This window comes from Pseudomonas sp. LM13 (genome assembly GCF_041381355.1).
Lineage (GTDB): Bacteria > Pseudomonadota > Gammaproteobacteria > Pseudomonadales > Pseudomonadaceae > Stutzerimonas > Stutzerimonas frequens.
In genome coordinates this window covers 1-56,908 of sequence record NZ_JACBXH010000020.1, presented here as the reverse complement: position 1 = coordinate 56,908, position 56,908 = coordinate 1, and the positions used below count along the sequence as shown (strand labels likewise).

Genomic DNA, 56,908 nt, shown 5'->3' with positions numbered 1-56,908 from the left:
CGTACTGCTCCTCGGCCTTGTCCATTTCGCGCTGCCATTCCTTGACCTGCGTCCAGCCGCCCTCATAACCAGGCAGGACGCCTTTCCAGTTGCCCAGGCCGGGATACAAGGCGAGATAGCCGAGCGCGAAGATGACTGTGCCGACGAACAGCATGAACCACCAGCGCGGCAGCGGATTGTCGTATTCCTCGATGCCGTCATAGGAATGGCCGACGGTTTCTTCGGTGCTGTCGGGGCGCTGCCCCTTACGAGTTGCCAGTAGCAGCCAGACCAGCGCGGCAATGGTGCCGAGGCTCAGCAGGGTGACGTACCAACTCCAAAACGAGGTCATTTATTTCTTACTCCTGGAAGCTTCTTCATCACGCTTCTTGGCGTCGGTCTCGTCGTCCGCGAAGGGCAGGTTGGCGGCTTCGTCGAAGCTGTTCTTGCGTTTGCTGCTGTAAGCCCAGAGCACCACGCCGATGAAGGCGACGAATACCAGAATTGTGCCCAGGCCGCGAAGAGTCCCGTTTTCCATCATGCGTTACCGTTTGTTGGTGAGTGCAGTGCCGAGTACCTGCAGATAGGCGACCATGGCGTCCATCTCGGTCTTGCCCTTGACGGCATCCCGGGCACCGGCGATGTCTTCGTCGGTGTAGGGGACGCCAAGGGTACGCAGAGCGGTCATCTTCTTGGCGGTGTCCTTGCCGTCGAGGGTGTTCTCGACCAGCCACGGGTAGGACGGCATCTTCGACTCGGGCACGACGTTGCGCGGGTTGTACAGGTGCGCACGGTGCCAGTCGTCGGAGTAGCGGCCGCCAACGCGGGCCAGGTCCGGACCGGTGCGCTTGGAGCCCCACAGGAACGGATGGTCGTAGACGCTTTCGCCGGCCACGGAGTAGTGGCCGTAGCGCTCGGTCTCGGCGCGGAACGGGCGCACCATCTGCGAATGGCAGCCGACGCAGCCTTCACGGATGTACAGGTCACGGCCTTCCAGTTGCAGCGCGGTGTAGGGCTTCATGCCCTCGACCGGCTCGTTGACGGCGTCCTGGAAGAACAGCGGAACGATCTGGGTCAGACCACCGATGCTCACCGCCAGGATCATGAACAGGGTCAGCAGACCGATGTTCTTTTCAAGTATCTCGTGGTTCTTCATCTATCCGTTTCCTCAAGCGATCTGCGCGGCAGCGTCGTACTGGGCTGGCTTGGCGACACGCACGGTGCGCCAGGTGTTGTAGGCCATCAGCAGCATGCCGGTGAGGAAGAAGGCACCGCCCACGGCGCGGACGATGAAGCCCGGGTGGCTGGCTTCCAGCGCTTCGACGAAGGAGTAGGTCAGCGTGCCGTCTTCGTTGATTGCGCGCCACATCAGGCCCTGGGTAATGCCGTTGACCCACATCGAGGCGATGTAGAGCACGGTGCCGATGGTGGCGAGCCAGAAGTGCGCATTGATCAGGCCGATGCTGTGCATCTGCTCGCGACCGAATACTTTCGGGATCAGGTGATACATGGAACCGATGGTGATCATCGCTACCCAGCCGAGGGCGCCGGCGTGTACGTGGCCGATGGTCCAGTCGGTGTAGTGGGAGAGGGCGTTGACGGTCTTGATCGCCATCATCGGACCTTCAAAGGTCGACATGCCGTAGAACGCCAGCGAGACCACCAGGAAGCGCAGGATCGGGTCGGTGCGCAGCTTATGCCAGGCGCCCGAGAGAGTCATCATGCCGTTGATCATGCCGCCCCAGCTCGGAGCCAGCAGGATGATCGACATCACCATGCCCAGGCTCTGCGCCCAATCCGGCAGCGCGGTGTAGTGCAGGTGGTGCGGGCCGGCCCAGATATAAAGGGTGATCAGCGCCCAGAAGTGGACGATCGACAGGCGATAGGAGTACACCGGACGCTCGGCCTGCTTCGGCACGAAGTAGTACATCATGCCCAGGAAGCCGGTGGTCAGGAAGAAGCCCACGGCGTTGTGGCCGTACCACCACTGGACCATGGCGTCGGTCGCACCGGAATAGATCGAGTAGGACTTGAACAGGCTTACCGGGATTTCCAGGTTGTTGACGATGTGCAGCATCGCCGTGACCAGGATGAAGCCGCCGAAGAACCAGTTGCCCACATAAATGTGCTTGGCCTTGCGCTTCATGATGGTGCCGAAGAACACCAGCGCATAGCTGACCCAGACGATCGCCAGCAGAATGTCGATCGGCCACTCCAGTTCCGCGTATTCCTTGGAGCTGGTGTAGCCCAGCGGCAGGGTGATGACCGCCAGCACGATCACGGCTTGCCATCCCCAGAAGGTGAAAGCGGCGAGGCTGTCGGAGAACAGTCGCGCCTGGCAGGTGCGCTGGACGACATAGTAGGACGTGGCGAACAGCGCGCTACCACCAAAAGCGAAAATCACCGCGTTGGTGTGCAACGGTCGCAGGCGGCCGAAGCTGGTCCATGGTAGGTCGAAGTTGAGTGCGGGCCACACCAGCTGCGCGGCGATGAAGACACCCAGACCCATCCCAATGATTCCCCATACCACCGTCATGATGGCGAATTGGCGAACCACCTTATAGTTATAAGCAGTCTCACTTATTGCTGTGCTCATGCAAGGCTTCCACGCTAATGGCATTTTCGAAGGCAAAAACGGCGGCAAGTATGGAGAAAGCAGGGGGGCAATGCAAACGACGCCAAGGCTCCTTTTGCTCTCCAAACCCCTGATTCCAAGCGTTTTCCATGCTCTGCCAAGGGGCTTTTACGCGCCAGGCCGGCGCGCAGGAATGGTGACTTCGCCTTATGGTTCTAGGCAGGGCGGCGAGTCGAAAGCAAAGCTTAGGAGGGCAAGCGAAGAGGGGAAAGGGCGCTGGTCAGCTCGCGATGCGACAGATAGTCGCAGCGCTCGGGAACTTGCTTGGGAACAAGGTGGGAAGGGCGGTACGAGTGTACCGCCCTTTAATGACTCACTGCTTGGCGAGTTGTTCCGGTTTTTGCGACAGGCTGTAAACGTAGGCGGCGAGAAGGTGAACCTTGTCGTCACCCAGATACTGCTGCTGAGCAGGCATCTGGCCATTGCGACCATGGCGGATGGTCTGCTGCAGCTGGGTCAGACTTGAGCCATAGATCCAGCCGGAAGCATGCTGCAGATTCGGCGCGCCCAGCGCGGCCATGCCTTCACCACCTTGGCCGTGGCAAACGGCGCAAGTCTGTGCATAGACCTCTTTGCCTTTGCCCAGATCGGCGTCGGTGCCCTCGGGCAGCGGCAGGCCGGCGAGCTCCTTGCGCACGAAGGCGGCGACGTTCTTCACGCCTTCTTCGCCGATGGCCTGGCCCCAGGCCGGCATGGCAGCGATACGGCCGTTCAGAATGCTGGTCTTGATCGAGGTCGCATCACCGCCCCAGCGCCAGTGCTGGTCGGCCAGGTTCGGGAAGCCCAGGGAGCCCTTGGCGTCGGAGCCATGGCAGATGGCGCAGTAGTTGGCGAACAGGCGGGCGCCCATTTTCACAGCCTGCGGGTCCTGTGCCACCTGTTCCACCGACATGGCAGCGTACTTGGCGAAGATCGGGCCGTACTTCTCGTCGGCTTGCGAAACCTCACGCTCCCACTGCTTCTCCTGGGTCCAGCCACCTTCGTAACCCGGCAGGACGCCCTTCCAGTTGCCCAGGCCTGGGTAGAGCACCAGGTAGAGAATGCCGAACACCAGCGTGCCGATGAACAGCAGGAACCACCAGCGGGGCAGCGGGTTGTCGTATTCCTCGATGCCGTCGAAGGCATGACCCATCGTCTGGTCGGTAGTACCGGCGGACTCGCCCTTGCGGGTGGCGAAGATCAGCCAGAACAGAGCGACGATGGTGCCCAGCGTCAGCAGGGCGATGTATCCACTCCAGAAAGTGCTCATGTGCTACTCCTGGACAGCCCGAGCAACTCTGGCTGTCCGCGATTGAAGTCCCTGACGGCTGGTGTGACAGCCGTCATTTTTCTTGGCTGTGATTAGCGCTTGTTGGTCAGAGCCGTACCCAGTACCTGCAGATAGGCGACCATGGCGTCCATCTCGGTCTTGCCCTTGACGGCATCCCGGGCACCGGCGATGTCTTCGTCGGTGTAGGGCACGCCGAGGGTGCGCAGAGCGGTCATCTTCTTGGCGGTGTCCTTGCCGTCGAGGGTGTTCTCGACCAGCCATGGGTAGGACGGCATCTTCGACTCGGGTACGACGTTGCGCGGGTTGTACAGATGCGCACGGTGCCAGTCGTCGGAGTAGCGGCCGCCGACACGGGCCAGGTCCGGACCGGTACGCTTGGAGCCCCACAGGAACGGATGGTCGTAGACGCTTTCGCCGGCGACGGAGTAGTGGCCGTAGCGCTCGGTTTCGGCGCGGAACGGGCGCACCATCTGCGAGTGGCAGCCGACGCAGCCTTCCTTGATGTAAATGTCACGGCCTTCCAGCTGCAGCGCGGTGTAGGGCTTCATGCCTTCGACCGGCTCGTTGACGGCGTCCTGGAAGAACAGCGGGACGATCTGGGTCAGACCACCGATGCTCACCGCCAGGATCATGAACAGGGTCAGCAGACCAACGTTCTTCTCGAGTTTTTCATGCGATTTCATTTACGTCGGCTCCTCAAGCGATCTGCGCGGCGGCGTCATACTCGGCCGGCTTGGCCGCCTGAACGGTGCGCCAAGTGTTGTAGGCCATCACCAGCATGCCGGCGAAGAAGATCGCACCACCGATCATCCGCACCACGAAACCGGGGTGGCTGGCTTCCAGCGCTTCGACGAAGGAGTAGGTCAGGGTGCCGTCGTCGTTGATCGCGCGCCACATCAGGCCCTGAGCGATACCGTTAACCCACATCGAGGCGATGTAGAGCACGGTGCCGATGGTGGCCAGCCAGAAGTGGGTGTTGATCAGGCCGATGCTGTGCATCTGCTCGCGACCGAACACTTTCGGGATCAGGTGGTACAGCGCGCCGATGGACACCATGGCAACCCAGCCGAGGGCGCCGGCGTGTACGTGGCCGATGGTCCAGTCGGTGTAGTGGGACAGGGCGTTGACGGTCTTGATCGCCATCATCGGGCCTTCGAAAGTGGACATGCCGTAGAAGGCCAACGAGACCACCAGGAAGCGCAGGATCGGGTCGCTACGCAGTTTGTGCCAGGCGCCCGACAGGGTCATCATGCCGTTGATCATGCCCCCCCAGCTCGGGGCGAGCAGGATCAGCGACATCACCATGCCCAGGCTCTGCGCCCAGTCCGGCAGGGCGGTGTAGTGCAGGTGGTGCGGGCCGGCCCAGATGTAGACGGTGATCAGTGCCCAGAAGTGGACGATCGACAGGCGATAGGAATAGACCGGACGTTCGGCCTGCTTCGGCACGAAGTAGTACATGATCCCGAGGAAGCCGGCGGTGAGGAAGAAGCCCACGGCGTTGTGGCCGTACCACCACTGCACCATCGCGTCGGTGGCGCCGGAGTACAGCGAGTACGACTTCATCGCGGTGACCGGGATTTCCAGGTTGTTGACGATGTGCAGGATCGCCACGGTCAGGATGAAGGCGCCGAAGAACCAGTTACCGACATAGATATGCTTGACCTTGCGCGTCGCCAGCGTGCCGAAGAAGACGATCGCATAGGCCACCCAGACGATGGTGATCAGGATGTCGATCGGCCACTCCAGTTCCGCGTATTCCTTGGAGCTGGTGAAGCCCAGCGGCAGGGAGATCGCGGCGAGCAGGATGACCAGCTGCCAGCCCCAGAAGGTGAACGCGGCCAGCTTAGGCGCGAACAGGGTGGTTTGGCAGGTGCGCTGAACCGAGTAGTAGGAAGTCGCGAACAGAGCACAGCCGCCGAAGGCGAAGATCACCGCGTTGGTGTGCAATGGGCGAAGACGACCGAAACTGGTCCACGGGAGGTCGAAGTTCAGAAATGGCCAGGCCAATTGTGCTGCGATGAAAACGCCGAGCCCCATCCCGACGATTCCCCACACCACCGTCATGATGGCGAATTGGCGGACCACCTTGTAACTGTAGGCGGTACTGGTTGCTGTGTTCATGTATGGGCTTCCATCCACGGGTAATGAGCAGTTTTTTCTTTCTAATAGAAAGCGGGGCAAGGATGGGGAAAGGGCAATCTGCCGGTATTGACGCGGGTCAATACACACAAAGTGACAAAGGGTATCTCGTCAGGTGGAACCGGCCGCAGGACGACGCCTGGGCGAGCCTGATCCTGGCGCACGGCGCTGGGGCACCTATGGACAGTCCGTTCATGGAGGAAGTAGCCGTACGCCTTGCCGCACGCGGGGTTGCGGTATGCCGCTTCGAATTCGCCTATATGGCCGCGCGGCGCCTGGGTGCGAGCAAAAGACCACCCAGCCCGCAGGCGCAGCTGCTGGCTCAGTGGCGGGAGGTCCATGCCGGGGTGCGACAGCAGGCCACAGGACTGCTGGCCATCGGTGGCAAGTCCATGGGCGGGCGAATGGCCAGCCTGCTGGCCGACGAGCTGGGCGTCGACGGTCTGGTGTGTCTGGGCTATCCGTTTCACCCGGCCGGAAAGCCGGAGAAAACGCGCACCGCCCATCTGGAGAAATTGCTCACGCCTACGCTGATCGTACAGGGCGAGCGTGATGCGCTGGGTAACCGCGCGACAGTCGAGCAGTACCCGCTGTCAGCTGCCATCAGCTTGCACTGGCTGGCCGCCGCCGACCATGATCTCAAGCCGCTGAAGCGTTCCGGGCAGACGCATGATCAGCACATGAACGCTGCGGTCACGGCGGTGGTGACGTTTCTGCGAGGCTTGGCCTAGGCTTCAGGCCCGGTCGGCCGCCCAACTGGCTGACCGGGCGGGGTACCCGATCAGCGGTTGAAGCGCTCGACCAGCGAATACTGGCCCTCGGCCGTTGCGGTCAGCGCTTCGCTGAGCAAAGCCGAGCTGCGCGCGTCGCCGGACGTCTGATCGGCCAGGCGGGCGATGGTGGTGACGTTCTGGCTGATCTCCTCGGCCACTGCGCTCTGCTCTTCGGTGGCGGAGGCGATCTGGGTGGTCATGTCGATGATGTTGCCCATCGCCTCGTTGATTCCACTCAGGGCCTGGTCTGCCTGGATCATCTGCTCGACGCCACGGGCCGCGTGCACGCGGCCCTGCTCGGTCGTGGACACCGCATGCTGAGCTTGCGATTGCAGCTTCTCGATCAGCTGGTGGATTTCGCCGGTGGCTGCCGCGGTACGTTGCGCCAGCTGACGCACCTCATCGGCGACCACCGCGAAGCCGCGGCCGCTGTCACCGGCCCTCGCGGCCTCGATTGCGGCGTTGAGCGCGAGCAGGTTGGTCTGGTCGGCGATGCTCTTGATCACATCGACCACGCTGCCGATGGCCTCGCTGTCGCTTGCCAGTTGGTTGACCGACTCGCCGGCTTTGCTGACCGATTCCGATAGCTGCTGAATCGCCTTGCGGGTGTCGGCGGTGACTTCGCGCCCGTGAACGGTCAGCCGGCTGGCTTCACGCGTGGCGTCGGCTGCCAGCGCGACGTTGCTGGCCACCTCCTGCGTCGTTGCGGCCATCTCATTGATCGCCGTGGCCACCTGCTCGGTTTCCTGATGTTGCTGGGCCAAGCCGTTGGCGCAATTCTGCGCCAGGGTATCGGCCTGTTTGGCCTGTCCCTGCAGCTGCACCGCTGTGTCCTGCAGGCGGGTCAGGCAGGTCTTCAGGTGCGCCTGCTGGCTGAGCATCGCCATTTCCAGCTGGGCCTCGACGCCTCGGCTATCGGTGTACATGCAGGCGATAAGCGGGTCGCTGGTGGTCTCTTGGGCAAGCTGCATCAGGCGCCGCAAACCGCGCTGTTGCCAATGCAGCCCGGCAAGCCCGAGCGGAACGGACAGCAGCGCGGCCGCGACGAATCCCATCGCGTGATCGAAGGAAGCACCTACCAAAAAGCCGACCTGGCTGACGAGGATGAATGGCAGCCATTTCTTCAATACCGGAAGCCAACTATCGCGGCGGGGCACACCGCTCTTGCCCGCGTTCAGTCGGGCATATAGCGCTTCGGCCCGTTGGACCTGCTCGCGGCTCGGCTTGGTTCGCACCGATTCGTAGCCGGTTACCTGGCGTTGCTGATCCAGGATCGGCGTGACGTAGGCGTTGACCCAGTAGTGATCACCGGTCTTGCGCCGGTTTTTCACGATACCCATCCAAGGCTTGCCCTGCTTGAGGGTCACCCACATGTGTTCGAACACCGCGGGCGGCACATCGGGATGGCGCACCAGATTGTGTGGCGCTCGAATCAGCTCGTCGCGGCTGAAACCGCTGACTTCGGCGAAGATGTCATTGCAGTAGGTGATCTGGCCTTTCAGGTCGGTGGTCGAGATGAGGCGCTGCTGATCGGGGAAGGCATACTCACGCTGGGTTACGGGCTGGTTGTTACGCATCGACTTTCACGCCTGGCATAGAAGTGTTCTCGGAATGGCGCACCTGACCTTTATAGTTTTAATTCGGTCTCAGGCTGACCAATGGGTCGGCCGTAGCGTGGCGATCTTGAGGGAAAAAGCTGATTCGAGGATCAGCTTTGTCGATACAGGCGACTGACGGACGTCGGGGCTTAATCTTTCTGCAATGCTTTTCCGGCAATGTCGGTGCATGTCCGTACGCTGCGCTCGAGAAGGCAGCGGCGACCAGTTCAGGGAGCCGGACCCGTGCATGGAGGCCCAGGCGGCTGGAGATTCGATGCCAAGGGAGTGGCTGACGCCGGTGCGAAAGGACTTCGCACCGGCGTTTTTCTTTCTGCGCTCAGCTCCCGATCAGCTGGCGCAATACGTAGTGCAGGATGCCGCCGGCCTTGAAGTACTGGACCTCATTCAGCGTGTCGATGCGGCTCAGCACCTGGAACGAATCGCGCGAGCCGTCCTGCCGTTCCACGTCGACGGTGAGCAGCTGGCGTGGCTTGATGTCCGCGCCGAGCCCTCGGATCGACAACTTCTCCGTGCCGTTCAGACCCAGCGACTGACGCGTCTGCTCGCCGACGAACTGCAGCGCCAGCACGCCCATGCCGATGAGGTTGGACCGGTGGATGCGCTCGAAGCTCTCGGCGATGACCGCCTTCACGCCCAGCAGGTTGGTGCCCTTGGCGGCCCAGTCACGGCTGGAGCCGGTGCCATACTCCTTGCCGGCAATCACCACCAGCGGCACGCCTTCGGTCTGATAGCGCATGGCGGCGTCGTAGATCGACAGCTTTTCACCACTCGGCTGGTAGAGCGTGTTGCCGCCTTCCTCGCCGCCGAGCATCTCGTTCTTGATGCGGATGTTGGCAAAGGTGCCGCGCATCATGACTTCGTGGTTGCCGCGGCGCGAGCCGTAGGAGTTGAAGTCTTCCGGCGCCACCCCCAGCGATTGCAGGTACAGGCCGGCTGGAGAGCTGGCCTTGATATTGCCAGCGGGCGAAATGTGGTCGGTGGTGATGGAATCGCCGAACAGGGCGAGTATTCGCGCGTTCTCGACATCCGCAGGCGGCGTCGGGGGCTGGCCGATATCTTTGAAGTACGGCGGGTTCTGCACATAGCTGGAGCCGGCGTTCCACTGATAGGTATCGCCGGCGCTGACCGGGATTTTCTGCCAGTGCTCGTCACCGCTGAATACGTCGGCATAGCGGCTGCGGAACATCTCGCCGTCGATGCGTGCCACCGCTTCGGCGATTTCGGCGCTGCTCGGCCAGATATCCTTCAGGTACACCGGCTGATTCTGGTCGTCGTAGCCCAGCGGCTCGCGGTCCATGTTGATGCGCGTGGTGCCGGCCAGGGCGAAGGCGACCACCAGCGGTGGCGAGGCCAGCCAGTTGGCCTTGACCAGCGGGTGTACGCGGCCCTCGAAGTTGCGGTTGCCGGACAGCACCGACGATACGATCAGGTCGTTGTCGGTAATCGCCTGGCCGATGGCATCCGGCAACGGTCCGGAGTTGCCGATACAGGTGGTGCAGCCATAGCCCACCAGATTGAAGCCGAGCTGGTCCAGATAGCGCGTCAGCCCGGCCCGCTCGAGGTAGTCGGTGACCACCTTGGAGCCTGGCGCCAGTGAGGACTTGACCCAGGGCTGACGCTTGAGCCCGCGCTCAACCGCCTTCTTGGCGACCAGGCCGGCGGCCATCAGTACATTGGGGTTAGAGGTATTGGTGCAGGAGGTGATTGCCGCGATGACCACCGCGCCGTGCTTGAGGTGGAAGTTTTCGCCTGCGACCGGCACCGCGCTATCCGCCTGAGCCTGGCGCCCGGCGGTCTCCAGCAGCAGGTCGAAGTTGGCGCCGATATCGCCGAGGGTGACCCGATCCTGCGGACGCTTGGGACCGGCCACCGAGGGGCGTACCTGGCTGAGATCGAGTTCCAGCGTGGCGGTGAACACCGGGTCCGGCGAGTCGCTGTCACGCCACATGCCTTGCGCCTTGCTGTAGGCCTCGACCAGCGCGATACGCTCTTCGTCGCGGCCGGTCAGACGCAGGTAATCGATGGTGATCTGATCGACCGGGAAGAAGCCGCAGGTGGCACCGTATTCGGGGGCCATGTTGCCGATAGTCGCCCGGTCGGCCAGCGGCAGGTGATCCAGACCCGGGCCGTAGAATTCGACGAACTTCCCGACCACGCCGTGCTTACGCAGCATCTGCGTCACGGTCAGCACCAGATCGGTCGCGGTAACGCCTTCGTTGAGCTTGCCGCTCAGACGGAAACCGATCACTTCGGGAATCAGCATCGACACGGGCTGGCCAAGCATCGCCGCTTCGGCCTCGATGCCACCGACGCCCCAGCCCAGTACGCCGAGGCCATTGATCATGGTGGTGTGCGAATCGGTGCCGACCAGGGTGTCGGGGTAGGCGACGGTCTCGCCGTTCTCTTCGCGGGTCCAGACCACCTGGCCGAGGTACTCCAGGTTGACCTGGTGGCAGATGCCGGTACCCGGCGGCACCACGCTGAAGTTGTCGAAGGCCTGCTGGCCCCAGCGCAGGAACTCGTAGCGTTCGCCGTTGCGCTGCATCTCGATCTCGACGTTCTGCTCGAAAGCCTGGTCGCTGCCGAAGCGGTCGACCATCACCGAGTGGTCGATCACCAGGTCCACCGGCGACAGCGGGTTGATCTTCTGCGGATCACCGCCGGCCCTGGCCACGGCATCGCGCATGGCCGCGAGGTCGACCACGGCCGGTACGCCGGTGAAGTCCTGCATCAGTACACGGGCGGGGCGGTACTGGATCTCCTGCTCGGAGCTCTGCGTCTGCAGCCATCGCGCCAGCGACTGGAGGTCCTCACCGCGTACCGTCTCGCCGTCTTCCCAGCGCAGCAGGTTTTCCAGCAGCACTTTCAGCGAGGTTGGCAGGCGGCTGATGTCGCCCAGCTGGGCGGCCGCTTCGGGGAGGCTGTAGTAGTGGTAGGTCTTGCCGGCAACCTCGAGGCTGCGGCGACATTTCAGGCTATCCAGGGAAGGCATTCCTCATCTCCTTGTGCCCACACGGTGAGGGGCTGGCTGATGAACGAGCTTTGAAACTAGCCCTTGGGCAGGTGTTTCGCTACTGCACTGGACCGGGCGATGCGGGCGAGGGTTCCCGCGGTCGGCTATGATGCGCGGCTTTGGTCCAGGCCATACCGCTGACAGGATTCGAACATGAACACATTGTTGCTGCATTGCCGTCCCGGTTTCGAGGGCGAGGTGTGTGCGGAAATCAGTGAGCACGCCGCCATCCTCGAAGTCGCAGGCTATGCCAAGGCGCGGCCCGACAGCGCCTGCGCCGAGTTCATCTGCAGCGAAGCCGGCGGTGCCGAGAAGCTGATGCGCCGGCTGCGTTTCGCCGAGCTGATCTTTCCGCGGCAGTGGGCGCGTGGCGAGTACGTGCAACTGCCGGAAACCGACCGGATCAGCGTGCTGCTGGCGCATCTGGCGAGCTATCCGGTGTGCAGCAGCCTATGGCTTGAAGTGCTGGATACCAACGATGGCAAGGAGCTTTCCAACTTTTGTCGCAAGTTCGAGGCGCCGCTGCGCAAGGCACTGATCAAGGCCGGGCGCCTCGACGAAGAGGGCAAGGGGCCGCGCCTTCTGCTCACGTTCAAGAGCGGTCGCGAAGTGTTCGCCGGCATCGCCGAGGCAAACAACAGCGCGCTGTGGCCGATGGGTATCCCGCGCCTGAAGTTTCCGCGCCAGGCGCCCAGCCGCTCGACGCTCAAGCTGGAAGAGGCCTGGCACCATTTCATCCCGCGCGAGCAATGGGATACACGACTGGCGGCGGGCATGACGGGGGTCGATCTGGGCGCGGCGCCGGGCGGCTGGACCTGGCAGCTGGTCAACCGGCATATCAAGGTCAGCGCGGTTGACAACGGGCCGATGAACGCCGACCTGATGGATTCGGGGCTGGTGGAGCACTTTCGCGCCGACGGCTTTACCTTCCGCCCGAAAAGGCCGGTGGACTGGATGGTCTGCGACATCGTCGAGAAGCCGGCGCGCAATGCTGCGCTGCTGGAAACCTGGATCGGCGAGGGCCTGTGCCGCGAGGCGGTGGTGAACCTCAAGCTGCCGATGAAGCAGCGCTACGCCGAGGTCAAGCGCCTGCTCGAACGTATCGCCGACGGGCTGGCCGAACGTGGCGTCAAGGCCAGTATTGGCTGCAAGCAGCTGTATCACGACCGGGAAGAGGTGACCTGTCACCTGCGCCGCCTCTGATCGTCGATCGCCTGCGGATGACCTGTCCGCGCGCTTGCGCCACAATGCACGCCTGTTTTCCGGAGCCTCCTGATGAGCCAATCAGCTGAAATGACTGTCGACGCCGTGCTCGACGCCACCGGCCTGAACTGCCCCGAGCCGGTGATGATGCTGCACAACAAGGTGCGCGACCTGGCTGGCGGGGCGATGCTCAAGGTCATCGCCACCGATCCCTCGACCCAGCGCGACATTCCCAAGTTCTGCGTGTTCCTCGGCCATGATCTGGTCGAACAGCAGCAAGACGCAGGCACCTATCTCTACTGGATTCGCAAGAAAGTCGACTGACGTCGGCAAACGTGATGCCTGGCTGAGCCTTAGGTATCCGGGGCAGCGGCTCGCGTGTTCTGCCGCCGCCACATGCGGGTCAGCCAGCGCCAGGCGATCCAGCCGCCGCCGATCAGATAGATCAGCCCGCCCGGCACCCACATGATCAGACCGGCCAGCTGCTGATCTTCCACTGAGCGGCCTTCACCGTAGAACGACACGCTACCGAAGGTGAGCAGGGCGCCCAGCAGACCGGTGTGCATCAGCGTCAGCAGCACCGCCATCAGCGCCTGTGGCACCTGCTTCGGATTCGCGCGCAGCGCCGACCACCAGAACAGCCAGCCGGTGAACAGGAAGCATGCATGCTCGAAGGCGTGCCACCAGAGGTCGTCCAGCGCCAGCACATAGAGCTTCGGCGTGTGCCAGATCCAGATCACCGCGCCATGCAGCAGCGCCAGCAATGTGGGGTAGCGCCCGGCACGCAGGATGCCGGTCCACAGTGGCTGGGCGAAGCGCCCGGTGACCCCGCGCCACTGCGGCAACGGCCGGGCCAGCGCCCACAACGGGGCGATCACGATGATGAATAGCATGTGCTGGGTCATGTGCCAGGCGGTGCTGGTTTCCGCCCAGTCGTCGATGGGGCCGAACACCGAGAACACCACCAGCAGCATTGCCGCGTGAAAGCAGAGGGCTTCATGGCGCCGCGGCGGCACCTTGCGCCCACCGAGCAGGTACAGCAGCCAGGCCGCAGCCACCAGCAGGGCGGTCAGCAGCAGCGGCGCGCGGTCGAGCAGATGGGCGTCGAACAGGCCGTGGGCAAACGCCGGCATGGGCAAGGCGAAGGTAATGGCCAGCGCTAGCGGGCCCGACAGCAGCCAGCGTTTGGTTCGGGTGGTCACAGGCATGGCGGTATCTGCAGCAGCGGAATGCCGACGAACAGCGTGGCCAGCGCAGCGATGAAGTGAATGCCCGCCGCGATCTTGGTGACGAACTGCTGCCGCTCGTTCAGCGCCTCGGGTGTGCGCGACAGGCGCCAGAAATAGCGCGCCATCCACAGCAGCAGCGCAAGAGTCAGCACAGTGAGCACGCCGAGGCTGGCATTGAGCCAGTTCCATACGCCCTGGGCCGGGTCGGGCGGGCTGAGCTTGCAGATCACCGCCTGGCCGCCATACATGGCTATGAACCACAAGCTCCAGATGACCAGGCCGATCGGGATCTGGATCGGATGGTAGGGCGACGTTCGCGCGTATTTCATCAGGCACCTCCCCAGGTCGCAGGGAACAGCACGATGGCCGCGTAACTGACCCACAGCACGCCGAGGTTGTAGTACCAGAGCTGCTCGACCACCACCGGTTCGTAGGGCGCCTTGTCGCCGACATAGCCGAGCTGTACGCGCCAGGCCTGCAGGATGGTGAGCACTGCGGCCAGCGAGCAATGGATCAGGCTATAGGCCAGCATCACGAAGATCACCGCATCATGCGCGGTTTCGGTCGGCACCAGCCCGGCGCTCAACATCAGCCACAGCAGCATCGCCGACTGCGTCAATGCCAGCAGCCCCAGCCATGCCAGCTGCGACATCAAACTGCTGTGCGGGCCGGCCCGCAGGCGCTTGATCAGGCGGTGCAGCCAGAGCGTGCCGGCGCTCAGCAGCAGCGTGCTGGCCAGCATCAGCCAACCGTTGAGCTGGCTCTCCGGCACCTGCCATTGTGGCGAAACGGTCCACAGGTAGAACCAGCCGAACAGCAGCGACAGATACAGCGCGCCGTTGGCCAGCAGGGTTACGCCCATGCCCCACAGGCCCGGCCCGTCGAACGTGCGTGAATGCAGCGGCGGTTCGCCGGGCTGGGTATGGGCATCCGGCGCGGCCGCTGGATGCGCGCCGTTCTCCCAGGACCAGCGAAAGAGCACGACCAGCGTCGCCACGGTCGCACCCAGCGCGACCCAGTAGAACTTGTTCAGCAGGCTCAGGCAGAGCACCGCGAGGAACACCGATGCGATGAACGGCAGCCAGCTGTTGCCCGGCAGGTGGATGATCTCACGCACCTTGCCGGTCAGCGGGTCGCTGCCCCAGGTTTCCCGTCGGCCATGGTCAATCACGGTCAGTGCGTGCTCACCGCGGGCAACGCTGTCGGGCAGGTCCGGGTCTTTCCACAACGGATGGCGGTCGGTCACGTCCGGCAGGCTGACGAAGTTGTAGGCGCTCGGCGGCAGGCTGGTGGCCCACTCCAGGGTATCCGCGTTCCACGGGTTCTTCGGCGCCGGAACTCCGAAACGAAAGTGCAGGACGATATCCAGCAGGATGGTTGCCACGCCCACCGCCATGATGAAGCTGCCGACCGAGGACACCAGGTTGGGCATGTCCCAGCCGAGGCCGGTGTCATAGGTATAGACCCGTCTCGGCATGCCGATCAGGCCGGTCCAGTGCATGATCATGAAGGTGACGTTGAAGCCGATGAAGAACAGCCAGAAGCCCCAGCGGCCGAGCTTGGCCGAGGGCATGCGGCCGGAGAAGTGCGGCAGCCAGTAATACAGCCCGGCCATCAGCGGGAAGACCATGCCGCCCACCAGCACGTAGTGCATGTGCGCAACCACGAAATGGGTGTCGTGCACCTGCCAGTCGAACGGCACCAGTGCCAGCATCACGCCGGTCAGCCCGCCGGCGACGAAGACGATGAGAAAGCCCACCAGCCAGAGCATTGGCACCTTGTATACCGGCTTGCCGAGCCAGAGCGTCGCCAGCCAGGCGAAGATCTGCACGCCGGTGGGGATCGCCACCAGCATGCTCGCCGCCGAGAAGAACGCTGTGGCCAGCTGCGGAATGCCGACCGTGAACATGTGGTGCACCCACAGCCCGAAACTGATGAAGCCGGTGGTCAGCACGCCCAGCACCACCCAGCGGTAGCCCACCAGCGGACGCTGGCAGAACACCGGGATCAGCGTCGAGACGATTCCCGCGCCCGGCAGGAAGATGATGTACACCTCGGGGTGGCCGAACAGCCAGAACAGGTGCTGCCAGAGCACCGGGTCACCGCCCCGGGCGACATCGAAGAATGGCATACCGGCCGCGCGCTCCAGCTCCAGCAGGATCGAGCCGAGGATCAATGGCGGGAAGCCCACCACGATCATCATCGCCATCACCAGGATGTACCAGGCGTAGATCGGCATCTTGTGCAGCGCCATGCCGCTGGCCCGGGTGCGCAGGATCGACACCACCAGTTCGACCCCGGCGGAGACCGCGGAGATTTCGACGAAGGTGATACCCAGCAGCCAGAAATCCGAATTCACCCCCGGCGTGTGCGCCGAGCTGGACAGCGGCGTGTACATGAACCAGCCGGCCTTCGGCGCGATGTCGAGGAAGATGCTCGACAGCAGGATCAGCCCGCCGAACAGGTAGCAGTAATAGCCCAGCGCGGACAGCCGCGGGAATACCAGGTCGCGGGCGCCGATCATCTTCGGGATCAGGTAGACCGCCAGCCCTTCCATCATCGGCACGGCGAAGAGGAACATCATCACCGTGCCATGCATGGTGAAGACCTGGTTGTAGACGTCCGGCTCCATCAGCTCGTAGCCGGGCAGCGCGAGCTGCGTGCGGATCAGCATCGCCAGCAAACCGCCGACGAGGAAGAAGAAGGCGCCGGTGACCAGGAAGCGAAGGCCGATGCTGGTGTGGTTGACGATGGTCAGCGCGCGCCAGCCGCGCGGGTTGCCCCAGACCTCGTTGAACTGGTCGTGCAGCTGGTCAGGGTCGGTGGCGGGCGCGCCAGTGTTACGGGTCGGGGTCATGGAGCGAGCGTCTCCAGCCAGTCGGCAAGCTGGCCGAGGGTTTCTTCGGGAATGTCGTCGTGGCGCGGCATGGCGATACCGTGCTTGAGGCTCTGGTGATCGCTGAGCCAGCGGCGCAGGCCTTCGGCGTCGTTGGCAATCACTCCGGCACCCAGCGTCGGGCGGGTCGCCAGGTCGCTCAGATCCGGGGCGCGATTGCCGTCACTGACACCAGCGACGCGGTGGCACTGCCCGCAGCGCTCATTGAACACCTGGCCGGCGGCGCCGCCCGGCGGCAGGTGCTCACGCCCGGTGCGGGCCTCGATCCAGCCGGCGAACGCATCGGCTTCCAGCGCTTCGACATGCAGGATCATGTGCGCGTGCTGGCTGCCGCAGAATTCAGAACACTGCCCGCGGAAGACGCCAGTCTGCGCCGCCTGCAGGCGCAAGGTGTTGGTTCGCCCGGGGACCATGTCCAGCTTGCCCCCCAGGCGCGGCACCCAGAATGAGTGGATCACGTCGGCGCTGGTGACCTCGACGTCGACGGGCCGGTCCACCGGCAGGATGAACTGGTTGGCCGTCACCACGCCGCTTTCCGGATAACGCACCTCCCACCACCACTGATGGCCGATCACCTGAACCCGCAGCGGCTGTTCGCCCTCGACCGGCAGCGGCAACATGCTGCGCCCGGTGGGAATGCCGAAGGCCAGCAGGGCGATGATGCTGACGGTGGGCAGAACGATACCGCCGCCGATGACCCAGCGCCGATTGATGCGCTTGGCCTCTTCGGCACTGTGGGTTTGCGGGCGGCGCAGCATGGCGTAGATCCACAGCACGCTTACGGTCAGCAGCACCACGACGGAGAAACCGAACATAGCCCACCAGACGTTCGCTACGTCGCGCGCCATGGGTCCGGCCGGTGAAAGCGCCGATTGCGGTCCGTCGCAAGCAGCGAGCAAAGGAACTGCCAGCGCCAGTGTGGTCCATTTGAAAGGGTTGCCGTCTCGCCTCGTCGCACGTACGGCTCGTTTCACTTCAATGCCTGGGAGGGCTGGATGGCCATAGAACGCGAGTCCATCAATAGCAACGCCGCCATTGGTGGCCATCCGCTGCACCCGATGATGATCCACTTTCCGGTCGCCGCGCTGATCGGGCTGGTGCCGGCCGACCTGGCCTACTTGTGGACACTCGACGAGTTCTGGTGGCGCGCAGGGTTGTGGCTGTCGGGCGTCGGCGCGATCGGCGGCTGGATCGCCAGCATTGCCGGCATCATCGACCTGGTTTCGGTCCAGCAGATCCGCCGCAAGGTCACCGCCTGGTGCCATGCGATCCTGGCGGTGATGATGCTCTCGTTGGCTTCGCTGAACTGGCTGCTGCGCTACCAGGGCATGGACCGCGGCGACGGCGACGCGATGTGGGGGCTGTATCTCTCGCTGCTCACGGCCGTGCTGATTTCCCTGGCCGCTTTCCTTGGCGGGCGGCTGGTCTACGAGCACGCGGTCGGTGTGGATCTGGATGGCGAGCAGGCGCCCTGAGCCGTCGCAACGACGCGCCGGAGACGGCCAGCTCGGGCAGGCGGGATGGGAATGGTCGAGGCGGGCCGGGCGATCGGTCATGCGAGGTGGTCATTCCTTGAGTCAGAAGGGTTTGGCCAGTACCAGCCACAGGGTCAGGGCAATCAGAACCGGCACCAGTACTCCCAGCGCCATGCATTGGTATGTGACGCCACGCTCCGGCTGGCGTTCGATGCGCAGCACCAGCACGCCGCACAGTGCGTGACAGAGCGCCATCCCCGTTACCGTCGTGAGTTTCAGGATCAGCCAGCCGGCCAGGGTGCCGTCGCGCAGGAACAGCGCCGTGCCGGAGCCAATGGCCAGCAGTGCGGCGGGGGTGCTGATGAGGGTAAAGACCATGCGGGTAAGATGGGCATGGTCGCGATAGAAGAGCTGGTCGCTGCGCTTGGTGCCGGCGGCGATCAGAGCCGGCAGATACAGCAGCGAGCCGCACCAGCAGAGCAGAGCGGCGAAGTGCAGCAGTTTGAGCAAGGGCATGCCGGTCTCCATCCTGCCTGATGCGAATCTGAGGATGTGACAGCCCTGCTGGTGGGCAGTTCGGGTGTGATTAGCGAGGTGGCCGCCGCGCGCACGGGTGGGCGCGGGGTCGCTGCGCTCAGTCTGCCGTGTCCTGCTGCTTCGGCTCGAACAGTTGACTGCCGCAGCGGCTGCAGAACGCCGCATTGGGCTCGTGGGTGAGCTTGTCGCAGGTAGGGCAATTGTGGCGCAGGCTGTCCTGGCGCATGGCATTGGCCAGCTCGGCGGTGAAGATACCGGTCGGTACCGCGATGATCGAATAACCGGTGATCATCACCATCGTCGCCAGCGCCTTGCCCAACGGGGTATGCGGAACGATATCGCCGAAGCCGACAGTGGTCAGGGTGACCACAGCCCAGTAGATGCTTATCGGAATGCTGGTGAAGCCATTGCTTGGCCCTTCGATCACATACATCAGCGTGCCGTAGACGATGATCAGCGTGGTCACGCTGAGGAGGAAAACGATGATCTTCTGCCGGCTGCCCTGCAGCGCCACGAGCAAAAAGTTGGCCTGGCTGAGGTAGGGGGTGAGCTTGAGGACGCGGAATATCCGCAGCATCCGGATGACGCGCACCACCAGCAGGTACTGCGCATCCGGGAACAGCAGGGCGATGAAGGCCGGCAGCACCGAGAACAGGTCCACCATGCCGTAGAAGCTGAGGATGTACTTGCGGGGTTCGGGGTGGGTGTAGATGCGCAGCACGTACTCAATGGCAAAGATCGCGGTGAAACCCCACTCCAGGGCGGTCAGCAGCTGGCCGTGCCGTTCGTTGAACGAGGCGATGCTGTCGAACATCACCACGATCAGACTGGCGAAGATGATCACCAGCAGCCAGGTATCGAAACGCTTGCCGGCCGGGGTATTGGTGAAAAAGATGATGGTGTATAGCCGCTCACGCCAGCTCATCGTTTTCAGGGAATCGTTGTCCATTCGCAGTGGTCTCTCGCACGGGTGGCAGATTTCGCGGTCACCTGCCAAAGCGGTCCATTAAAGCATTGCGTTGCGGCGACTGCATGTCGCGTGGTGGCGTTGCAGCTGCGCCATTGGTAACGTCGCTTTGCCTGAATCGTACTTAGCGCATAGTCTGACTACAGGCGCATCCAGCAGTTGGAGAGTTCCATGCCCGATTCCCAGTTGGTCGATCCATTCGGCCGGCGCATCACTTACCTGAGGTTGTCGGTAACCGACCGCTGCGATTTTCGCTGCACCTATTGCATGAGCGAGGACATGGTCTTTGCCCCTCGCGCGCAGATTCTCACGTTGGAAGAACTCTATGCGGTGGCCGACGCCTTTATCAGCCTGGGCGTCAAGCGCATTCGCGTGACCGGTGGCGAGCCGCTGGTGCGTAAGGGGCTGACCAGCTTGCTGGCGCGCCTGGGCGAGCGCAGCGAGCTGGAAGATCTGGCCATCACCACCAACGGCTCGCAGTTGCCAAGCCTGGCTGCATCGCTGCACGAAGCTGGCGTCAAGCGGCTCAACATCAGCCTCGACTCGCTCAAGCGCGAGCGTTTTGCCGAGCTGACCCGGCGTGACCGGCTCGATCAGGTGCTCGAAGGCATCGAGGCCGCGCGCAGCGCCGGCTTCAAGCGCATCAAACTCAACAGCGTCGTGCAGAAGGGCCGCAACGACGACGAGATTCTCGATCTGGTGGAATTCGCCATCGAGCGCGGGCTGGATATCAGCTTCATCGAGGAAATGCCACTGGGCAGCGTGTCCAGTCATCAGCGGCAGATCACCTTCTGCTCCAGCGACGAGGTGCGTGAACGCATCGAGGCGCGCCATACGCTGGTGCGCAGCAGCCATGCCACGGGTGGCCCTTCGCGCTACTGGCAGGTGGCAGGCAGCGAGACGCAGGTCGGCTTCATCTCCCCGCACAGCAACAACTTCTGCGGCAGCTGCAACCGTGTGCGCATCACAGCCGAGGGCAAGTTGGTGCTGTGTCTCGGTCATGAGGGCGCGCTGGATCTGAAGAGCCTGATGCGCCGCTATCCGGGTGACAGCGAGCGCTTGCGCAATGCGCTGGTGGATGCCCTGCAGCTCAAGCCGGAAAAGCACCACTTCCGCACCGACGAGCAAGTCCAGGTGGTGCGTTTCATGAGCATGACCGGCGGCTGAGACCGTTTCGTCGTCCATTCACCGGATGGCGCTTCATTCCTGTGTTCCTCCTGTCGCCATAGAGCATGGCGAGGTGCGCGGCTGCGTTTCTGTGCGCCGACGCGCTGCGAGACAGCCGGGGCGCCATGATAAGCTTCGCGGCTTCTTGCCAGTAGCCCAATCGATGCCAGGAATCCCGATGCTCATGGCGACTCCGCTTGTTCGTTTTCCCGCTGATCGCCACGGATAGGCCGCATGCGACTGAAAAGCATCAAACTCGCCGGCTTCAAGTCCTTCGTCGATCCCACCACGGTCAGCTTCCCCAGCAACATGGCGGCGGTGGTCGGGCCGAACGGCTGCGGCAAATCCAACATCATCGACGCCGTGCGCTGGGTCATGGGCGAAAGCTCGGCGAAGAACCTGCGCGGCGAGTCGATGACCGACGTCATCTTCAATGGCTCCAACACGCGCAAGCCGGTGACCCAGGCGAGCATCGAGCTGATCTTCGACAACTCCGACGGCACGCTCACCGGTGAGTACGCCGCCTTTGCCGAAATCTCCATCCGCCGTCGCGTCACCCGTGATTCGCAGAACACCTACTTTCTCAACGGCGTGAAGTGTCGGCGCCGCGACATCACCGACATCTTCCTCGGCACCGGGCTCGGGCCGCGCAGCTATTCGATCATCGAGCAGGGCATGATCTCCAAGCTGATCGAGGCCAAGCCGGAGGATCTGCGCAACTTCATCGAAGAGGCGGCCGGCATCTCCAAGTACAAGGAGCGCCGGCGCGAAACCGAGAATCGCATCCGCCGCACTCACGAGAATCTGGCGCGCCTGACCGACCTGCGCGAAGAGCTGGAACGCCAGCTCGAGCGCCTGCACCGTCAGGCGCAGTCGGCGGAGAAGTATCAGGAGTACAAGGCCGAAGAGCGCCAGCTCAAGGCGCAGCTGTCGGCACTTCGTTGGCAGGCCTTGAACGAGCAGGTCGGTCAGCGCGAGCAGGTCATCGGCGATCAGGAGGTCGCCTTCGAAGCACTGGTGGCCGAGCAGCGCAGTGCCGATGCGAGCATCGAGCGCCTGCGGGACGGTCACCATGAGCTGTCCGAGCGTTTCAATCAGGTGCAGGGCCGCTTCTATTCGGTTGGCGGTGATATCGCACGCGTCGAGCAGAGCATCCAGCATGGCCAGCAGCGCCTGCGCCAGCTGCAGGACGACCTGCGCGAGGCGGAGCAGGCGCGCCTTGAGACCGAGTCGCACCTTGGCCACGACCGCACGCTGCTCGCTACCTTGGGTGAAGAGCTGGCGATGCTCGAGCCCGAGCAGGAGCTGTCCGGCGCTGCCGCCGAGGAATCTGCCGCCCAGCTGGAAGAAGCCGAATCCGCCATGCAGGCCTGGCAGGAGCAGTGGGAGCGCTTCAACCAGCACAGCGCCGAGCCGCGCCGCGCCGCGGAAGTGCAGCAATCACGCATCCAGCAGCTGGAGCAGAGCCTTGAGCGCCTGGCCGAGCGGCAGCGCCGTCTGGATGACGAGCGAGCGTTGCTGGCGGCCGACCCGGAAGATGTCGCGATCCTTGAGTTGGACGAGCAGCTTGCCGCTAGTGAGCTCGAGCTCGAAGCATTCGCCGCGGCGGGCGAAGCGCTCAATGAACGCCTTGAGCAGTTGCGTGAAGAGTTGCAGCTGGCGACCCGAACCCAGCAGCAGGCGCAAGGTGAACTGCAGCGCCTGAATGGGCGAATTGCGTCGCTGGAGGCGTTGCAGCAGGCGGCGATGGAGCCGGGCAAGGGCGTCGCCGAGTGGTTGCGCGAACAGGGGCTGGAGCAGCGCCCACGCCTGGCAGATGGGCTGCGGGTCGAGCCGGGCTGGGAACTGGCCGTGGAAACCGTGCTGGGCGCGGATCTGCAGGCGGTGCTGCTGGATGATTTCGCCGAGGTCGAGCTTGCGGGCTTCCAGCAGGGCGAGCTAAATCTGGCCAACGCGTCGCGTGGCGGCGTCCGCTGCCCTGGCAGTCTGCTGGAACGGGTCGAATCGGCGCAGGATCTTTCGCCTTGGTTGGGCCGCGTGCGGCCGGTCGAATCGCTGGAGCAGGCACTGGCCGCGCGCGCGTCGCTGGTCGAGGGCGAGAGTGTGGTCAGTCGCGATGGCTATTGGGTTGGCCGGCATTTTCTGCGTGTGCGTCGCGCGAGCGAGGCAGAGTCCGGCGTACTGGCGCGCGGTCAGGAGCTGCAGCGCTTGCTGGCCGAGCGTGACGAGCGCGAAGCGAGCCTGGCGACGATGGAGGACCGCATCGCCGTGCTGGGCGGCGAGCAGTCCCGTCTGGAAGGCGAGCGCGAACAGCAGCGTCGTCAGCAACAGGAAGAAGCACGCAAGCATGGCGACCTCAAGGCCAAGCTGTCGGCCGGCCAGGCACGCCTGGAACAGCTGGCGCTGCGCCGTCGTCGGCTGGACGAGGAACTGGCCGAGCAGCAGGAACAGCGCGAAATCGAGACCGAACAGCTGGGCGAAGCGCGCCTGCAGCTGCAGGAAGCGCTGGAAGCGATGGCGCAGGATACCGAGCAGCGCGAGACGCTGCTGGCCAGCCGCGACGGCATCCGTGAGCGGCTCGATCGTATTCGCCACGAGGCGCGGCAGCATAAGGATCATGCCCATCAGCTGGCGTTGCGGGTCGGTTCGCTCAGGGCGCAGCACGAGTCGACTCGCCAGGCTCTGGAGCGGTTGGAACAGCAGTTCGAACGCGCCATCGAGCGCCGCGAGCAGCTGACGCTGAACCTGGAGGAGGGTGAGGCACCGCTGGAAGAGCTGCGCATGAAGCTCGAAGAGCTGCTGGAGCGGCGCATGGGCGTCGAGGACGAGCTCAAGCGTGCGCGTCTGGCGCTGGAAGACGCCGACCGCGAGTTGCGTGATGCCGAGAAACGGCGCACGCAGGCCGAGCAGCAGGCACAGCTCCTGCGTGGGCAGCTGGAGCAGCAACGGCTGGATTGGCAAGGGCTGAGCGTCCGGCGCAAGGCGCTGCAGGATCAGCTGCAGGAGGACGGCTACGACCTGCACGGCGTGCTCGGCACTCTCCCTGCCGATGCGAGCGAGCCGAGCTGGGAAGCGGAGCTGGAGCGGCTGAGCCAGCGCATTCAGCGTCTGGGGCCGATCAACCTGGCGGCGATCGACGAGTATCAGCAGCAGTCGGAACGCAAGCGCTATCTCGACGCACAGAACGATGATCTGGTCGAGGCGCTGGACACACTGGAAAACGTCATCCGCAAGATCGACCGGGAGACGCGCAACCGCTTCAAGGAAACCTTCGACCAGATCAACAGTGGCCTGCAGGCGCTCTTTCCGAAAGTGTTCGGCGGCGGCAATGCTTATCTGGAACTTACCGGAGAAGATTTACTCGATACCGGGGTGGCGATCATGGCGCGTCCGCCCGGAAAGAAGAACAGCACCATTCACCTGCTTTCCGGTGGCGAAAAGGCATTGACTGCGCTGGCGCTGGTGTTTGCGATCTTCCAGCTAAACCCGGCACCGTTCTGCATGCTGGATGAAGTCGATGCTCCACTGGACGACGCCAACGTCGGCCGTTATGCACGACTGGTCAAGGAAATGTCGGAGAAAGTGCAGTTCATCTACATCACCCACAACAAGATCGCCATGGAAATGGCCGATCAGCTGATGGGCGTGACGATGCATGAACCGGGTTGTTCACGGTTGGTGGCGGTCGATGTCGAACAGGCCGTGGCACTGGCCGAAGCATGAGGATTAAGCCGCGCATTTGAGCGTTTTTGATACTGAAGAGCCCATAAAAAGAGAACTACCGCACGGTGCAAATCTACCGTTCGTCGTGCTAGCTTAGGGCACAATTTTTACGATGCGCTGAGAGCAGTCCCAGGTGACCGCTTGTTGCGTCTTTATCATCGAATTCAGAGGTTAATGCATTAATGGATATCGGTCTGCGCGAGTGGCTGATCGTCATCGGCATCATCGTCATTGCCGGCATTTTGTTCGACGGCTGGCGTCGCATGCGCGGTGGCAAGGGCAAGCTGAAATTCAAGCTGGACCGCAGCCTTTCCAACCTTCCCGATGTCGATGATTCCACCGAGCTGTTAGGGCCGGCTCGCGTGGTGGATCGTGAGCATGAGCCTTCGCTGGACGAAGCCGACATGCCGCCGGTGAGCGCCCGCCAGTCTGGTCGCGACGCGGGCAAGAAGCGCCGGCATGACGAGCCTTACCAGGGCGATCTGCAACTGAGCACTGACGAGCCGGTGCCGACCCTGCTGGATCCGGTCGTCGGCGACGCGGACGATGTCGAGGCGCAGCCGGCGAAAGAGCAGGCACCGGTGGAAGAAGTACTGGTCATCAACGTCATCTGCCGCGATCCGCACGGCTTCCGTGGCCCGGCATTGCTGCAGAACATCCTGGAAAGCGGCCTACGCTTCGGTGAGATGGACATCTTCCATCGCCACGAAAGCATGGCCGGCAATGGTGAGGTGCTGTTCTCCATGGCCAATGCAGTCAAGCCCGGCACCTTCGATCTGGACGATATCGATCATTTCACCACACCGGCCGTGAGCTTCTTCCTCGGATTGCCGGGGCCGCGTCATCCCAAGCAGGCCTTCGATGTCATGGTCGCCGCGGCGCGCAAGCTGTCCCAGGAGCTCAACGGTGAGCTGAAGGACGACCAGCGCAGTGTGCTGACCGCCCAGACCATCGAACACTACCGCCAGCGCATCGTCGAGTTCGAACGCCGGCAGATGACCATCAAGCAACGCTGATAACTCACTGCACCGGGCCTCGCGCCCGGTGTTGCGTTTGAAGGGGCAGACTCGCTTTCACTGGCCTGTCGCCTCGCTCTGCAGACTGTCGTAGGGTGGGCTTCAGCCCACCGGTACCCTGACTTTTAGGGTGACGTCAGCTCCGTAGGGTGGGCTTCAGCCCACCAGCTCTTCGCTTCAGCGCGATCATCACACAACGCTGCGTGCCCAGTCCGACTCCAGCCAACAGAACTTGCAGACCTGCCTTCGGACTCGCATTCGGCTAGAATCCGACGCCTTCCATATCAACCAAGGCGCGCTGATGCGGTCTGAATCAGCACAGCCCCAGTCACGGCTCCGTCCTTATGCCTTCCGCCCAAACCGCCGCCGAGCGCATCGCCGAACTGCGCGGCGAAATTGACGCCCACAACTACCGCTACTACGTGCTCGACGAACCTAGCGTTCCCGACGCCGAATACGACCGTCTGTTCAATGAGCTCAAGGCGCTCGAGGCGGAGCACCCGGAGCTGGTGACACCCGAGTCGCCAACCCAGCGGGTGGGAGGGGCGGCACTGGCGGCGTTCGGTCAGGTGCGCCACGAAGTACCGATGCTGAGCCTGGGCAACGCCTTCGAGGAGCAGGATCTGCTCGATTTCGACCGCCGCGTGCGCGAAGGGCTGGATCTGCCGGCGGGCGACCTGTTCGGCGATGACGCTGTGGTCGAGTACAGCTGCGAACCCAAACTGGATGGTCTGGCGGTCAGCCTGCTTTATGAGAACGGCCATCTGGTGCGCGGCGCCACCCGGGGCGATGGCAGCACGGGTGAGGACATCAGCGCCAATGTGCGTACCGTGCGCAACATCCCGCTCAAGCTGCATGGCAGTGGTTGGCCTGCGGTACTTGAGGTGCGCGGCGAAATCTACATGCCCAAGGCGGGGTTCGAAGCGCTGAATGCGCGGCAGCTGGAAAGCGGCGGCAAACCCTTCGCCAATCCCCGCAACGCCGCTGCTGGTAGCCTGCGTCAGCTGGATTCGAAGATCACTGCCAGCCGTCCGCTCGAACTTTGTGCCTACGGCGTCGGCCGCAGCGACGGCGAGCTGCCTGATACGCACATTGGTATTCTCGAGGCGCTGAAAAGCTGGGGCCTGCCCATCAGCCGTGAGCTGAGACTGGCCAAGGGCGTCGCCGAATGCCGCGCCTATTACGACGCCATCGGTGAAAAGCGCGACGCACTGCCGTATGAGATTGACGGTGTGGTGTTCAAGGTCAACGCAGTCGCCCAGCAGCGTGAGCTGGGCTTCCGGGCGCGCGAGCCGCGCTGGGCCATCGCCCACAAGTTTCCCGCGCGGGAGGAAATCACCGAACTGCTCGATGTCGAATTCCAGGTCGGCCGCACCGGTGCGATCACCCCGGTCGCACGGCTAAAGCCCGTGCAGGTGGCGGGCGTTACGGTGTCCAACGCGACGCTGCACAACATGGATGAAGTGGCGCGGCTTGGCGTGATGATCGGCGATACGGTGATCGTGCGCCGTGCAGGCGATGTGATTCCCCAGATCCTCGGCGTAATCGCCGAACGCCGCCCGGTCGACGCGCGCGCCGTGCATGTGCCGGAGCAGTGCCCGGTGTGCGGTTCTGCCGTGGAGCGCACCCAGCTGATCAAGCGCAGCAAGGGCCGCGAGTCGGTCAGCGAAGGTTCGATCTACCGTTGCGTCGGTCGTCTGGCCTGCCAGGCGCAGCTTAAGCAGGCGATCATCCATTTCGTATCGCGCCGAGCGATGGATATCGACGGCCTGGGCGACAAGATCGTCGAGCAGCTGGTCGACAGGGGGTTGGTCAAATCGCCGGCGGATCTCTACTGCCTGACCCATGAGCAGGTCATTGAGCTGGAAGGTTTCGCCGAGATTTCCACGCGCAACTTGCTAAACGCCATCGACGCCAGCCGCAAACCAAGCCTCGCGCGTTTCGTCTACGCCCTTGGCATACCCGATGTCGGCGAGGAAACCGCCAAGTTGTTGGCACGAGCGCTGGGCTCCTTGGATCGCATAGGTCGCGCGCTGCCTGATGTGCTTGTTTACCTGCCCGATGTCGGCCTGGAAGTCGCTCATGAAATCCATAGCTTCTTCGAGGACGAACACAACCGCACGGTCATCGCGCTGCTGCGCGAACGCGGCGTCGAACCGCAGGAGGAGGGCGACGTACACCCGGAATTCGCCGCCTGCGCGACGCTGCCCGATCTGCTCGACCGGCTCAACATCCCCCATATCGCCCGCACCGGTGCGCAGCGTCTGGCAGAGCGTTTCGGCACGCTCGAAGCAATCATCGCCGCCGACTGGCTCGACCTGCGCCAGGTTGAACGGCTGAACGAAAAGGCCGCACGCTCCCTGCGCGACTACTTCGACAAACCCGAGAACGCCGAACGCGCCCGCGCTATCGAAGCCCAGCTGCGGGATTTCGGCATGCACTGGGAGAGCGAGCGGAAAGCCGCCGAAGGCCTCCCGCTGGCCGGGCAGACCTGGGTACTGACCGGCACGCTGGAAACCATGAGTCGTGATGATGGCAAGGCGCGGCTGGAGGCTTTGGGGGCAAAGGTCGCCGGGTCCGTATCCGCCAAAACCAACTGCGTAGTGGCGGGCCCAGGCGCGGGCTCGAAGCTCACCAAAGCCAACGAACTCGGCGTGACGGTGCTCGACGAAGCGCAATTCCTCGAGCGTCTCGCACAGCTTGGTTCATAGCACGTCAGCAACGGCCTCATCCCAGCGAGCCTCGCTGTCATACCCGCTCCCCAAATGTTTCACCGAACCTGTGGGAGCGGCCCTCGCCGCGACTGGTTTAGCAACGCTTACCAGCAGTAAGCGAGCTCCCTTTGACTCCAGGTCAGGGAAACGGCTTCAGCCATCCCCTAAAGTTTTCCCCGCTTCACCCGAAAAGCTAGTCAAGCAAGTCCGCAGTATGGATGTGCTGGCGTAGCGTTGGAGCGGTACCGGGCTCACGAAAAAGTTCGAATCTGCCCTAAAGCCAACCCAAACGGCGCCGATAAGCTAATCGAATGCGAACTCAATGGGTGCCTGGGCACAAGCCGGCCCGGAGTCGCAAGCTCAGGCAACCAAAGTAACTAGCGCCCTTGGAGGCAAACACCATGGCTCTTACTGTCAATACCAACATCGCGTCGCTGAATACTCAGCGTAATCTCAGCAACTCTTCCAACGCGCTGGCCACCTCCATGCAGCGCCTGTCCACCGGTAGCCGAATCAACAGTGCGAAGGACGATGCTGCGGGCCTGCAGATCTCCAATCGCTTGACGAGTCAAGTGAACGGCCTGGGCGTTGCGGTGCGTAACGCTAACGACGGAATTTCGCTTGCGCAGACTGCCGAGGGCGCGCTGCAGCAGTCGACCAATATTCTCCAGCGGATGCGCGATTTGTCGCTGCAGTCAGCTAATGGCTCCAACTCCAGCTCTGAGCGCAAAGCTCTGCAAGACGAAGTGACGCAGCTCCAACAGGAAATGAACCGGATTGCAGACACGACCAGCTTCGGTGGCCGTAAAATTCTCGACGGCTCTTTCGGATCCCAATCGTTCCAGGTCGGAGCGAATGCATTTGAGACCATCAGTGTATCGCTTGGGTCGTTCCAAGCAGATCAAATTGGAAGTTACTCCAGCGCACTTACCGGTAATGCCACTAACGTCGGCTATGGGAAAGTTGCTGCTGGCGCCGCAACGGCTGGAGCTAACAACGTAGCTGGCACGATAACAGTAAATGGGGAAAACAACTCTGGTGCCATTACCCTCGCGGGCAAGAGCGCTAAAGAAGCTGCAGATCTCATCAACCAGAAGACTGCCGATACCGGCGTTACTGCCGAAGCACGTACTGTTGCTGCGCTCTCTGGTATGGGAGACGGTACGGTAACATTTAGCCTGACAGGTGATACGGACGGTGGTGCTGTAGATATTCGGGCAACTATCGCTGGTGGTGATCTGACTGAGCTGGCTAAAGAAATCAACGCCAAGTCCGGTAAGACTGGTATCACCGCTGAGATCAAAGACGGCAAGGTCTTTTTGACTAGCGAAGCGGGTGACGATGTTGTAGTCGAAGGTTTCACCACTACGGCCGCTGCGGGTGTTGGCACTGCAACCTTCGGTGTATATGACTACACCGGCGAGAACTCAAGTGATACTACCACTCTGACTTCTGGTAGTACCGACTCGTCCCGTGCTATGGGGGTGGTTCGTCTTGATAGCGCAAGTTCGTTCACCACTACCGCTTCGGATACTAGTATTGACTCAGCAACTACCGCTATCGCAGCTGAGCTAGATAAGGTGAGCGAAATTGATATCGGAAGTCAGATCGGTGCGCAGAAAGCTCTGTCGGTAATTGATAGTGCTCTTTCTCTGATCGATTCTTCTCGCGCTGAATTGGGTGCGGTGCAGAACCGTTTCGATAACACCATCGCCAACCTGCAAAGCATCTCCGAGAACGTTTCCGCAGCTCGTGGCCGCATCCAGGACACTGACTTCGCCGCCGAAACCGCGAATCTGAGCAAGAACCAGATTCTGCAACAGGCTGGTACTGCGATCCTGGCGCAGGCCAAGCAGCTGCCGCAGGCCGTTCTCAGCCTGCTGCAGTAAGCGAGGCTCACCGATGGGGTGGTTATTCCACCCCATCGATTCATTGAGAGGTGAATCATGGACGTCGCAAGAGCAGCGAGTGCCACGCTTGCGTCATCCTCGTCGAGCAACGCGATGCCCAGCTTTCGTCAGGAAGCTGGGCTTTCTTCGTTGCAGGGCGAAGGTGGCTCTGGCAAGGCTCCACAGAAAGTAGATGTAAACGAAGCAGTAGAGCGCATTCGCACGCAGGTGCAGACCTTGCAGCGCGATTTGAACTTCAGCGTGGATGATTCCACCGGTCAGGTTGTGGTGCAGGTGCTGGATGGCGACTCGGGCAAGGTGGTGCGGCAGATTCCGTCCGAGGATATCCTGCGCCTGGCCGAGCGACTGGATGAAATGCGCAGCCTGTTATTCGAGGCTAAGGCCTAGCGGCACGTTTCTTGTTTGGTTTTCGATCCAATACGGTCGTGTGGTTTATTTGACGAGGTGAAGCTATGGCAAGCGTATCAGGCATCGGTTCCGGCATCGACATCGATAGCATCGTTGCGAGTATGGTTGCCGCTGAACGTGCTCCGAAGGAAACCCAGCTTGCAACCCTCGAAAAGAAGACCACTACGCAGATCACGGCGGTTGGTGCGCTAAAGGGTGCAATCAGTGATTTCCAGACTGCACTGGGTGCGTTGAACAAGCCAGAGCTGTTCCAAGCGCGCTCGGCTACTTCCAGCAAGTCGGACCTCGTCGGCGTTACGGCGTCAACCGCCGCGGGAGCTGGCAGCTATCAACTGGAAGTCGAATCACTGGCGAGCAGCAGCAAGGTTGCATTGGCAGCGATTCCCAATACGGCCGAAGCCCCGGCGCGTTTTACCAGTGGAACGTTCGAGGTCTCGCTTGGCGTGCCAGGCATCCCGCCCGCGCCGAACACCAAGGAATCCTTTTCTGTCACGATTGACGAAAACACCAACACGCTCGCCGGTGTGCGTGATGCAATCAACACGGCCGGGAAAGACATGGGTGTTAGCGCCACCATTGTCACGGACGAGTATGGTTCTCGACTGGTGCTGAGTAGCAGCAAGACGGGCGCAGGGCGCGATATTACCGTCACTGCAACCGGGGCAGACGAACCTGGGCTCATCGGTCTTTCCGCATTGAACTTCGACGGTACCTCAGGCACCGGCAAAGATGCTCGCGTGTTGACCTCGGCACAGAGTGCTGAATTGTATGTCGACGGTTTGAAGGTAATCAGCGAGACCAACAAAGTCGATGGTGCCATTGAGGGCGTCACGCTCGACCTTAAGGCCAAAACCGTTGCAAACGAACCGCTGACTATCGCGGTGGCGGAAGACAAGGCGGGGGTTAAAAACCAGATCCAGACCTTTGTCGACAGCTACAACAAGCTGATCGGCGTGATCAATGCGCAGACCAAGGTTACATCGGTGGGTGAGGGTAAGGCGCCCGTAACAGGCGCATTGGTGGGCGATGCCACGGCGCGCACCTTGCTCAACACGATTCGCAACGAGCTGGTTAACGTGCAGGGTGATGGTGCACTGCGTGCGCTGACCGATATTGGTATCACCACACAGAAGGATGGCACGCTCGCCATTGACAGCGCCAAGCTGGACAAGGCGATGGCCGGTAATTTCGGCGAATTGTCGGGCCTGTTCACAGGTGACAAGGGGTTGGCTTCCAGGCTTGATGCGAAGCTGAAGCCATACACCGAGACCGGTGGAATACTCGAGCAGCGCAACAAGGCAATGACCGAGACGATCACCAAGATAGATGATCAGAAAGAGGCGCTCACCCGCCGTATCACCTCGCTTCAGGAGCGACTGTACAAGCAGTTCAATGCTATGGACCTGCTGGTGGGGCAGTTGTCTAATACGTCTTCGAGCCTTCTCGCGTCGCTGGAGAACCTGCCTTGGGCAGGAAGCAATTCGAAAAAGTAGGCCAGACTGCTTATACAAGAACCGCCGGTAGGCGGTTTTTTGTTTGCAAAACAAACTCAAGTCCTGCGCCAGATGACCGATAAACAGGTATGTGAGATCGATGTGGCAAGGGGCTCATCCAAATGAATGCTATGGCAGCAATGCGGCAATACCAGCAGGTTGGCGTAAAAGCCCAGGTTACCGAGGCCGACCCGCATCGCCTGATTCAGATGCTGATGCAAGGTGGTTTGGATCGTATCGCTCAGGCCAAAGGTGCGATGGAGCGTGAGGCTTTCGCTGAGAAGGGTGTGCTGATCGGCAAGGCCATCAATATCATCGGTGGGCTGCGTGATGCGCTGGATCAGGATGTTGGCGGCGAGCTGGCGGCCAACCTTGATCGTCTGTATGAATACATGACGATGCGCCTGTTCGAAGCGAGCCGGCATAATGATGTCGACAAACTGAACGAGGTGGGCAAGCTTCTGGGTGAGATAAAGCTGGCTTGGGATCAGATCGCGCCTAGGGGCTGATTCACCTGAAGCTGGCTTGCTGGCTTACCGCGTTTTCGGGGAAAAGATGTCGTTGAAGAAGCAAGCCTTCGCCGCGTTGGCGCAAAAGCTCCGCGGCGCACTGAGCGCAGGGGAGTGGGATGCGGTCAGCTCGCTGGATCATGAGTGCAGCGCGCTGGTGGCATCATTGTGCGACGAAGATGCAGCTGATGCCGGGCTGCGTGCGGAAATCGACGCAGTGGCGGCTCTGTATGATGAGCTTCAGCGGGCGGGGCGCGCTGAGCGTGAGCGGCTGGCCGCGGAGCTGACCAGGCTGAATCAGGCCAAGCAGGTCAGCCGCGCTTACGGGTCGTTAGGCTAGACGCCCGTCACGCTGGATTCTTCGCGCGGCGAAGAGCTGGGCGGTACCGAGGGTGCGTGGAGTAGGGTGGATGACGCTTCGCTCATCCACCGCGAACCCACCGTCTCAGGGAGTGCTCGCTGCGTCTCAGCGGTACTCGCACAGATACGCGGTGTCTACCTTGACCTTCAGCTGAAATTTGCTGTTCGCCGGTACGGTGAACTGGCTGCCGCTGGCAAAGGTTTCCCAGGCGTCGCTACCCGGCAGTTTCACGTCCAGGCTGCCAGCAACTACGTGCATGACTTCCAGTTGCGCAGTGCCGAATTCGTATTCACCTGGCGCCATGACGCCGATCGTGGCCGGGCCTTCAGTCATGTCGAAGGCGATGGATTTGACGGTGCCATCGAAGTACTCATTGACCTTGAACATTTGGATTCCTTTGCAGGGTCGGGAAAAGGGTCGCCAGTATGCCCAAGCGCCAGGCCTGGCGTCACCTGGCAGAAGTGCTAGCTGCGAAAAATGAAGTAGACCGCTCCGACCATGCAAAGCCCTGCCCATAGATAATCGAGCTTCAATGGCTGCTGCATGTACAGCACGCTGAACGGAACGAACACCATCAGGGTGATTACCTCCTGCATGATCTTCAGTTGGCCGATCGACAGCTCGGTATAGCCGATGCGGTTTGCTGGCACCATCAGCATGTATTCGAAGAATGCGATGCCCCAGCTGATCAATGCGGCGATAAGCCAGGGTTTACCGTTCAGGCTTTTCAGGTGGCCGTACCAGGCGAAAGTCATGAACAGGTTGGAGCAGCAGAGTAGGGCGGCGGTTTGCAACCAGACAGGCATGGTGGGTGTGGGCTCGAAATGATGACGCGCTAGGGTATTTCCAAGCGTTTTCGTCTGCAATGACGCATCTGGTGCGTAAGCTTCGGCCGGATTATTATCGCGCCCGTTTTTTCACTGAGTGGCAGTTATATGGATTGTCGCCCCGGTTGTGGTGCCTGCTGTATCGCGCCCTCCATTAGCTCCTCGATACCTGGCATGCCTCATGGCAAGCGCGCTGGGGAGCGCTGTATTCAATTAAGCGCTGACTTTCTCTGTTTGCTGTTCGGTGATCCGCGGCGGCCGGCCGTGTGCTCGGCTTTTTCGGCTGAACCTGTTTGTTGTGGGGAAAGCAGGGAGGACGCGATTCGTCTGCTTGGCTGGCTGGAGCAGGCGACGGCGTAGCGATAGTCTTGGGTTTGCTGCCTGGCGGTCCCGTTGTTCTGGCGGTTCCGGCTCGAAGCTGTGCACTACTAGCTAACGGTCATACGAAAAGCAAAAAAGGCTGCCCAAAGGCAGCCTTTTTCGTGCGCGGGATTGTCGCTTAACGCGGCAGGTCGCGCTTGGTGTGGCCGGTGTACAGCTGACGCGGACGACCGATCTTCTGGCCGGAGGCGATCATTTCCTTCCAGTGGGATATCCAGCCGACAGTACGCGCCAGGGCGAAGATGACGGTGAACATGCTGGTCGGAATGCCGATGGCCTTGAGGATGATACCCGAGTAGAAGTCCACGTTCGGGTACAGGTTGCGCTCGGCGAAGTACGGATCGTTGAGGGCGATCTCTTCCAGCTTCATGGCCAGATCCAGTTGCGGATCGTTGATGCCGAGCTCGCCCAGAACCTCGTCGCAGGTCTGCTTCATGACCTTGGCGCGCGGATCGAAGTTCTTGTAGACGCGATGGCCGAAGCCCATCAGCTTGAACGGATCGTTCTTGTCCTTGGCCTTGGCCAGGAACTTCTCGACGTTCGACACGTCGCCGATTTCGTCCAGCATGGTGAGTACGGCTTCGTTCGCGCCACCGTGTGCCGGTCCCCAAAGGGCGGCGATACCGGCGGCGATACAGGCGAACGGGTTGGCACCGGTGGAGCCAGCCAGGCGCACGGTGGAAGTCGAAGCGTTCTGCTCATGATCGGCATGCAAGATGAAGATGCGATCCATGGCCTTGGCCAACACCGGGCTGATCGGTTTGATCTCGCACGGGGTGTTGAACATCATGTGCAGGAAGTTTTCCGAGTAGCTCAGGTCGTTACGCGGATACATCAGCGGCTGACCGATCGAGTACTTGTAGACCATCGCGGCGATGGTTGGCATCTTGGCGACCAGGCGCACCGCGGAAATTTCGCGGTGGTGCGGGTCGTTGATGTCCAGCGAATCGTGGTAGAAGGCTGAAAGCGCGCCGACAACGCCACACATGATGGCCATAGGGTGGGCGTCACGACGGAAACCATTGAGGAAGGACTTCAGCTGCTCGTGAACCATGGTGTGGTTCTTCACGGTGCTAACGAACTGTGCCTTCTGTTCGGCGGTCGGCAGTTCCCCGTTCAGCAGGAGATAGCAGGTTTCCAGATAGTCGGATTTCTCTGCCAGCTGCTCGATCGGATAGCCGCGATGCAGCAGGATGCCCTTGTCGCCATCGATGTAGGTGATCTTGGACTCGCAAGAGGCGGTCGACATGAAGCCGGGATCGAAGGTGAAGTGACCCGTGGAGGTCAGGCTTCGTACGTCAATTACATCAGGCCCTACGGTACCGGTTAAAACGGGCAGTTCGACGGGGGCAGCGCCCTCGATGATCAACTGCGCTTTCTTGTCAGCCATGTATGGCCTCCTGTTTTGTGCTTGGAATCATCATGGCCCCCCACGCAGGGCCCGCATCACTATAGTGTGATAAACCGCAAAGTCAATTTGCGCGAACCCATGCCGTAGAGGGCTCTGCAGGGGGATGCGTACAGCTTGGGTGCACTGTTTACGGCATTTATATAGAGGTCGCTATCAGCCTTTAGTGGCACTTCACCACATTGTCATTAGTGACCTAACTGTTTATACTCGGACACCGACCGGCAGGGGCCTTACAGGCAGTATTCTGTAGGTTGTCACTCGTGGGTAGCGGGTACTGCTGCGTACTCTTCCCAACAACTTTGCCCTGCGCTCTGGGGCTCTCAAGTGTGAAAAAAGCCGTGAAAAGCCAACGACCTGTAAACCTAGATCTTAGGACAATAAAACTCCCCATCACTGCTTACACGTCGATTCTCCACCGTGTATCCGGTGTCATCCTGTTCGTCGGTATCGCCTTGCTGCTGCTCGCGCTCGATACCTCGCTGTCTTCTCCGGAAGGCTTCGAGGAGGTCCGCGCGTACCTGGGTAGCCCTCTGGCAAAGCTGGTGAGCTGGGCGTTGCTGTCCGCACTGCTGTACCACCTTGTGGCGGGTGTTCGTCACCTGATCATGGATTCTGGCCATGGTGAGACGCTGGAAGGCGGCAAGCTGGGCTCGAAAATCGTAATCGCCGTATCGGCGGTGCTGATCGTTCTGGCGGGAGTGTGGATATGGTAACCAATGTCACCAACTTTTCGCGCTCGGGTCTGTACGACTGGATGGCGCAGCGCGTTTCTGCAGTGGTTCTTGCGGCTTATTTTCTGTTCCTGCTTGGGTACCTGATTGCGAACCCGGGACTGGAGTACACCCAGTGGCACGCGCTGTTCTCGGCCAACTGGATGCGCATCTTCAGTCTGCTGGCTCTGGTCGCCCTGAGTGTGCACGCGTGGGTAGGCATGTGGACGATCTCCACCGACTACCTGACCAATATGGCGATCGGTAAGTGGGCTACCGGCGTTCGTTTCCTGTTCCAGGCGGTGTGTGGCATTGCCATGTTCACCTTCTTCGTCTGGGGCGTGCAGATTCTTTGGGGTATCTGATTCATGGCTAACATTCGTACGCTTTCTTTTGACGCCATCATCGTCGGTGGCGGTGGCGCCGGTATGCGCGCGGCGCTGCAGCTGTCCCAGTCTGGTCACAAGACTGCTGTGGTCACCAAGGTTTTCCCGACTCGTTCGCACACCGTTTCCGCGCAGGGTGGCATTACCTGCGCCATCGCTTCGGCCGACCCGAACGATGACTGGCGCTGGCACATGTACGATACCGTCAAGGGTTCCGACTACATCGGTGACCAGGACGCTATCGAGTACATGTGTTCCGTAGGCCCTGAAGCGGTGTTCGAGCTCGAGCACATGGGGCTGCCGTTCTCCCGTACCGAGCAGGGTCGCATCTATCAGCGCCCGTTCGGTGGGCAGTCCAAGGACTTCGGTAAGGGTGGCCAGGCCGCTCGTACCTGTGCCGCTGCAGACCGTACCGGTCATGCGCTGCTGCACACGCTTTATCAGGGCAACCTGAAGAACGACACCGTTTTCCTCAACGAGTGGTACGCGGTCGATCTGGTGAAGAACCAGGACGGCGCAGTCGTGGGTGTCATCGCCATCTGCATCGAAACCGGCGAAACCGTCTACATCCGCTCCAAGGCTACCGTGCTCGCCACTGGCGGCGCTGGTCGCATCTACGCATCGACCACCAACGCCCTGATCAACACCGGTGACGGTGTCGGCATGGCGCTGCGCGCTGGTGTGCCGGTGCAGGACATCGAGATGTGGCAGTTCCACCCGACCGGTATCGCTGGTGCTGGTGTGCTGGTAACCGAGGGTTGCCGCGGTGAAGGTGGCTACCTGATCAACAAGCATGGCGAGCGCTTCATGGAGCGTTACGCGCCGAACGCGAAGGACCTGGCTGGTCGCGACGTCGTTGCACGTTCGATGGTCAAGGAAATCCTGGCGGGCAACGGTTGTGGTCCGGATGGCGACCACGTGATGTTGAAGCTGGATCACCTGGGCGAAGAAGTGCTGCACAGCCGTTTGCCTGGTATCTGCGAGCTGTCGAAGACCTTCGCTCACGTCGATCCGGTCGTCGCACCGGTGCCGGTTGTTCCGACCTGCCACTACATGATGGGTGGTATCGCCACCAACATCCATGGTCAGGCGATTACTCAGGACGCCAACGGCAACGACAAGATCATCGACGGTCTGTTCGCTGTGGGCGAAGTGGCCTGCGTATCCGTACATGGCGCCAATCGTCTGGGCGGTAACTCGCTGCTTGACCTCGTTGTGTTCGGCCGCGCTGCCGGTCTGCACCTGGAGAAAGCACTGAAGGAAGGTATTGAGCACCGCGGTGCCAGCGAAACCGATCTGGATGTTGCGCTGGGTCGTCTGGCTGGTATCAACGAGCGCAGCACTGGCGAAGACGTTGCTCCGCTGCGTAAGGAGCTGCAGAGCTGCATGCAGAATTACTTCGGTGTATTCCGTACTGGCGAATACATGCAGAAGGGTATCGCTCAGCTGGTAGATCTGCGTCAGCGTATCGCCAACGTCAAGATCTCGGACAAGAGCCAGGCGTTCAACACTGCGCGCATCGAGGCGCTTGAGTTGCAGAACCTTCTGGAGGTCGCCGAGGCTACTGCAATTGCCGCGGAGCACCGCAAGGAATCCCGTGGCGCCCATGCTCGCGAAGATTTCGAAGAGCGTGATGACGAGAATTGGCTGTGCCACACCCTGTACTTCCCGGGTGACAAGCGCGTTGCCAAGCGTGCCGTGAACTTCGCTCCGAAGACCGTTCCGGCATTCGAGCCCAAGGTTCGGACTTATTGAGGTCGCCGATATGTTGCAAGTGAGTGTTTATCGCTACAACCCCGATCAGGACGAAAAGCCGTTCATGCAGGACTTCCAGGTCAATACCGAAGGTAAAGACCTGATGGTTCTGGACGTCTTGGCTCTGATCAAGGAACAGGACCAGGGTTTCTCCTATCGTCGCTCCTGCCGCGAAGGCGTGTGCGGTTCCGACGGGATGAATATCAATGGCAAGAACGGTCTGGCTTGCATCACCCCGCTGTCCTCCGTGGTCAAGGGCAACAAGCTGGTCATCCGTCCGCTTCCAGGTCTGCCGGTCATTCGTGACTTGGTCGTCGATATGAGCATCTTCTACAAGCAGTACGAGAAAGTGCGTCCGTATCTGATGAACGATACGCCGCCGCCGGCTATCGAACGACTGCAAAGTCCGGAAGATCGCGAGAAGCTGGACGGTCTGTACGAGTGCATTCTGTGCGCTTGTTGCTCGACCAGCTGCCCGTCGTTCTGGTGGAACCCTGACAAGTTCCTCGGTCCGGCTGCGTCGCTGCAGGCCTACCGTTTTCTGGCCGACAGCCGCGATACCGAAACCGAGAATCGTCTGGCCGGTCTGGACGATCCGTTCAGTGTGTTCCGCTGCCGCGGTATCATGAACTGCGTCGACGTTTGTCCGAAGGGATTGAACCCTACCAAGGCAATCGGTCACATACGCAACATGCTGCTGCAGAGCGGTACTTGATGACACCCCGGTCGGGAAAGGTTATGCGCTAGCCTGGAACGGCCGGATTGCTTTACCCGTGACACCTGCGGCGCCGAAGTCGAAGCTCGGCGCCGTAGTTTTAGTAGGAATCCCAGCTCACAAAGCCGGGATTTCACTCTGAAAATTTGATGACCAGCAGGAGCATCCGGGTTGTGCCCGGGAACTATCTGCGCGGTCCGTAGTGGCTTTACCTGAGTCGCTGCTTCAGAACTTGGGAAGTCATGCTGCGGTTTCCACGCTGGTGGTGTCTCCTTATCGAAGGTGACCAGACATGCAAGAAAGCGTAATGCAGCGCATGTGGGACAGTGCCCACCTATCCGGTGGTAACGCTGCCTATGTGGAAGAGCTTTATGAGCTCTACCTGCACGATCCCAACGCTGTGCCCGAAGAGTGGCGCACTTACTTCCAGAAGTTGCCCTCCGGTGGCAGCGCTTCAGCCGATGTATCGCATTCGACGATCCGCGACCACTTCGTTCTGCTGGCCAAGAACCAGCGCCGTGCTCAGCCTGTCTCCGCAGGTGCTGTCAGCAGCGAGCATGAGAAGAAGCAGATCGAAGTCCTGCGCCTGATCCAAGCCTACCGAGTGCGCGGCCATCAGGCAGCACAGCTCGATCCGCTTGGCCTGCAGCAGCGCACCGCCCCCGCTGACCTGGCGATCAACAACTACGGTCTGACCGACGCCGATCTCGATACCGTATTCCGCACCGGCGACCTGGCCATGGTCAACGGCCAGGCCACTCTGCGCGAAATCGTCAAGGCTCTGCAAGAAACCTATTGCCGCACCATTGGCGCGGAATACATGCACATCGTCGATTCCGAGCAGCGCAGCTGGTTCGTCCAGCGCTTGGAAAGCGTGCGTGGCCGTCCGGAGTTTTCGCCGGAGATCAAGAGCCACCTGCTCGAGCGCCTCACCGCTGCCGAAGGTCTGGAAAAGTATCTGGGTACCAAATATCCGGGCACCAAGCGCTTCGGTCTGGAAGGTGGCGAGAGTCTGATCCCGCTGCTCGATGAGATCATCCAGCGCTCCGGCTCCTACGGCACCAAGGAAATCGTCATCGGCATGGCCCACCGTGGTCGTCTGAACGTACTGGTCAACACCTTTGGCAAGAATCCGCGCGACCTGTTCGACGAGTTCGAAGGCAAGAAGGTCGAAGGCCTGAGCTCCGGTGACGTCAAGTATCACCAGGGCTTCTCGTCCAACGTGATGACCCCAGGTGGTGAGATCCACCTCGCCATGGCGTTCAACCCGTCGCACCTGGAGATCGTCTCTCCGGTGGTCGAGGGTTCGGTACGCGCTCGTCAGGACCGCCGCAACGACCCGGTTGGCGACAAGGTTCTGCCGGTCACCATCCACGGTGACGCCGCCGTCGCCGGTCAGGGTGTGGTGATGGAAACCTTCCAGATGTCGCAGACCCGTGCCTACCGCACCGGTGGCACCATCCGCATCGTGGTCAACAACCAGGTCGGCTTCACCACCAACAAGCAGGAAGATGCTCGTTCCACCGAGTACGCGACCGACGTGGCGAAGATGATCCAGGCGCCGATCTTCCACGTGAACGCAGACGATCCCGAGGCAGTGCTGTTCGTCACCCAGCTTGCCGTCGACTATCGCATGCAGTTCAAGCGTGACATCGTCATCGATCTGATCTGCTACCGTCGTCGTGGCCACAACGAAGCGGACGAACCAAGCGGTACCCAGCCGCTGATGTACCAGAAGATCGCCAAGCAGCGCACCACCCGTGAGCTGTACGCCGATTCGCTGATCCAGACCAAGGTGCTCGATGATGAGCGCGTCCAGGCAAAAGTCGACGAATATCGGACTGCGCTGGACAACGGTCTGCATGTGGTCAAGAGCCTGGTCAAGGAGCCGAACAAGGAACTGTTCGTCGACTGGCGCCCGTATCTGGGGCATGCCTGGACTGCGCGTCACGACACCAGCTTCGACCTGAAGACCCTGCAGGATCTGTCCAACAAGCTGCTGCAAACGCCTGAAGGCTTCGTGGTGCAGCGCCAGGTTTCGAAGATCCTCGAAGATCGCCAGAAGATGGGCGCCGGCGCGCTGGCCATCAACTGGGGCTATGCCGAGACCATGGCTTACGCGACGCTGCTGTTCGAAGGCCATCCGGTGCGTATCTCAGGTCAGGACGTCGGTCGCGGTACCTTCTCGCATCGTCACGCAGCGCTGCACAACCAGAAGGATGGCAGCACCTATATCCCGCTGCAGCACCTGTACGAAGGCCAGCCACGTTTCGATCTGTACGACTCCTTCCTTTCCGAGGAAGCGGTTCTCGCGTTCGAATACGGCTACGCCACCACTACGCCGAATGCGCTGGTGGTCTGGGAAGCGCAGTTCGGTGATTTCGCCAACGGTGCCCAGGTCGTGATCGACCAGTTCATCACCAGCGGGGAGCACAAGTGGGGCCGCCTGTGCGGTTTGACCATGCTGCTGCCGCACGGCTATGAAGGGCAGGGGCCTGAACACTCCTCCGCGCGTCTGGAGCGCTACCTGCAGTTGTGCGCCGAGCACAACATCCAGGTCTGCGTACCGACGACTCCGGCGCAGGTCTACCACATGCTGCGTCGCCAGGCGATTCGCCCGCTGCGCAAGCCGCTGGTAGCACTGACGCCCAAGTCGCTGCTGCGCCACAAACAGGCCATATCGACTCTGGAGGAGCTGACTCAGGGCTCGTTCCAGACCGTGATTCCGGAGATCGATCCAATCGATCCGGCCAAGGTCGAGCGCGTCATCATGTGTAGCGGCAAGGTCTACTATGACCTGCTGGACAAGCGCCGGGCGGAAGGCCGCGAAGACATCGCGATCGTCCGTATCGAACAGCTCTACCCGTTCCCGGAAGAGGATCTGGCCGAAGCGCTTGCGCCCTACCAGAACCTCAAGCACATCATCTGGTGTCAGGAAGAGCCGATGAACCAGGGCGCCTGGTACTGCAGCCAGCACCATATGCGTCGTGTGGCGACAGCGCACAAGAAGGAACTGTTCCTTCAGTACGCGGGTCGTGATGCTTCTGCGGCGCCTGCGGTCGGGTACGCCTCGATGCATGCCGAGCAGCAGGAAAAACTGCTGCAGGACGCCTTCACCGTTTAACCCATTCGTGCGAGAGGCCGCGAGCGTTCGCGGCCTCGATGTAGAAACCGAATCAATAGGACCCCTGAATAATGGCTATCGAGATCAAAGCCCCCACATTCCCGGAATCGGTCGCCGACGGCACCGTTGCCACCTGGCACAAGCAGCCGGGCGACGCGGTTAAGCGTGATGAGCTGATCGTCGACATCGAAACCGACAAGGTGGTCATGGAAGTACTGGCCGAAGCTGACGGCGTGCTGACCGAGATCGTCAAGAACGAAGGCGATACCGTGCTCAGCGGCGAGCTGCTCGGCAAGCTGGAGGCGGGCGCCACTGCGGCCGCTGCACCTGCCCCGGCTGCCGCCCCCGCTCCGGCTGCCGCTCCGGCCCCTGCCGCCAGCGCCAGTGGCGAAGAGCCGATTCTCGCCCCTGCTGCCCGTAAGCTGGCCGAAGAGAATGGCATTGACCCGAACAGCATCCGCGGCACTGGCAAGGACGGTCGTGTGACCAAGGAAGACGTCGTCGCCGCCGTCGAGGTCAAGAAGTCCGCCCCGGCTGCTGCTGCCAAGCCTGCTGCTCCGGCTGCTGCCGCGCCGATCTTCGCCGAGGGTGATCGTGTCGAGAAGCGCGTGCCGATGACCCGCCTGCGGGCCAAGGTCGCCGAGCGCCTGGTCGAAGCCCAGTCGTCCATGGCCATGCTGACGACGTTCAACGAAGTCAACATGAAGCCGATCATGGAGCTGCGCGCCAAGTACAAGGACCTCTTCGAGAAGACCCACAACGGCGTGCGTCTGGGCTTCATGTCCTTCTTCGTCAAGGCCGCAGTCGAAGCACTCAAGCGCCAGCCGGGCGTCAATGCCTCCATCGACGGTAACGACATTGTCTACCACGGTTATCAGGACATCGGCGTCGCCGTCTCCAGCGACCGCGGTCTGGTGGTTCCGGTGCTGCGCAACGCCGAGCACATGAGCCTGGCCGAGATCGAGGGCGGCATCAACAACTTCGGCAAGAAGGCCAAGGCCGGCAAACTGACCATCGAAGAGATGACCGGCGGCACCTTCACCATCTCCAACGGTGGTGTGTTCGGTTCGCTGCTGTCGACCCCGATCGTCAACCCGCCGCAGACCGCTATCCTTGGCATGCACAAGATCCAGGAACGTCCGATGGCCGTTAATGGTCAAGTGGTCATCCTGCCGATGATGTACCTGGCGCTGTCCTATGACCACCGCTTGATCGACGGCAAGGAAGCAGTGACCTTCCTGGTTACCATGAAGGACCTGCTGGAAGACCCGGCCCGTCTGCTGCTGGATATCTGATAGAAACGCCCCAGGCTGCAGTTGGCGGGTCTGGCGAAAGCCGTCCCTGCTGCCTGCAGCCTTTGGCTTTTAGCTGCTTTTAAGAGGATTCGTAATGAGCCAGAAATTCGACGTCGTCGTCATCGGTGCCGGCCCTGGCGGCTATGTGGCCGCCATTCGTGCAGCCCAGCTGGGTCTGAAGACCGCGTGTATCGAAAAGTACCAGGGCAAGGATGGCAAGACCGCTCTGGGCGGTACCTGCCTGAACGTAGGCTGCATTCCTTCCAAGGCTCTGCTGGACAGCTCCTACAAGTTCCATGAAGCCCACGAGAGCTTCAAGGTGCACGGCATCAGCACTGGCGAAGTGGCCATGGACGTTCCGACCATGGTCGCGCGCAAGGACCAGATCGTTAAGAACCTCACCGGTGGTGTATCGGCCCTGCTGAAAGCCAACGGCGTGACCGTTTTCGAAGGTCATGGCAAGCTGCTGGCCGGCAAGCAGGTCGAAGTTACCGGCCTGGACGGCAACGTACAGACTCTCGCTGCCGAGAACGTCATCCTGGCTTCGGGTTCCACCCCGGTGAACATCCCGCCGGCGCCGGTTGATCAGAAGGTCATCGTCGACTCCACCGGCGCACTGGATTTCCAGAGCGTGCCGGGCAAGCTGGGCGTCATCGGCGCCGGTGTGATCGGTCTGGAGCTGGGTTCGGTCTGGGCCCGCCTGGGCGCTGAGGTCACCGTCATCGAGGCCATGGACAAGTTCCTGCCGGCCGCTGACGAGCAGATCTCCAAGGAAGCGTTCAAGGTCCTGTCCAAGCAGGGTCTGAAGATTCTGCTGGGCGCGCGCCTGACTGGCTCGGAAGTGAAGGGCGATCAGGTGACTGTCAACTTCACCAGTGCCGAAGGCGAGCAGCAGATGACCTTCGACAAGCTGATCGTTGCGGTCGGCCGTCGTCCGGTCACCACCGATCTTCTGGCTGCCGATGCCGGCGTCGACATGGATGAGCGTGGCTTCATCTTCGTCGACGACCAGTGCGCTACCAGCGTTCCGGGCGTATACGCCATCGGTGACGTGGTTCGCGGCGCCATGCTGGCCCACAAGGCCTCGGAAGAGGGCGTGATGGTTGCCGAGCGTATCGCTGGCCACAAGACCCAGATGAACTATGACCTGATTCCGTCGGTCATCTACACTCACCCGGAAATCGCATGGGTCGGTAAGTCCGAGCAGGCACTGAAGGCCGAAGGCGTTGAAGTCAACGTCGGTACCTTCCCGTTCGCCGCCAGTGGCCGTGCCATGGCTGCCAACGACACCGCCGGCCTGGTCAAGGTCATCGCCGATGCCAAGACCGACCGCGTGTTGGGCGTGCATGTGATGGGCCCAAGCGCCGCCGAGCTGGTTCAGCAGGGCGCCATCGGCATGGAGTTCGGCACCAGTGCCGAAGACCTGGGCATGATGGTGTTCTCGCATCCGACCATGTCCGAAGCGCTGCATGAAGCGGCCCTGGCAGTGAATGGCCACGCCATCCACATCGCCAATCGCAAGAAGCGCTAATCGGTTTAGTGCTGTACCCGGGGCCCGACGTATCCAGCGATACGCCGGGCCTTTTGCAAACTGCAGGTTCGAAAGGATTGCAGGTCGCTGAGAGGTATCGTGAATTCGCAGATAGTTTTCAGCGACTTGTGAGGGAGGCACGGCGGTTCGTCGTGCCGTAAATGCGCCAATACCAAAACAGACGGTAGAAAGCATGAATCTTCACGAGTACCAAGGTAAACAACTGTTCGCTGAATACGGTCTGCCCGTGTCCAAAGGCTATGCGGTAGATAGCCCGAAGGAAGCAGCGGAAGCCTGCGACAAGATCGGCGGCACACAATGGGTGGTCAAGGCCCAAGTGCATGCCGGTGGACGTGGCAAGGCGGGTGGCGTAAAGCTGGTTCGCAGCAAGGATGAGGCCCGGGCGTTCGCCCAGCAGTGGCTCGACAAGCGTCTGGTGACCTACCAGACCGATGCCAATGGTCAGCCGGTCAGCAAGATTCTGGTCGAGGCGTGCACCGATATCGACAAGGAGCTCTATCTGGGCGCCGTGGTCGATCGTGCCAGTCGCAGGATCGTCTTTATGGCCTCCACCGAAGGCGGCGTGGACATCGAGAAAGTCGCTCACGACACACCCGAGAAAATCCTCAAGGCAACCATCGATCCGCTGGTCGGCGCGCAGCCGTTCCAGGCGCGCGAACTGGCGTTCCAGCTGGGCCTCAAGGGTGACCAGGTCAAGCAGTTCGTGCACATCTTCGTCGGTCTTGCCCAGCTGTTCCAGGACTACGACCTGGCACTGCTCGAAGTGAATCCGCTGGTGATCAAGAAAGACGGCAACCTGCACTGCCTGGACGCCAAGATCAACATCGACAGCAACGCCATCTATCGCCAGCCGAAGCTGCGCGACATGGCCGATCCATCGCAGGACGATCCGCGCGAGGCGCATGCCGCCAAGTGGGAACTGAACTACGTGGCGCTCGACGGCAACATCGGTTGCATGGTCAACGGTGCCGGCCTGGCGATGGGCACCATGGACATCGTCAACCTGCATGGCGGTGCACCGGCGAACTTCCTCGACGTGGGCGGTGGCGCCACCGAGGAGCGGGTGACCGAAGCGTTCAAGATCATTCTCTCCGACAGCAATGTCGCTGCCGTTCTGGTGAACATCTTCGGCGGCATCGTACGTTGCGACATGATCGCCGAGGGCATCATCGGTGCCGTGCGTGAGGTGGGCGTCAAGGTGCCTGTTGTGGTTCGTCTGGAAGGCAACAACGCCGACTTGGGCGCCAAGATGCTGAGCGAGAGCGGTCTGAACATCATCGGCGCGAGCAGCCTGACCGATGCGGCCATTCAGGTTGTCAAAGCCGCGGAGGGCAAGTAATGAGCGTATTGATCAACAAGGACACCAAGGTCATCTGCCAGGGCTTCACCGGATCGCAGGGCACATTCCACTCCGAGCAGGCGATTGCTTACGGCACCAAGATGGTCGGTGGCGTCACGCCCGGCAAGGGTGGCACGATGCACTTGGGGCTGCCGGTGTTCAACACCGTCAAGGAGGCCGTGGAGGCCACCGGCGCCGATGCATCTGTGATTTACGTACCGGCCCCGTTCTGCAAGGACTCCATCCTCGAAGCGGCATTTGGTGGCATCAAGCTGATCGTCTGCATCACCGAAGGCATTCCGACGCTGGACATGCTCGAAGTGAAGATCAAGTGCGACGAGCTTGGCGTGCGGCTGATCGGGCCGAACTGCCCCGGCGTGATCACCCCGGGTGAGTGCAAGATCGGCATTCAGCCGGGCCACATCCACCAGCCGGGCAAGGTGGGCATCGTCTCGCGTTCCGGCACGCTGACGTACGAAGCCGTGAAGCAAACCACCGATGCCGGTTTCGGCCAGTCGACCTGCGTTGGCATCGGCGGCGACCCGATCCCAGGGTCGACCTTCATCGATATCCTCAAGCTGTTCCAGGACGATCCGCAGACCGAAGCCATCGTCATGATCGGCGAGATCGGCGGTTCGGCCGAAGAGGAGGCTGCCGCCTTCATCAAGGCCAACGTGACCAAGCCGGTGGTGTCCTACATCGCCGGTGTCACCGCTCCGGCTGGCAAGCGCATGGGACATGCGGGGGCGATCATCTCTGGCGGCAAGGGAACTGCGGAAGAGAAGTTCGCTGCCCTGCAGGACGCTGGCGTGAAGACCGTACGCTCTCTGGCCGACATTGGCAAAGCACTGGCAGAAGTGACCGGTTGGGCGATGAAAGCCTGACCGGACTCCAAGCGCCCGGGCAATCGCCGGGCGCTTGGTTTCGAGACGTACCTCGTTGCGCCGCCGCGGCGCAACGAGTTCCATCTGTCCGCGCGATTGGCGTTCCTTCGCGCAGGCCGAGCGACAATTTTTCGCGGCCGATGCTGACGTTCCGGTCAGCATTCATCGGCGCATCGTGGCATCATTGCCGCTCATTCATACGTTTGTTCGTTTCACAAGAGCGACAGCGTGCAAGAAGAATCCGGCCCAAACGGCTGGATGATGTTTCCCCTTATCCCTGAAGGAAACCCGCACTCCATCATTCAGGCCAATATGAATCGTCGTTCCGTCGCGCTCGTGAGCTGCGCCGCGTTCATTGGTTGCCGTCATCTTCTGGTAGTTTTTCCCGCATGAATCGTTTGAAAGGTTTTGACCTGCTGGCACTTGGCTTCATGACGTTTGCGCTGTTCCTGGGCGCCGGCAATATCATCTTCCCCCCCAGCGCCGGCATGGCTGCAGGTGCGTTCATCTGGCAGGCGGCGCTTGGCTTCCTGCTGACCGGGGTCGGCCTGCCGCTGTTGACGGTTGTCGCGCTGGCCCGCGTCGGCGGTGGCATGGACCGCCTGACTGCGCCGCTCGGCAATGTCGCAGGCACCGTTCTCGCGGTGGCGGTCTATTTGGCAATCGGACCGCTGTTCGCCACACCGCGTACGGCTGTCGTTTCGTTCGAGATGGGTATCGCACCGTTCAGCGGTAACTCGGGCATGCCGCTGTTTCTCTATACGCTGGTCTTCTTCGCGGCGATGCTGTTCCTGGTGCTGAACCCGGGGCAGCTGGTCAATCGCATCGGCAAATTCATCACCCCCGTATTGCTGTCGGCGTTGCTGGTGCTGGGCGGCGCTGCGATCTTCGCTCCAGCGGGTGAGGTGGGCGCCGCGACCGAGGGGTATCGGGCGTCACCGCTGATCAAAGGGTTCCTCGAGGGCTATCTGACCATGGATACCCTCGGTGCTCTGGTGTTCGGCATCGTGATCGCCACCGCCATCCGAGACCGCGGCGTGACCGAGCCGGCCCTGGTGACCCGTTACTCGATGATCGCCGGCGTGATTGCAGCCATCGGCCTTTCGCTGGTGTATCTGGCTCTCTTCTACCTCGGCGCGACGAGCCAGGGGATCGCCGCCGGCGCCGAGAACGGCGTACAGATTCTCACCACCTACGTGCAGCACACCTTCGGCACGCCGGGCAGTCTGCTTCTTGCGGTCGTCATCACATTGGCCTGTCTGACCACTGCGGTAGGCCTGACCACGGCCTGTGGCGAGTTCTTCAGTGCCTTGCTGCCGGTGTCCTATCGCGCTGTGGTGATCGTCTTTGCACTCTTCAGCCTGTTGGTCGCCAACCAAGGCCTGACTCAGTTGATTAGTGTGTCGGTCCCGGTGCTGGTTGGGCTTTATCCGCTCGCCATCGTGCTGGTGGCGTTGAGTCTGCTTGATCGCTTCTGGCTGTCGGCGCCGCGGGTCTTCGTGCCGGTGATGGCAGTAACGCTGGTCTTCGGTGTGGTCGATGGCCTCGCCGCGGCCGGGCTGGGCGACTGGGTTCCGCCTCTGTTCAGCCAGTTGCCGTTGGCCGATCAGAGCATGGGCTGGTTGGTTCCGGTCTTGCTGATGCTGGTGCTGGCAATTGTTACCGACCGGCTGCTGGGTCGTGCCGAGCGTGTGCAGTCGGGCATGAAGTAAGCGTTGCGCTGCAACGCCGCTGGCCGATCAGGCGGCGCTGCAGCGCTATCGTCGGGAGCGCTGCTGGCTATAATCACGCGACGTTTCCGAGGGTGTGCCATGAGCTTGTCCGATCCAAACCTGCCGCATCTGATCGCTGTGCTGTGGTTCATCCTGTGCTGGGTCGGTTACACCCGTTATGCCAGCTGGCGGGCGCGGGACACAGCCTGTCTGGCAAGCGTGCTGCATCTGTATCGGGAAGACTGGATGCAGCGACTGCTGATGCGTGACAACCGCATTGCCGATGCCAATGTCATCGGCAATCTCGAGCGCAACGCCTCCTTCTTTGCGTCCAGTACGCTGATCATCCTCGCGGGCATTCTGACGGCATTGGGTGCGTCGGATCGCGCGGTCTCGCTGCTCGCCGATCTGCCGTTCGCGCAACCGGTCAGCCGCGGGCTGTCGGAGATCAAGCTGCTATGTCTTGCAGTGGTCTTCGTCTACGCGTTCTTCACGTTCAGCTGGTGCATGCGCCAGTACAACTTCGCCGCCGTGCTGGTTGCCTCCGCGCCAATGGTGGGGGAGCGCAACGTCAGTGATCAGGAGCGAAGAGCTTTCGCCGATCGGGCGGCACAGGTCATTTCCATGGCCGCCAACCAGTTCAACTTCGGCTTGCGTGCCTACTACTTCGGCATGGCGACGCTCGCCTGGTTCGTTCATCCCTGGTTCTTCATGCTCGTCACGGCCGGCGTGGTGCTCATTCTCTATCGCCGGGAATTCCACTCCGACGTGCTCGAAGTCATGGTGTTCACGCCAACTTCGCCAGCCGAAGCGCCCAAGGAATAGGGCACGGCGCGGGCGAGGCGGTATCATTCGCGGCTGATTCAACCGTCGAGAATTCGAATGAGCGATAGCCAGATACTCGAGCGCACCCAGCGCTTTCTGTCAGTCCTGCGGCACTGCCAGGTTCTGGGCCTGCGTGTCGAGCATGCCGACAGCCGCGGACTCACCTTGCGCCTGCCTTACAGCGAAAAGATCATCGGCAACCCGGAGACCGGAGTCGTTCATGGCGGCGCGATCACCACGCTGATGGACACCACCTGCGGGATTTCCACCGCCTGCGCACTGCCGGAACTCGAGGTCTGCCCGACGCTCGATTTGCGCATCGACTACATGCACCCGGCTGAGCCGGGGCACGACATCTTCGGTTTCGCCGAATGCTACCGCGTTACGCCGACGGTAATCTTCACCCGGGGCATCGCCTACCAGCGCGATATCAATGAGCCCATTGCCCACGCGGTGGGAACCTTCATGCGTATGGGCAAGGGCGCCCAGGGTGTGTTTGGCTCGGAGGGGAAGGCATGAGCGATTTCAACCTCAGCGAGCTGGTTCAGAAAGCGCACGCGACCAATGACTACAACTCGCTGATCCAGTTGGTGCCCTATGCTCGCCTGATCGGCATCGAGTGCCTGCGTCTGGGCGACGAGATGGTTTTTCGACTGCCGCAGAACGAGAGCAACATCGGCAACCCGCTACCGGCCATCCATGGCGGTGTCATCGCAGGCTTCATGGAGCATGCAGCGATGCTGCACCTGCTGATGTTCATGGGGGCGCCACATTTGCCCAAAATCATCGACTTCTCGATAGATTATCTGCGTGCCGGTCACTATCGTGACACCTTCGCCGCCTGCCAGGTCTGGCGCCAAGGCCGCAGGGTCGCCAATGTCGCGATCACCGCCTGGCAGACCCGTCAGGCCGAGCCCATCGCCACCGCCCGCTGCCACTTCAAGATCGACGAGCCCTGACGCATCCGACGGGGGAGGCAGCGCTGCGGTATGCGCTGTTACTCCGCGACTGCGTTGAAGGAACTCGAATGGAAGCACTGTTGATACTCGGCGGCCTATTGCTGGTGTTCGCCGGTTTCGTCTGGCTGATCAGCCAGGCATTCGCGACGAGCCTGTTGTGGGGGATTGGCAGCTTGCTGCCGCCACTGACGCTGGCGTTCGTGGTCAGTCATTGGCGTGCTGCACGTCGGGCCGTGGTGCTTTCCTGTCTCGGGGTGATCCCGTTGGTGGTCGGGTTGTCGCTGCTGGCCAGCCGCGATGCTGACCGCCTGGCAGCGATCTTCAGCCTGCGCTGGCTGCCGACACAGGTTCAGCCCGAGCTGAGCATGAACATCAAAGGACAACTCAATGGTCGGGCATTTGCGCCGCAACAGGGCGAATTCATCAATGGTGTGCTGACACTGCGCGAAGGGCAGGGCTTTTTCGCCCGCCAGGAAGTCATCGTACGGCTGCGCGAGCCGGTTGATGGCGCCCTGCGCGTCGACGTGCTGCCCGACGACGCCGGACCGTTACCTGAAGTCGAAATAGCCTGGCTCAGCCGCGACCGGGAATTGCCCGAAAGTCGCCGTCTCGACCGTGGCTATACCCTGCATCTCGATCTGGAACCTGTCGCACCGAACAAGCTGAGTGGCGATTTCCACCTGGTCCTGCCCCCGCATTATCAGACCAGCCTCAACGGCAACGTCGAACTGTTCACCAATCGGCTGCGCTACCGCAACGGCGAGGTCGATCGTCGGTACGATTCACAGGATACGCTGGCCTTTGTCATCGAGGATTACCTCCAGCGTCGCCACGCCAGTCGCGATGTCTCGATACAACCGCTGCCGACGTTGGCGCTGCCTGCCGACGAGCTTGAGGTAAGTGTGCAGGCTACGGTCAAGGGCGAGGCGCAGGGCTTTACTCTACATCTGATCAAGGATGCGCAGGGCTGGCAGGTCAGGGGCGACGATTATCCCGCCCTGACTGCCGACGTGATCGCGCCGGCCGCTGCCCGCGATGAAAGCCCTGCCGCCGTGCAGGCCATCCCTGTCACCGCCAAGGATCGTCATCCGGGTTTTTCACTGGAACGGTTGTTGCGCGATCCGGCTCGCTACCAACAGATGCTGGTCCGCGCGCATACCGAGCGTGGCGGGGTTGCCGAGGGTCGCTTCCTGGGGCTGGACAGTGAAGGCAAGCTGATCATTCGGCGGGTCATTCGCGGGCCCGGCGAGGCCAGCTACAACCTGGCACCGGGTGAGATCGTACAACTCGAACTGGTCGAGCCATGACCGAGGGGCGGCGCAAGACACGCGCCGCCCGCCCTTGAAATCCATCGTCGTGCCCCCATCTGCCTGACATCGCCGCAGCCGCGGTCCGAGCCATTGAGATGATGTGGAGTTCGTAGACGATGAGTGTGGAGACTCAAAAAGAAACCCTGGGCTTCCAGACTGAAGTGAAGCAGCTGCTTCATCTGATGATCCATTCGCTGTACTCGAACAAGGAAATCTTCCTTCGCGAACTGATTTCCAACGCTTCCGACGCTGCTGACAAGCTGCGCTTCGAAGCACTGGCCAAGCCGGAGCTGCTCGAAGGTGGCGCCGAGCTGAAGATCCGGCTTTCCTTCGATAAGGAGGCCAAGACCGTCACCCTCGAAGACAACGGCATTGGCATGAGCCGCGAGGACGTGATCGCGCATCTGGGCACCATCGCCAAATCCGGCACTGCGGATTTTCTGAAGAATCTCTCCGGCGACCAGAAGAAGGACTCGCACCTGATCGGCCAGTTCGGTGTGGGCTTCTATTCGGCATTCATCGTCGCCGACAAGGTCGACGTTTACAGCCGCCGCGCCGGTACTCCGGCGAGCGAAGGTGTGCACTGGTCTTCGAAGGGCGAGGGCGAGTTCGAAGTCGCCACCGTCGATAAGCCCGAGCGCGGCACCCGCATCGTCCTTCACCTGAAGAAGGGTGAAGAAGAGTTCGCCGATGGCTGGCGCCTGCGCAATATCGTCAAGAAGTATTCCGACCATATCGCCTTGCCCATCGAGTTGCCGAAGGAACCCCTTTCTTCTCTGGAGAGCGATGAGGAGAAGGACAAGCCGGCGGAAACCGAATGGGAAACGGTCAACCGTGCCAGTGCCCTCTGGACCCGTCCGCGCAGCGAAGTGAAGGACGAGGAATACCAGGAGTTCTACAAGCACGTCGCTCACGACTTCGACAACCCGCTGTCCTGGAGCCACAACAAGGTCGAGGGCAAGCTGGAGTACACCTCGCTGCTCTACGTGCCGGGTCGCGCGCCGTTCGATCTGTACCATCGCGAAGCGCCCAAGGGCCTCAAGCTCTACGTTCAGCGCGTGTTCATCATGGATCAGGCGGACGAGTTCCTGCCGCTGTACCTGCGTTTCATCAAGGGTGTGGTGGACTCCAATGACCTGTCGCTCAACGTTTCGCGCGAGATCCTGCAAAAGGATCCGGTAATCGACTCGATGAAGTCGGCGCTGACCAAGCGCGTGCTGGACATGCTGGAAAAGCTGGCGAAGGACAAGCCGGAGGACTACAAGAAGTTCTGGTCGCAGTTCGGCCAGGTGCTGAAGGAAGGCCCTGCGGAAGATTTCGCCAACAAGGAGAAGATCGCCGGCCTGCTGCGCTTCGCCTCCACCAGCGATGCGTCCGGCGAGCAGTCGGTATCGCTGGCCGATTATCTGGGTCGGGTGAAGGAAGGCCAGGACAAGATCTACTACCTGACCGGCGAGAGCCATGCACAGGTCAAGAACAGCCCGCACCTGGAGGTCTTCCGCAAGAAGGGCATCGAAGTCCTGCTGCTCACCGACCGCATCGACGAGTGGCTGATGAGCTATCTCACCGAATTCGACGGCAAGCAGTTCGTCGACGTGGCGCGAGGCGATCTGGATCTGGGCAAGCTGGACTCGGAAGAGGACAAGAAGGCCCAGGAAGAGATTGCCAAGGCCAAGGAAGGGCTGATCGAGCGTCTCAAGGGCGCGCTGGGCGACGAGGTCGCCGAGGTTCGAGTCTCGCATCGCCTGACCGACTCGCCAGCCATTCTTGCCATCGGTGAGCAGGATCTCGGCTTGCAGATGCGTCAGATCCTTGAGGCGAGCGGGCAGAAGGTGCCGGAGTCCAAGCCGATCTTCGAGATCAATCCGCAGCATCCGCTGATCGAGAAGCTGGACGCCGAGCCGGACGAAGATCGCTTCGCCGATCTTTCACACATCCTCTTCGATCAGGCCGCACTCGCGGCGGGAGACAGCCTCAAGGACCCGGCTGCCTATGTGCAGCGTCTGAACAAGCTGCTGGTCGAACTTTCGGCCTGAGCCGCTGCTGCAAGATGAAAACGGCCCGTCAACGACGGGCCGTTTTCATTTTCTTCCGTTCAGACCAATACGCTGACCAAGCGAGTGCCATGGGTGAGGTTGTCGGCGACCGGACAACGCTTTTCGATCTGCTCCAGCAGCGCCTGTTTGCCCTCCCGGTCCAGATCGGCGTCGATCTCGACCTTGACGCGCAGCTCCTGGAAGCCAGGGCGGACGTCCGGGTCGCGGCCGAGCAGGCCGGCGGGGTCGTAGTCCGCTTCGATCTCGAAGCGCATGCCGCGTAGTTCGATCTTCTGCTGATGAGCGATGAACCGGCCGATGGTGCCGAAACAGCCCGCCACCGCAGCCATGATGGCTTCCAGTGGAGTGGGGCCGAGGTCCTGACCAGCCGCGTTCTTCGGTTGATCCATGATCAGGCGGTGGTTGCCGCACTCGACCTCGATTGCCATACCTGCATTCAATTGTCCGCGTGCGCTGATGGTCTTCAGGGCCATGGAAACATGCCTCGCTCAGTTAGGTGATCAATCAAACGCGGCACAGTGGCCGCGTTTCTGTCCCAAGCATGCTAGGGCGCCTTGCGCTGGCCGGCCTTGATGTTTGTCAAATACGGTGGGGGGTATTGGAGCTGTGCAACGGATGAACGGTCGAGCCTGGCGGCGGTCTATTCGCTGCCTGTCCGGAGGACCACGCCTTGCCAAAAAAACGACCCGCCCTGTTGCTCGCTCTCTTTCTTTGTTTGCCGCTGGCTTGTGCTCAAGCGCGAGATTACCGCTACAGCGACGCACACCTGCATTACGTGGATTTCTTCCAGGAGACCGACGGCATGCAAAAGCTGCTCAAGGCGATGGACGCCGGCGGCATCGATCACGTCATGATCAGCGGTATTCCGGTAGCGAAGAAGTGGCACGAGAACGAGCCCAAGCGTCCGCGCTACTACGCTGGGGATGATGCGCCGGTGTACTGGTACAGCGCTACCGATGTGCTGGTCGCCGCAGCCCTTGAGGAGCTGGATGAGGAGCAGCGCAAGCGCTTCCATCCCTTTCTGTCTGGCTTCAATCCCAATGACAAGAACGCCGACGCCCATATTCGGCGGATGCTCGAGCTGCATCCGGGTCTCTGGCAGGGGTTGGGGGAGGTATTCACGCGTCACGACGACGTAACTGCCCTGACCGAGGGCGACACACCGCGGGCCAACAATGAGGCGCTGACGAGGGTCTACCATCTGGCGGCCGAGTTCGATCTGCCGGTGCTGCTGCATTCGAACATCACCTCCAAGCGCGAGCGCAACCCGCTCTATCTCGCCGAGCTGGAGGAGCCGCTGCGCAACCACCCGCATACCCGCTTCATCTGGGCCCACGCTGGCACCAGCATGGAGCTTCATCGGCATCAGGAGAAGCTGGAGTTTCTGTACGATACGGTCAGCCGACTGCTCGGCGACTATTCCAATCTCTACATCGACCTATCCTGGACGATGCTGCGTCCTTACCTGCTGGACGAGCAGGGCAATCCCGACCCCAAATGGGTGGCGCTGGTCGAGCAATATCCGGATCGCTTCGTGATCGGTTCGGACGTAGTAGGACGTTTCGACAGCTTGGCCTCGGGTATGCAGGCATTCGAGCCGTTCCTCGATGCACTCCCTGAATCGGTGGCGCAGGGCGTCGCTCGAGACAACTTCCTTGCGCTGTTGCCACGCAAGCGGCAGCAGCAACTGCGCTGATCGTCACGCTGCTGTCATCGTTGCGTCATAACCTGCCGGCTTCGTAATCCATCAAGGAGCAGGTACATGTCGTTAGTTCGTTTGGCGTTGGCCGCGGCCGTGCTGGGAATGAGTGCGCCGCTTGCGCAGGCCGACGTGCAGGTGGTGGGACCAGTGGAATATGGTCTGTTCGAAACAACGAAAGAGGATTTCCAGCCCGGGGAGCGCGTTCTGACACGACGCGATCAGTCGATCCGCCAGACCACCGAGATCCCCGCGAAACTCGGCAGCAAATTCGGCCTGCGTTATCGCCTGGTGGGCAAGCAGGCTGCTGATACGCCGTTGACGTTGCTCTACCTGACGCCAGGCGTGCAGACGCCTGACGGCAAACGGCACGACAAGTTCGAAGTGGTTCAGGCGCTGGTCCCTGACGTGGAGCAGGATGTCATGGCATTCGAATTCACCGAGCCCCACGAAGTAGTGCCTGGCGAGTGGCGGATGATGGTGTTCCAGGGAGATCGCAAGCTGGCCGAGCAACGCTTCACGGTACGCGAGCAGTAGTGGCTAATCGCAGTCGGACCGTTAGTCGATTAGGACGCTCGGGCCGGTTCATTGGCGGCAGGATTCGGGTGGGCGGTTTTGCCTTTTCGATGATGCAGCATGCCACGCGCTCGGCGTTGCTTCATTTCATGGAGAAGGTACATGTCCATCCGCTCGCTCACTATTGGTAAGCGCCCAACACTGGGTTTCGGCTTGATTGGTCTGCTCGTTCTTTTCCTCGGTCTGTTCGCAATGAACCAGATGGCCAACATGCGCGAAGAAGCAGGGCGAATCAGACCAGCGCGGCAAGCCAGGAGCTGGCGCGGTTGGCGATAGGGCTGAACGAGGTGGTGCGGAAGTTCCAGGTCTGATCTGCGCTAAAGAAGAAGAATTCTCAGTTCCGGAAACATATTTC

The 56,908-nt window shown here is 61.6% G+C and carries 52 protein-coding genes and 1 pseudogene (1 of these 53 cut by a window edge); 32 read left to right on the top strand and 21 right to left on the bottom strand.

What is annotated here, in order from left to right:
* The 7 genes from ccoP (HZR81_RS13870) to ccoN (HZR81_RS13840) all read right to left on the bottom strand — a co-directional run.
* Positions 1–331, bottom strand: partial view of a cytochrome-c oxidase, cbb3-type subunit III gene (gene ccoP / locus HZR81_RS13870; protein WP_110777318.1) — the beginning only. 587 nt of this gene lie to the left of the window's left edge; only the first 331 of its 918 coding nucleotides appear in the window; its start codon is at positions 329–331; the stop codon falls past the left edge of the window.
* Entirely contained in the window at positions 332–517 is a 186-nt protein-coding gene (locus tag HZR81_RS13865; RefSeq protein ID WP_500128455.1) for a cbb3-type cytochrome oxidase subunit 3, read from the bottom strand.
* 6 nt (positions 518–523) lie between these two features.
* Positions 524–1,135: a cytochrome-c oxidase, cbb3-type subunit II gene (gene ccoO / locus HZR81_RS13860; RefSeq protein WP_063543403.1), complete on the bottom strand. Its 612-nt coding sequence runs from the start codon at positions 1,133–1,135 to the stop codon at positions 524–526.
* A 12-nt stretch (positions 1,136–1,147) separates the two neighbouring features.
* A complete protein-coding gene (ccoN, locus tag HZR81_RS13855; RefSeq protein ID WP_063543401.1) occupies positions 1,148–2,575 on the bottom strand; it encodes a cytochrome-c oxidase, cbb3-type subunit I in 1,428 nt (475 codons plus the stop codon).
* A gap of 352 nt (positions 2,576–2,927) precedes the next feature.
* The gene (ccoP, locus tag HZR81_RS13850) at positions 2,928–3,863 is read right to left on the bottom strand and encodes a cytochrome-c oxidase, cbb3-type subunit III (protein WP_270053657.1); all 936 of its coding nucleotides are present in this window, start codon (positions 3,861–3,863) and stop codon (positions 2,928–2,930) included.
* Positions 3,864–3,955: 92 nt separating this feature from the next.
* Positions 3,956–4,567, bottom strand: coding sequence for a cytochrome-c oxidase, cbb3-type subunit II (ccoO, locus tag HZR81_RS13845; RefSeq protein ID WP_500128454.1), 612 nt, complete (start codon positions 4,565–4,567; stop codon positions 3,956–3,958).
* A gap of 13 nt (positions 4,568–4,580) precedes the next feature.
* Positions 4,581–6,005: a cytochrome-c oxidase, cbb3-type subunit I gene (gene ccoN / locus HZR81_RS13840; RefSeq protein ID WP_011912994.1), complete on the bottom strand. Its 1,425-nt coding sequence runs from the start codon at positions 6,003–6,005 to the stop codon at positions 4,581–4,583.
* Between the two features lie 62 nt (positions 6,006–6,067).
* Between ccoN (HZR81_RS13840) and HZR81_RS13835 the strand changes: the two genes are divergently transcribed.
* Positions 6,068–6,754, top strand: a complete 687-nt coding sequence (locus HZR81_RS13835; RefSeq protein WP_253749697.1) for an alpha/beta family hydrolase — start codon at positions 6,068–6,070, stop codon at positions 6,752–6,754.
* 50 nt (positions 6,755–6,804) lie between these two features.
* On the opposite strand, the gene HZR81_RS13830 is transcribed toward HZR81_RS13835, so the two are convergent.
* From HZR81_RS13830 to acnA, 3 genes and pseudogenes are all read right to left on the bottom strand, one after another.
* Positions 6,805–7,953: a methyl-accepting chemotaxis protein gene (locus HZR81_RS13830; RefSeq protein WP_500128463.1), complete on the bottom strand. Its 1,149-nt coding sequence runs from the start codon at positions 7,951–7,953 to the stop codon at positions 6,805–6,807.
* Between the two features lie 87 nt (positions 7,954–8,040).
* Positions 8,041–8,373: pseudogene (locus tag HZR81_RS13825) on the bottom strand (PAS domain-containing protein); the annotation flags it as partial.
* Between the two features lie 358 nt (positions 8,374–8,731).
* Positions 8,732–11,407, bottom strand: a complete 2,676-nt coding sequence (acnA, locus tag HZR81_RS13820) for an aconitate hydratase AcnA (protein ID WP_500128453.1) — start codon at positions 11,405–11,407, stop codon at positions 8,732–8,734.
* 174 nt (positions 11,408–11,581) lie between these two features.
* Here acnA and rlmM point away from each other — a divergent pair, with 174 nt between their 5' ends.
* Both rlmM and tusA read left to right on the top strand, forming a co-directional pair.
* Positions 11,582–12,631: a 23S rRNA (cytidine(2498)-2'-O)-methyltransferase RlmM gene (gene rlmM / locus HZR81_RS13815; RefSeq protein WP_133456984.1), complete on the top strand. Its 1,050-nt coding sequence runs from the start codon at positions 11,582–11,584 to the stop codon at positions 12,629–12,631.
* A 72-nt stretch (positions 12,632–12,703) separates the two neighbouring features.
* Positions 12,704–12,955 (top strand): sulfurtransferase TusA, encoded by a 252-nt coding sequence (gene tusA, locus HZR81_RS13810; protein ID WP_063543387.1) that lies wholly within the window; start codon positions 12,704–12,706, stop codon positions 12,953–12,955.
* A 29-nt stretch (positions 12,956–12,984) separates the two neighbouring features.
* On the opposite strand, the gene HZR81_RS13805 is transcribed toward tusA, so the two are convergent.
* Genes HZR81_RS13805 through coxB form a run of 4 tightly spaced genes read right to left on the bottom strand, consistent with a single transcriptional unit; the run spans position 12,985 to position 17,604 of the window.
* Positions 12,985–13,839, bottom strand: a complete 855-nt coding sequence (locus HZR81_RS13805; protein ID WP_500128452.1) for a cytochrome c oxidase assembly protein — start codon at positions 13,837–13,839, stop codon at positions 12,985–12,987.
* On the bottom strand, positions 13,830–14,189 hold the full coding sequence (locus tag HZR81_RS13800; protein ID WP_152481194.1) for a hypothetical protein: 360 nt from the start codon (positions 14,187–14,189) through the stop codon (positions 13,830–13,832). Before HZR81_RS13800 ends, HZR81_RS13805 begins: the two co-directional genes overlap by 10 nt.
* Entirely contained in the window at positions 14,189–16,717 is a 2,529-nt protein-coding gene (ctaD, locus tag HZR81_RS13795) for a cytochrome c oxidase subunit I (protein ID WP_500128451.1), read from the bottom strand. Before ctaD ends, HZR81_RS13800 begins: the two co-directional genes overlap by 1 nt.
* Positions 16,714–17,604 (bottom strand): cytochrome c oxidase subunit II, encoded by an 891-nt coding sequence (gene coxB, locus HZR81_RS13790; protein ID WP_500128450.1) that lies wholly within the window; start codon positions 17,602–17,604, stop codon positions 16,714–16,716. Before coxB ends, ctaD begins: the two co-directional genes overlap by 4 nt.
* Before the next feature lie 147 nt (positions 17,605–17,751).
* Here coxB and HZR81_RS13785 point away from each other — a divergent pair, with 147 nt between their 5' ends.
* A complete protein-coding gene (locus HZR81_RS13785; RefSeq protein WP_095460030.1) occupies positions 17,752–18,231 on the top strand; it encodes a DUF2231 domain-containing protein in 480 nt (159 codons plus the stop codon).
* A gap of 102 nt (positions 18,232–18,333) precedes the next feature.
* Here the strand turns inward: HZR81_RS13785 and HZR81_RS13780 are convergent, their stop codons facing one another.
* Both HZR81_RS13780 and HZR81_RS13775 read right to left on the bottom strand, forming a co-directional pair.
* Positions 18,334–18,747: a CopD family protein gene (locus HZR81_RS13780; protein ID WP_102841297.1), complete on the bottom strand. Its 414-nt coding sequence runs from the start codon at positions 18,745–18,747 to the stop codon at positions 18,334–18,336.
* Positions 18,748–18,865: 118 nt separating this feature from the next.
* The gene (locus HZR81_RS13775) at positions 18,866–19,717 is read right to left on the bottom strand and encodes an ion transporter (RefSeq protein ID WP_063543373.1); all 852 of its coding nucleotides are present in this window, start codon (positions 19,715–19,717) and stop codon (positions 18,866–18,868) included.
* Between the two features lie 189 nt (positions 19,718–19,906).
* Here HZR81_RS13775 and moaA point away from each other — a divergent pair, with 189 nt between their 5' ends.
* The 9 genes from moaA to HZR81_RS13730 all read left to right on the top strand — a co-directional run bounded on the left by moaA (position 19,907) and on the right by HZR81_RS13730 (position 33,015).
* Positions 19,907–20,902 (top strand): GTP 3',8-cyclase MoaA, encoded by a 996-nt coding sequence (moaA, locus tag HZR81_RS13770; RefSeq protein WP_125886587.1) that lies wholly within the window; start codon positions 19,907–19,909, stop codon positions 20,900–20,902.
* A 234-nt stretch (positions 20,903–21,136) separates the two neighbouring features.
* Positions 21,137–24,625, top strand: coding sequence for a chromosome segregation protein SMC (gene smc / locus HZR81_RS13765; RefSeq protein ID WP_500128449.1), 3,489 nt, complete (start codon positions 21,137–21,139; stop codon positions 24,623–24,625).
* Positions 24,626–24,807: 182 nt separating this feature from the next.
* Positions 24,808–25,641, top strand: a complete 834-nt coding sequence (gene zipA, locus HZR81_RS13760) for a cell division protein ZipA (RefSeq protein ID WP_063543367.1) — start codon at positions 24,808–24,810, stop codon at positions 25,639–25,641.
* Positions 25,642–25,985: 344 nt separating this feature from the next.
* Positions 25,986–28,352, top strand: a complete 2,367-nt coding sequence (ligA, locus tag HZR81_RS13755) for an NAD-dependent DNA ligase LigA (protein ID WP_500128448.1) — start codon at positions 25,986–25,988, stop codon at positions 28,350–28,352.
* Positions 28,353–28,756: 404 nt separating this feature from the next.
* Positions 28,757–30,244 carry a flagellin gene (locus HZR81_RS13750; RefSeq protein ID WP_161612423.1) on the top strand — a complete coding sequence of 496 codons (1,488 nt, stop codon included), beginning with the start codon at positions 28,757–28,759 and terminating at the stop codon, positions 30,242–30,244.
* A gap of 114 nt (positions 30,245–30,358) precedes the next feature.
* Positions 30,359–30,652 (top strand): flagellar protein FlaG, encoded by a 294-nt coding sequence (locus HZR81_RS13745; protein ID WP_003302379.1) that lies wholly within the window; start codon positions 30,359–30,361, stop codon positions 30,650–30,652.
* Between the two features lie 65 nt (positions 30,653–30,717).
* A complete protein-coding gene (gene fliD, locus HZR81_RS13740) occupies positions 30,718–32,166 on the top strand; it encodes a flagellar filament capping protein FliD (RefSeq protein WP_063543359.1) in 1,449 nt (482 codons plus the stop codon).
* A gap of 122 nt (positions 32,167–32,288) precedes the next feature.
* Positions 32,289–32,675 (top strand): flagellar export chaperone FliS, encoded by a 387-nt coding sequence (gene fliS / locus HZR81_RS13735; protein WP_026006571.1) that lies wholly within the window; start codon positions 32,289–32,291, stop codon positions 32,673–32,675.
* Positions 32,676–32,721: 46 nt separating this feature from the next.
* Positions 32,722–33,015 (top strand): flagellar protein FliT, encoded by a 294-nt coding sequence (locus tag HZR81_RS13730; protein WP_017245261.1) that lies wholly within the window; start codon positions 32,722–32,724, stop codon positions 33,013–33,015.
* Between the two features lie 126 nt (positions 33,016–33,141).
* Here the strand turns inward: HZR81_RS13730 and ppnP are convergent, their stop codons facing one another.
* A complete protein-coding gene (ppnP, locus tag HZR81_RS13725) occupies positions 33,142–33,423 on the bottom strand; it encodes a pyrimidine/purine nucleoside phosphorylase (protein ID WP_003302386.1) in 282 nt (93 codons plus the stop codon).
* 77 nt (positions 33,424–33,500) lie between these two features.
* Positions 33,501–33,842: a DMT family protein gene (locus tag HZR81_RS13720; protein WP_003285450.1), complete on the bottom strand. Its 342-nt coding sequence runs from the start codon at positions 33,840–33,842 to the stop codon at positions 33,501–33,503.
* A gap of 129 nt (positions 33,843–33,971) precedes the next feature.
* Here HZR81_RS13720 and HZR81_RS13715 point away from each other — a divergent pair, with 129 nt between their 5' ends.
* Positions 33,972–34,223 carry a YkgJ family cysteine cluster protein gene (locus tag HZR81_RS13715; RefSeq protein ID WP_500128446.1) on the top strand — a complete coding sequence of 84 codons (252 nt, stop codon included), beginning with the start codon at positions 33,972–33,974 and terminating at the stop codon, positions 34,221–34,223.
* Positions 34,224–34,362: 139 nt separating this feature from the next.
* Here HZR81_RS13715 and gltA read toward each other — a convergent pair whose 3' ends face one another.
* On the bottom strand, positions 34,363–35,634 hold the full coding sequence (gene gltA / locus HZR81_RS13710; RefSeq protein WP_003294794.1) for a citrate synthase: 1,272 nt from the start codon (positions 35,632–35,634) through the stop codon (positions 34,363–34,365).
* 347 nt (positions 35,635–35,981) lie between these two features.
* Here gltA and sdhC point away from each other — a divergent pair, with 347 nt between their 5' ends.
* The 16 genes from sdhC to htpG all read left to right on the top strand — a co-directional run bounded on the left by sdhC (position 35,982) and on the right by htpG (position 54,257).
* Complete coding sequence (gene sdhC, locus HZR81_RS13705) at positions 35,982–36,368, top strand: succinate dehydrogenase, cytochrome b556 subunit (protein ID WP_181453309.1); 387 nt, start codon at positions 35,982–35,984, stop codon at positions 36,366–36,368.
* Positions 36,362–36,730, top strand: a complete 369-nt coding sequence (sdhD, locus tag HZR81_RS13700) for a succinate dehydrogenase, hydrophobic membrane anchor protein (RefSeq protein ID WP_011913018.1) — start codon at positions 36,362–36,364, stop codon at positions 36,728–36,730. The genes sdhC and sdhD overlap by 7 nt, the downstream gene beginning before the upstream one ends.
* Positions 36,731–36,733: 3 nt before the next feature.
* Positions 36,734–38,506, top strand: coding sequence for a succinate dehydrogenase flavoprotein subunit (sdhA, locus tag HZR81_RS13695; RefSeq protein WP_013982596.1), 1,773 nt, complete (start codon positions 36,734–36,736; stop codon positions 38,504–38,506).
* A gap of 10 nt (positions 38,507–38,516) precedes the next feature.
* A complete protein-coding gene (locus tag HZR81_RS13690) occupies positions 38,517–39,221 on the top strand; it encodes a succinate dehydrogenase iron-sulfur subunit (RefSeq protein WP_013982597.1) in 705 nt (234 codons plus the stop codon).
* Between the two features lie 292 nt (positions 39,222–39,513).
* A complete protein-coding gene (locus tag HZR81_RS13685; protein WP_063543357.1) occupies positions 39,514–42,345 on the top strand; it encodes a 2-oxoglutarate dehydrogenase E1 component in 2,832 nt (943 codons plus the stop codon).
* Between the two features lie 71 nt (positions 42,346–42,416).
* Entirely contained in the window at positions 42,417–43,640 is a 1,224-nt protein-coding gene (odhB, locus tag HZR81_RS13680) for a 2-oxoglutarate dehydrogenase complex dihydrolipoyllysine-residue succinyltransferase (RefSeq protein ID WP_063543355.1), read from the top strand.
* A gap of 94 nt (positions 43,641–43,734) precedes the next feature.
* Positions 43,735–45,171, top strand: a complete 1,437-nt coding sequence (gene lpdA, locus HZR81_RS13675) for a dihydrolipoyl dehydrogenase (protein ID WP_063543353.1) — start codon at positions 43,735–43,737, stop codon at positions 45,169–45,171.
* A gap of 193 nt (positions 45,172–45,364) precedes the next feature.
* Positions 45,365–46,531 carry an ADP-forming succinate--CoA ligase subunit beta gene (gene sucC, locus HZR81_RS13670; protein ID WP_003294782.1) on the top strand — a complete coding sequence of 389 codons (1,167 nt, stop codon included), beginning with the start codon at positions 45,365–45,367 and terminating at the stop codon, positions 46,529–46,531.
* Positions 46,531–47,415: a succinate--CoA ligase subunit alpha gene (sucD, locus tag HZR81_RS13665; RefSeq protein WP_063543351.1), complete on the top strand. Its 885-nt coding sequence runs from the start codon at positions 46,531–46,533 to the stop codon at positions 47,413–47,415. The genes sucC and sucD overlap by 1 nt, the downstream gene beginning before the upstream one ends.
* A 228-nt stretch (positions 47,416–47,643) precedes the next feature.
* Positions 47,644–47,808 carry a hypothetical protein gene (locus HZR81_RS13660; protein WP_500128440.1) on the top strand — a complete coding sequence of 55 codons (165 nt, stop codon included), beginning with the start codon at positions 47,644–47,646 and terminating at the stop codon, positions 47,806–47,808.
* The gene (gene brnQ, locus HZR81_RS13655) at positions 47,805–49,127 is read left to right on the top strand and encodes a branched-chain amino acid transport system II carrier protein (RefSeq protein WP_152481206.1); all 1,323 of its coding nucleotides are present in this window, start codon (positions 47,805–47,807) and stop codon (positions 49,125–49,127) included. The genes HZR81_RS13660 and brnQ overlap by 4 nt, the downstream gene beginning before the upstream one ends.
* A gap of 99 nt (positions 49,128–49,226) precedes the next feature.
* Positions 49,227–49,952, top strand: a complete 726-nt coding sequence (locus HZR81_RS13650) for a DUF599 domain-containing protein (RefSeq protein WP_200599731.1) — start codon at positions 49,227–49,229, stop codon at positions 49,950–49,952.
* 57 nt (positions 49,953–50,009) lie between these two features.
* A complete protein-coding gene (locus HZR81_RS13645; protein ID WP_102841278.1) occupies positions 50,010–50,471 on the top strand; it encodes a PaaI family thioesterase in 462 nt (153 codons plus the stop codon).
* The gene (locus HZR81_RS13640; RefSeq protein ID WP_063543343.1) at positions 50,468–50,911 is read left to right on the top strand and encodes a PaaI family thioesterase; all 444 of its coding nucleotides are present in this window, start codon (positions 50,468–50,470) and stop codon (positions 50,909–50,911) included. Before HZR81_RS13645 ends, HZR81_RS13640 begins: the two co-directional genes overlap by 4 nt.
* A gap of 68 nt (positions 50,912–50,979) precedes the next feature.
* Entirely contained in the window at positions 50,980–52,218 is a 1,239-nt protein-coding gene (locus tag HZR81_RS13635; protein WP_500128437.1) for an MFS transporter, read from the top strand.
* A gap of 119 nt (positions 52,219–52,337) precedes the next feature.
* The gene (gene htpG / locus HZR81_RS13630) at positions 52,338–54,257 is read left to right on the top strand and encodes a molecular chaperone HtpG (protein WP_208218247.1); all 1,920 of its coding nucleotides are present in this window, start codon (positions 52,338–52,340) and stop codon (positions 54,255–54,257) included.
* Between the two features lie 59 nt (positions 54,258–54,316).
* Here the strand turns inward: htpG and HZR81_RS13625 are convergent, their stop codons facing one another.
* Positions 54,317–54,751 (bottom strand): OsmC family protein, encoded by a 435-nt coding sequence (locus HZR81_RS13625; RefSeq protein ID WP_063543339.1) that lies wholly within the window; start codon positions 54,749–54,751, stop codon positions 54,317–54,319.
* Between the two features lie 218 nt (positions 54,752–54,969).
* Here HZR81_RS13625 and HZR81_RS13620 point away from each other — a divergent pair, with 218 nt between their 5' ends.
* Both HZR81_RS13620 and HZR81_RS13615 read left to right on the top strand, forming a co-directional pair.
* The gene (locus HZR81_RS13620) at positions 54,970–55,974 is read left to right on the top strand and encodes an amidohydrolase family protein (RefSeq protein ID WP_133457298.1); all 1,005 of its coding nucleotides are present in this window, start codon (positions 54,970–54,972) and stop codon (positions 55,972–55,974) included.
* 66 nt (positions 55,975–56,040) lie between these two features.
* Positions 56,041–56,514 (top strand): DUF3859 domain-containing protein, encoded by a 474-nt coding sequence (locus HZR81_RS13615; protein WP_500128433.1) that lies wholly within the window; start codon positions 56,041–56,043, stop codon positions 56,512–56,514.
* Positions 56,515–56,640: 126 nt separating this feature from the next.
* Here the strand turns inward: HZR81_RS13615 and HZR81_RS13610 are convergent.
* A partial coding sequence (locus HZR81_RS13610; protein WP_500128431.1) for a hypothetical protein occupies positions 56,641–56,908 on the bottom strand: 268 nt, incomplete at its 5' end.

Bases quoted from the DNA above. Each gene is read 5' to 3' on its own strand.
- HZR81_RS13865 (WP_500128455.1), bottom strand. From the start codon at position 517: ATGGAAAACGGGACTCTTCGCGGCCTGGGCACAATTCTGGTATTCGTC.
- ccoO (WP_063543403.1), bottom strand. From the start codon at position 1,135: ATGAAGAACCACGAGATACTTGAAAAGAACATCGGTCTGCTGACCCTG.
- ccoN (WP_063543401.1), bottom strand. From the start codon at position 2,575: ATGAGCACAGCAATAAGTGAGACTGCTTATAACTATAAGGTGGTTCGC.
- ccoP (WP_270053657.1), bottom strand. From the start codon at position 3,863: ATGAGCACTTTCTGGAGTGGATACATCGCCCTGCTGACGCTGGGCACC.
- ccoO (WP_500128454.1), bottom strand. From the start codon at position 4,567: ATGAAATCGCATGAAAAACTCGAGAAGAACGTTGGTCTGCTGACCCTG.
- ccoN (WP_011912994.1), bottom strand. From the start codon at position 6,005: ATGAACACAGCAACCAGTACCGCCTACAGTTACAAGGTGGTCCGCCAA.
- HZR81_RS13835 (WP_253749697.1), top strand. From the start codon at position 6,068: ATGGGGAAAGGGCAATCTGCCGGTATTGACGCGGGTCAATACACACAA.
- acnA (WP_500128453.1), bottom strand. From the start codon at position 11,407: ATGCCTTCCCTGGATAGCCTGAAATGTCGCCGCAGCCTCGAGGTTGCC.
- rlmM (WP_133456984.1), top strand. From the start codon at position 11,582: ATGAACACATTGTTGCTGCATTGCCGTCCCGGTTTCGAGGGCGAGGTG.
- tusA (WP_063543387.1), top strand. From the start codon at position 12,704: ATGAGCCAATCAGCTGAAATGACTGTCGACGCCGTGCTCGACGCCACC.
- HZR81_RS13805 (WP_500128452.1), bottom strand. From the start codon at position 13,839: ATGCCTGTGACCACCCGAACCAAACGCTGGCTGCTGTCGGGCCCGCTA.
- HZR81_RS13800 (WP_152481194.1), bottom strand. From the start codon at position 14,189: ATGAAATACGCGCGAACGTCGCCCTACCATCCGATCCAGATCCCGATC.
- ctaD (WP_500128451.1), bottom strand. From the start codon at position 16,717: ATGACCCCGACCCGTAACACTGGCGCGCCCGCCACCGACCCTGACCAG.
- coxB (WP_500128450.1), bottom strand. From the start codon at position 17,604: ATGGCGCGCGACGTAGCGAACGTCTGGTGGGCTATGTTCGGTTTCTCC.
- HZR81_RS13785 (WP_095460030.1), top strand. From the start codon at position 17,752: ATGGCCATAGAACGCGAGTCCATCAATAGCAACGCCGCCATTGGTGGC.
- HZR81_RS13780 (WP_102841297.1), bottom strand. From the start codon at position 18,747: ATGCCCTTGCTCAAACTGCTGCACTTCGCCGCTCTGCTCTGCTGGTGC.
- HZR81_RS13775 (WP_063543373.1), bottom strand. From the start codon at position 19,717: ATGGACAACGATTCCCTGAAAACGATGAGCTGGCGTGAGCGGCTATAC.
- moaA (WP_125886587.1), top strand. From the start codon at position 19,907: ATGCCCGATTCCCAGTTGGTCGATCCATTCGGCCGGCGCATCACTTAC.
- smc (WP_500128449.1), top strand. From the start codon at position 21,137: ATGCGACTGAAAAGCATCAAACTCGCCGGCTTCAAGTCCTTCGTCGAT.
- zipA (WP_063543367.1), top strand. From the start codon at position 24,808: ATGGATATCGGTCTGCGCGAGTGGCTGATCGTCATCGGCATCATCGTC.
- ligA (WP_500128448.1), top strand. From the start codon at position 25,986: ATGCCTTCCGCCCAAACCGCCGCCGAGCGCATCGCCGAACTGCGCGGC.
- HZR81_RS13750 (WP_161612423.1), top strand. From the start codon at position 28,757: ATGGCTCTTACTGTCAATACCAACATCGCGTCGCTGAATACTCAGCGT.
- HZR81_RS13745 (WP_003302379.1), top strand. From the start codon at position 30,359: ATGCCCAGCTTTCGTCAGGAAGCTGGGCTTTCTTCGTTGCAGGGCGAA.
- fliD (WP_063543359.1), top strand. From the start codon at position 30,718: ATGGCAAGCGTATCAGGCATCGGTTCCGGCATCGACATCGATAGCATC.
- fliS (WP_026006571.1), top strand. From the start codon at position 32,289: ATGAATGCTATGGCAGCAATGCGGCAATACCAGCAGGTTGGCGTAAAA.
- HZR81_RS13730 (WP_017245261.1), top strand. From the start codon at position 32,722: ATGTCGTTGAAGAAGCAAGCCTTCGCCGCGTTGGCGCAAAAGCTCCGC.
- ppnP (WP_003302386.1), bottom strand. From the start codon at position 33,423: ATGTTCAAGGTCAATGAGTACTTCGATGGCACCGTCAAATCCATCGCC.
- HZR81_RS13720 (WP_003285450.1), bottom strand. From the start codon at position 33,842: ATGCCTGTCTGGTTGCAAACCGCCGCCCTACTCTGCTGCTCCAACCTG.
- HZR81_RS13715 (WP_500128446.1), top strand. From the start codon at position 33,972: ATGGATTGTCGCCCCGGTTGTGGTGCCTGCTGTATCGCGCCCTCCATT.
- gltA (WP_003294794.1), bottom strand. From the start codon at position 35,634: ATGGCTGACAAGAAAGCGCAGTTGATCATCGAGGGCGCTGCCCCCGTC.
- sdhD (WP_011913018.1), top strand. From the start codon at position 36,362: ATGGTAACCAATGTCACCAACTTTTCGCGCTCGGGTCTGTACGACTGG.
- sdhA (WP_013982596.1), top strand. From the start codon at position 36,734: ATGGCTAACATTCGTACGCTTTCTTTTGACGCCATCATCGTCGGTGGC.
- HZR81_RS13690 (WP_013982597.1), top strand. From the start codon at position 38,517: ATGTTGCAAGTGAGTGTTTATCGCTACAACCCCGATCAGGACGAAAAG.
- HZR81_RS13685 (WP_063543357.1), top strand. From the start codon at position 39,514: ATGCAAGAAAGCGTAATGCAGCGCATGTGGGACAGTGCCCACCTATCC.
- odhB (WP_063543355.1), top strand. From the start codon at position 42,417: ATGGCTATCGAGATCAAAGCCCCCACATTCCCGGAATCGGTCGCCGAC.
- lpdA (WP_063543353.1), top strand. From the start codon at position 43,735: ATGAGCCAGAAATTCGACGTCGTCGTCATCGGTGCCGGCCCTGGCGGC.
- sucC (WP_003294782.1), top strand. From the start codon at position 45,365: ATGAATCTTCACGAGTACCAAGGTAAACAACTGTTCGCTGAATACGGT.
- sucD (WP_063543351.1), top strand. From the start codon at position 46,531: ATGAGCGTATTGATCAACAAGGACACCAAGGTCATCTGCCAGGGCTTC.
- brnQ (WP_152481206.1), top strand. From the start codon at position 47,805: ATGAATCGTTTGAAAGGTTTTGACCTGCTGGCACTTGGCTTCATGACG.
- HZR81_RS13650 (WP_200599731.1), top strand. From the start codon at position 49,227: ATGAGCTTGTCCGATCCAAACCTGCCGCATCTGATCGCTGTGCTGTGG.
- HZR81_RS13645 (WP_102841278.1), top strand. From the start codon at position 50,010: ATGAGCGATAGCCAGATACTCGAGCGCACCCAGCGCTTTCTGTCAGTC.
- HZR81_RS13640 (WP_063543343.1), top strand. From the start codon at position 50,468: ATGAGCGATTTCAACCTCAGCGAGCTGGTTCAGAAAGCGCACGCGACC.
- HZR81_RS13635 (WP_500128437.1), top strand. From the start codon at position 50,980: ATGGAAGCACTGTTGATACTCGGCGGCCTATTGCTGGTGTTCGCCGGT.
- htpG (WP_208218247.1), top strand. From the start codon at position 52,338: ATGAGTGTGGAGACTCAAAAAGAAACCCTGGGCTTCCAGACTGAAGTG.
- HZR81_RS13625 (WP_063543339.1), bottom strand. From the start codon at position 54,751: ATGGCCCTGAAGACCATCAGCGCACGCGGACAATTGAATGCAGGTATG.
- HZR81_RS13615 (WP_500128433.1), top strand. From the start codon at position 56,041: ATGTCGTTAGTTCGTTTGGCGTTGGCCGCGGCCGTGCTGGGAATGAGT.